32 protein-coding genes, 2 tRNA genes, 1 rRNA gene and 2 pseudogenes (1 of these 37 running past the window's edge) are annotated in these 57,671 nt (G+C 46.8%); 3 read left to right on the top strand and 34 right to left on the bottom strand.

The features are described 5' to 3' along the window. Positions 1-243 carry the 3' portion of a hypothetical protein gene (locus QP420_RS03565; RefSeq protein WP_481616560.1) on the top strand. It extends 1,917 nt beyond the left edge of the window, so the window shows 243 of its 2,160 coding nt (coding positions 1,918-2,160); its start codon lies off the left edge, out of view; it ends in the stop codon at positions 241-243. Here the strand turns inward: QP420_RS03565 and QP420_RS03560 are convergent. The 8 genes and pseudogenes from QP420_RS03560 to QP420_RS03525 all read right to left on the bottom strand — a co-directional run bounded on the left by QP420_RS03560 (position 229) and on the right by QP420_RS03525 (position 23,883). Beyond that, on the bottom strand, positions 229-2,466 hold the full coding sequence (locus QP420_RS03560; protein WP_481616559.1) for a GH25 family lysozyme: 2,238 nt from the start codon (positions 2,464-2,466) through the stop codon (positions 229-231). The genes QP420_RS03565 and QP420_RS03560 overlap by 15 nt on opposite strands. Before the next feature lie 173 nt (positions 2,467-2,639). Continuing rightward, positions 2,640-2,713: transfer RNA gene (locus tag QP420_RS03555), tRNA-Gly, on the bottom strand. Positions 2,714-2,885: 172 nt separating this feature from the next. Continuing rightward, the gene (locus tag QP420_RS03550; protein WP_481616558.1) at positions 2,886-3,368 is read right to left on the bottom strand and encodes a holo-ACP synthase; all 483 of its coding nucleotides are present in this window, start codon (positions 3,366-3,368) and stop codon (positions 2,886-2,888) included. Positions 3,369-3,641: 273 nt separating this feature from the next. Beyond that, positions 3,642-3,857: pseudogene (locus QP420_RS03545) on the bottom strand (hypothetical protein); the annotation flags it as partial. A 187-nt stretch (positions 3,858-4,044) separates the two neighbouring features. Next, positions 4,045-9,951 carry a type I pullulanase gene (gene pulA / locus QP420_RS03540; RefSeq protein ID WP_481616595.1) on the bottom strand — a complete coding sequence of 1,969 codons (5,907 nt, stop codon included), beginning with the start codon at positions 9,949-9,951 and terminating at the stop codon, positions 4,045-4,047. A gap of 654 nt (positions 9,952-10,605) precedes the next feature. Further along, on the bottom strand, positions 10,606-20,220 hold the full coding sequence (locus QP420_RS03535; RefSeq protein ID WP_481616557.1) for a fatty acid synthase subunit beta domain-containing protein: 9,615 nt from the start codon (positions 20,218-20,220) through the stop codon (positions 10,606-10,608). Positions 20,221-20,386: 166 nt separating this feature from the next. Next, positions 20,387-22,039, bottom strand: a complete 1,653-nt coding sequence (locus QP420_RS03530; RefSeq protein WP_481616556.1) for an acyl-CoA carboxylase subunit beta — start codon at positions 22,037-22,039, stop codon at positions 20,387-20,389. Next, positions 22,036-23,883 carry an ATP-binding protein gene (locus tag QP420_RS03525; RefSeq protein ID WP_415689333.1) on the bottom strand — a complete coding sequence of 616 codons (1,848 nt, stop codon included), beginning with the start codon at positions 23,881-23,883 and terminating at the stop codon, positions 22,036-22,038. Before QP420_RS03525 ends, QP420_RS03530 begins: the two co-directional genes overlap by 4 nt. Positions 23,884-24,033: 150 nt before the next feature. Between QP420_RS03525 and QP420_RS03520 the strand changes: the two genes are divergently transcribed. Next, positions 24,034-24,681, top strand: coding sequence for a biotin transporter BioY (locus QP420_RS03520; protein WP_481616555.1), 648 nt, complete (start codon positions 24,034-24,036; stop codon positions 24,679-24,681). A gap of 675 nt (positions 24,682-25,356) precedes the next feature. Here QP420_RS03520 and QP420_RS03515 read toward each other — a convergent pair. From QP420_RS03515 to QP420_RS03470, 10 genes are all read right to left on the bottom strand, one after another. Beyond that, positions 25,357-26,223, bottom strand: a complete 867-nt coding sequence (locus QP420_RS03515) for a biotin--[acetyl-CoA-carboxylase] ligase (RefSeq protein ID WP_481616554.1) — start codon at positions 26,221-26,223, stop codon at positions 25,357-25,359. Between the two features lie 78 nt (positions 26,224-26,301). Then, positions 26,302-27,102, bottom strand: a complete 801-nt coding sequence (nusG, locus tag QP420_RS03510) for a transcription termination/antitermination protein NusG (protein ID WP_060786582.1) — start codon at positions 27,100-27,102, stop codon at positions 26,302-26,304. A 28-nt stretch (positions 27,103-27,130) separates the two neighbouring features. Next, complete coding sequence (secE, locus tag QP420_RS03505; RefSeq protein WP_060786583.1) at positions 27,131-27,346, bottom strand: preprotein translocase subunit SecE; 216 nt, start codon at positions 27,344-27,346, stop codon at positions 27,131-27,133. Positions 27,347-27,384: 38 nt separating this feature from the next. Beyond that, a tRNA-Trp gene (locus tag QP420_RS03500) sits at positions 27,385-27,460 on the bottom strand. Positions 27,461-27,595: 135 nt separating this feature from the next. Beyond that, positions 27,596-28,891: a pyridoxal phosphate-dependent aminotransferase gene (locus QP420_RS03495; RefSeq protein ID WP_415689325.1), complete on the bottom strand. Its 1,296-nt coding sequence runs from the start codon at positions 28,889-28,891 to the stop codon at positions 27,596-27,598. A gap of 250 nt (positions 28,892-29,141) precedes the next feature. Continuing rightward, complete coding sequence (proB, locus tag QP420_RS03490) at positions 29,142-30,287, bottom strand: glutamate 5-kinase (protein WP_060786584.1); 1,146 nt, start codon at positions 30,285-30,287, stop codon at positions 29,142-29,144. A 10-nt stretch (positions 30,288-30,297) separates the two neighbouring features. Continuing rightward, positions 30,298-31,962 (bottom strand): GTPase ObgE, encoded by a 1,665-nt coding sequence (obgE, locus tag QP420_RS03485; RefSeq protein ID WP_481616553.1) that lies wholly within the window; start codon positions 31,960-31,962, stop codon positions 30,298-30,300. 245 nt (positions 31,963-32,207) lie between these two features. Beyond that, positions 32,208-32,459 carry a 50S ribosomal protein L27 gene (gene rpmA / locus QP420_RS03480; RefSeq protein WP_004106248.1) on the bottom strand — a complete coding sequence of 84 codons (252 nt, stop codon included), beginning with the start codon at positions 32,457-32,459 and terminating at the stop codon, positions 32,208-32,210. A gap of 33 nt (positions 32,460-32,492) precedes the next feature. Next, entirely contained in the window at positions 32,493-32,801 is a 309-nt protein-coding gene (gene rplU / locus QP420_RS03475) for a 50S ribosomal protein L21 (RefSeq protein WP_004111933.1), read from the bottom strand. A 178-nt stretch (positions 32,802-32,979) separates the two neighbouring features. Then, a complete protein-coding gene (locus QP420_RS03470; protein WP_481616552.1) occupies positions 32,980-36,363 on the bottom strand; it encodes an Rne/Rng family ribonuclease in 3,384 nt (1,127 codons plus the stop codon). Between the two features lie 292 nt (positions 36,364-36,655). On the opposite strand from QP420_RS03470, the gene QP420_RS03465 reads away from it, so the two are divergent. Then, complete coding sequence (locus QP420_RS03465; RefSeq protein WP_481616551.1) at positions 36,656-37,597, top strand: AEC family transporter; 942 nt, start codon at positions 36,656-36,658, stop codon at positions 37,595-37,597. A gap of 47 nt (positions 37,598-37,644) precedes the next feature. Here the strand turns inward: QP420_RS03465 and QP420_RS03460 are convergent, their stop codons facing one another. The 16 genes and pseudogenes from QP420_RS03460 to rrf form a co-directional block, all read right to left on the bottom strand. Next, a complete protein-coding gene (locus QP420_RS03460) occupies positions 37,645-37,932 on the bottom strand; it encodes a toxin-antitoxin system antitoxin subunit (RefSeq protein WP_481616550.1) in 288 nt (95 codons plus the stop codon). A gap of 33 nt (positions 37,933-37,965) precedes the next feature. Further along, positions 37,966-38,259, bottom strand: coding sequence for a hypothetical protein (locus QP420_RS03455; RefSeq protein ID WP_016636160.1), 294 nt, complete (start codon positions 38,257-38,259; stop codon positions 37,966-37,968). 241 nt (positions 38,260-38,500) lie between these two features. Continuing rightward, positions 38,501-39,955 (bottom strand): Maf family nucleotide pyrophosphatase, encoded by a 1,455-nt coding sequence (locus QP420_RS03450; RefSeq protein ID WP_481616549.1) that lies wholly within the window; start codon positions 39,953-39,955, stop codon positions 38,501-38,503. A 40-nt stretch (positions 39,956-39,995) separates the two neighbouring features. Further along, positions 39,996-41,051 carry a homoserine kinase gene (gene thrB, locus QP420_RS03445; RefSeq protein WP_481616548.1) on the bottom strand — a complete coding sequence of 352 codons (1,056 nt, stop codon included), beginning with the start codon at positions 41,049-41,051 and terminating at the stop codon, positions 39,996-39,998. A 56-nt stretch (positions 41,052-41,107) separates the two neighbouring features. Continuing rightward, a complete protein-coding gene (locus QP420_RS03440) occupies positions 41,108-42,490 on the bottom strand; it encodes a homoserine dehydrogenase (protein ID WP_481616547.1) in 1,383 nt (460 codons plus the stop codon). A gap of 83 nt (positions 42,491-42,573) precedes the next feature. After that, entirely contained in the window at positions 42,574-43,584 is a 1,011-nt protein-coding gene (locus QP420_RS03435) for a CPBP family intramembrane glutamic endopeptidase (RefSeq protein WP_481616546.1), read from the bottom strand. 12 nt (positions 43,585-43,596) lie between these two features. After that, entirely contained in the window at positions 43,597-44,742 is a 1,146-nt protein-coding gene (locus tag QP420_RS03430; RefSeq protein WP_481616545.1) for a D-alanine--D-alanine ligase family protein, read from the bottom strand. A gap of 192 nt (positions 44,743-44,934) precedes the next feature. Beyond that, positions 44,935-45,930 (bottom strand): NAD(P)H-dependent glycerol-3-phosphate dehydrogenase, encoded by a 996-nt coding sequence (locus QP420_RS03425; RefSeq protein ID WP_060786592.1) that lies wholly within the window; start codon positions 45,928-45,930, stop codon positions 44,935-44,937. Between the two features lie 241 nt (positions 45,931-46,171). Continuing rightward, complete coding sequence (locus tag QP420_RS03420; RefSeq protein ID WP_481616544.1) at positions 46,172-47,053, bottom strand: lysophospholipid acyltransferase family protein; 882 nt, start codon at positions 47,051-47,053, stop codon at positions 46,172-46,174. 707 nt (positions 47,054-47,760) lie between these two features. Continuing rightward, positions 47,761-48,633, bottom strand: a complete 873-nt coding sequence (locus tag QP420_RS03415) for an anchored repeat-type ABC transporter permease subunit (RefSeq protein WP_060786593.1) — start codon at positions 48,631-48,633, stop codon at positions 47,761-47,763. Continuing rightward, on the bottom strand, positions 48,633-49,463 hold the full coding sequence (locus tag QP420_RS03410; protein WP_481616594.1) for an anchored repeat-type ABC transporter ATP-binding subunit: 831 nt from the start codon (positions 49,461-49,463) through the stop codon (positions 48,633-48,635). Before QP420_RS03410 ends, QP420_RS03415 begins: the two co-directional genes overlap by 1 nt. Positions 49,464-49,494: 31 nt before the next feature. Next, positions 49,495-51,339, bottom strand: a complete 1,845-nt coding sequence (locus QP420_RS03405; protein WP_481616543.1) for an anchored repeat ABC transporter, substrate-binding protein — start codon at positions 51,337-51,339, stop codon at positions 49,495-49,497. A 25-nt stretch (positions 51,340-51,364) separates the two neighbouring features. Beyond that, on the bottom strand, positions 51,365-53,761 hold the full coding sequence (locus QP420_RS03400) for a choice-of-anchor M domain-containing protein (protein WP_481616542.1): 2,397 nt from the start codon (positions 53,759-53,761) through the stop codon (positions 51,365-51,367). Then, positions 53,757-54,818, bottom strand: a pseudogene (locus QP420_RS03395) (TIGR03773 family transporter-associated surface protein); the annotation flags it as partial. The pseudogene QP420_RS03395 and the gene QP420_RS03400, both read right to left, overlap by 5 nt. 68 nt (positions 54,819-54,886) lie before the next feature. Beyond that, positions 54,887-57,175, bottom strand: a complete 2,289-nt coding sequence (locus QP420_RS03390) for a choice-of-anchor M domain-containing protein (protein ID WP_481616541.1) — start codon at positions 57,173-57,175, stop codon at positions 54,887-54,889. 275 nt (positions 57,176-57,450) lie between these two features. Further along, positions 57,451-57,567: ribosomal RNA gene (gene rrf / locus QP420_RS03385) — 5S ribosomal RNA — on the bottom strand. Positions 57,568-57,671 lie beyond the last annotated feature (104 nt).

The following is a 57,671-nucleotide window of genomic DNA, read 5'->3' as shown; positions in this document are numbered from 1 at the left end:
GCTAGAAGAAATTGCTCAGCTAATCAAAATGCACAATTGCAATTAAATAAAGAAAATGCATGCAACAATGAGTTGAATGGTCAAAAGTCTATTCAAACTCTAATCGTTGCATGCACTACAGTAACAATCGTATTAGGATTCTTGCTTGTATTTGCAAATCACACAGAATCAGCAAACGAAATACAATACACGAATCCAGATGCTTTTGTTGAATGGAGCCAAAGGCTATCAGTGGGCTTCTAGAACACCCTTCTGGCACTTTTGACGCCATAAGCCATTGCCGTCATTATGTTCGTCTTCTACAGGAGCGCCAAGCTTTTCGAAGCCACCGCGCTTGTAGTAATCCTTGCGAAGATTGAACATTACAACTCGCTTAGTGTTTCGGCCTTGAGTCCAAACGTCGCCGTTCTGGCAGCGCTGACGCCACCAGCCGTCTCCCATATTCTCCTCGGAAGCAACAGGAGCACCAAGCCAGCCAGCACCGCCGTGATTATAATATGAACTTCTAAGCTCATACTGAATCACAAGCTTTTTGTCTGTTCCTTGAGTCCAAACATCACCATTCTGGCAGCGCTGACGCCACCAGCCGCCACCCATATTCTCTTCTTCGGCAACAGGAACACCAATGCCATTAGCATCGCCATTCTTGTAGTAGGCATCGCGCAAGTTGAACATCATAGCGAGTTTAGTGCCACTTCCGTAAGTCCAAACATCGCCATTCTTGCAGCGCTGACGCCACCAGCCGCCACCAATGTTCTCCTCATCGGCAACAGGAGCGCCAAGCCAGCCAGCACCGCCGTGCGAGTAGTAAGAGCCTCTAAGCTCAAACTGAATCACAAACTTAGTGTCTGTTCCATGCGTCCAAACATCACCATTCTGGCAACGCTGACGCCACCAGCCGCCACCAATGTTCTCCTCATCGGCAACAGGAGCACCAAGACGCGCAAAACCACCATGCATATAATAAGATTCGCGCAACTGATATTGAAGAACATGGCTTTGAGTGCCATTAGTCCAAAAATCGCGATTTGGAACTTTACTAACTTTCCACCCGTTGCCTACATATTCATAGTCTCCATAGGCATTAGGATCCATATTTCCAAACACGCTAACATCAACATTGCCTTCGATTCCTGGGACTACAGCCGAGGAAGTATACTGCCATCCGCGCAAAGTAGTTCTAATATTAAACAGCGGAGTTGCGCCATAGCTAGCAATCCAGCTCAAACGGTCGTGAATATACTGCGAATTAAGCGGACCGTTTGCATAACTTGCGTAAGAATAAACACCAAGATTGGTGTATCCTGCACTATACAATTGGTTCCACCAAGACGAAACAATATTTTGGTAAACGTACGGATTGTTTGGAGCAGTGTGGCCCGCCCAAACCCATTTTTCTAGATCGTAGTAAACAGGGTAAGAAAGGTCACTTGGGCTAACACCAGCGTTTCTTAAAAGCTTTGCAACATCCGCACCTTCGTTAGCGCCGTCCGCAGGCGTTTCTGCATATGAATAAATGTAAATTCCAAAAGGTATACCTAAACGCTTGCACTCATTAATATTGCGCAAAGCATACTTATCGTAGCCATTATCCCAGCCGTAGCTAATGCGAATAATCGCACCCTCTACGCCAGCATTCTTAGCAGCAGCCCAGTTGATTTCCTTTTGATGTTCGGAAACATCAATCACGCCTCTTGCGTTGTATGCAAACAAGTTGCCATTGCCAGTGTAGAACGCTTTAGTCCCGTTGTAATTGCCCCACCTAGTGCCAAATCCGTTTGTTGGCAAATAGGCTCCTTGCAATGCATCACTGGTTAAATCGGCAGATGTTTTAGAACCAGATTCCTGCAATTCCTTTGCTTGAGACCTTAAAGTAGAGCCTTCTGAGTTATTTTGAGTGTTACTTATAAGAACAACTCTATTATGCTTGGATATACGCTTTTTGGCGGAAACATTAACATTTTCGCCTTTAGAAGAATCTTCTTTATTTGCGCGCTTTATGTCTTTTCGTAAATCACCAACCGAAATAGGCGTAAAGCGTTCCCCGTTGCTTTTAACTAGCGGATCTGGCTGCTTATCTTTAGTTCCAACAATCTTAGAATCCGTAATAATCTTGCCAGTTTTAAGCGATTTTAATTTACCATTAGATGTAAGCGCATACTTTGAAGAAACAACTTCGTCTTTGTTTTTAAGGGAAGATGCGACTTTTTCCGGTAATTTAGAATCATTGATTGAATTGCCATTAGGATTATCGCTTAAACGGTAATCGCCAATGGTGTTGTGGTCGCTATCTGCACTATCTGCGTCATTCGTGCCATCAGCATTACTCGTGCTGTCCACAACTTTAGAAGTACTATTTTTAAAATCCAAACGATTTTCAACTTTAAACGCAGGAGCAGCGTTAACAACAAGAGCTGTTGCTATAGAAGCTAAACCTGCAATTACACGTACGATAATCTGTCCCAAAACTCCTCCAGACACATGTTTTTACGTGTTTAACCGTTATAACAATAGCAACATGCGCAAACACCTTTAGAAACGCTAACTGGCAGAAATGGGGATAAATCACAAGAAAAATCACGAGAAAGATTGCAAGAAAAAAGTGGAATAAAAAGTGAGTATAAAAAGTGAGAATAAAATGGAGCGGATGACGGGAATCGGACCCGCGTCATCAGTTTGGAAGACTGATACTCTACCATTGAGCTACATCCGCAATCTGCGAATTTTGCAAGCTATTAATTACCTTGCAAAACAGCAACTCGATTAATTATACAGACTGTTTAGACCTAAAGCAACTTTCGACACTCGCGCTAAATTGTGCAATACGAACAATACATGCAATACGCACAATACGCACTGCAGTTAGCTAGATTAAAGTTTTATGATTAAAAATCGCATAACTCTAAAACAACAAACGCAGAGGCGATTGCAGATGCGTCTTCAAACAAACCATCGTGGCTTAAAGACACATGCCATCTAATAGAAAAGCCATTCTGTGCATTAATCATAGGAACCGTGCTCAAAGATTGCATAAGCTTTTCATTAACAGCAGCATCAAGATGAACGCTTGGGCAACCACGAGAATCATCTAAAATCTCAATGCTTGCCCATGGAGTGTTATCTAATGTGTAAGGATATTTTGCATCTTCAAACAAAGATAAAGCCTCGCACCACGCTTTTATAACCGCCTCTTTACCAGCCCAGCGAGCAGCAACGTGAATCGCCTCAGCGTCGTTCTTTAAGTGCGCTCGCATGGCGCATTGTCTAAGCTCGCGCGCGGAAAATAGCGAGCGCCATCCATTGCTATCTTGCATTTGTTGCGCAAATTGTGCAATCTGTACAACATCGTGACCAATGCCTGCAATCATTAAGCTCACTTCCTAACTACGATAAAGAGCGGCTAATCCACACAAGCGATTTGCCCGCGTTTGTTTCTTTTCCCCCGCGTTTGTTCCCATTTTTGGTGTTTTTGGAAACAAACACAAGATCATTTCCCCGCGTTTGTTTCTCAAAACGGCGTGTCGAGCTACAAAATCGGGAAAAATCTCCCGACTTTGTAGCTAAAAACGGCGTGTCAAGCTACAAAATCGGGAAAGAACGCGGAAAATCGCTATTGCGGATTAGCCACACTCATGTCTACGTTAGCAATAATAGCCGCTGGCATCTAGGCGCGCATCTGGGTTTAGCAGCATAGCTTTTTCTGCCTCATGCCCATCGTAGCGAGATCCATCTGGCATGCGCGTACCGTCTTTAAGCAAACGGCGATTTTCCACAGGCTCAAACAGCTGTACATGGCCCATCATGCCCTCTTGCAAGAGTCGCTGGCCCGCAGCCAAGCGCGCATTTGCCTTTTCACGCTACGCTCTAAGCGAAAAGGCAGGTCCTGTCGTTCGCGCGGTCTAAGCGCGCGAACGTCTTCGCTTGCGTTGAAAGCACACCGTGCTTTCAACCTTGAGCAAGCTCAGCGCTCCGAATTGCCTTCGCGCACTACGCTTAAGCGAAAAGGCAGGTCGGAGCGCACTACAAAAACTCAAAGTCACAAATCTATCTAAATGCAACTTTATAACGAGCAATAACTGCAACAAAAGCAAGCACAATAAATACCGCAAATACAGTAAGAACGTTACTACCAGTTTGCAAATGGAAACCATCACGTCTCGAATTACTATTGTTAACAACAGTAATATCCGTCCACGCTAACTGCTTTCCATGCTCGTCTACAAGCAAAACAGTGTGTTTACCAGAGTACCCAGATGGGAACATAGCGTTAAACTGAGGCTTGCCATTCACCATTCGAACAGCAACAAACTTTGAGCCATCGGCACTCTTAAGCAAGCGCGGAGACGAGTAAATGTATGCGTAAGCATAAACTACTCCATCACGCTGCAAACGCTCAGTGAACTCGCTGTTCACAACATTAATTCTCACACTGTTAACAACACCTGCATTTGCAACGTTATTGTTACCAACACTGAGAGTTCCCTTTAATTCTGGATTAAGCTGCTGAACTGTTTGTGGAGCAGCAGGCACAGGAGCAGATTCTACCGGCTTAGCTGGTGCAGAATGCTCAGACTTAGCTGGCGCTGGATGCTCAGCTGGAGTTTCAGTCTTAGACTGATCTGGCTTAAGATGATCCGGCTTAGACGGAGTTTCATGCTCAGACGGCTGGTGTTGAGGTGTCGGTGACGGAGCAGGAGCAGGCGTCACTTGACCAGGCGTTTGCTCATGACCAGGCGTAGATGGATTTGGCTCATGAGTTCCAGGATGAGTTTCTCCAGGAGTTGGAGTTGGAACTGGCGCTGGCTGAGGAGCTGGTTGTGGATGAGGACCAGGAGCTGGAGCTGGATTTGGCACTACAGGACCAGGAGCAGGTGGCTGCGGTGTAGGAGTTACAGTGCCAGGAGTTTGTTCATGCCCAGGCGTAGATGGATTTGGATTCTGCGTACCAGGCTGTGTACCAGGCTTAGATTCATCCTCCAACTTATTAATATCTAAAGGATTCATCTTATATTGGAGAACATCATTAGCATTAATCTTTGCAAAAGGATTATCATCCTTCTTTTCAACATTCTTCACAAGCACAGCAGTCGAAAGAGCAGAAACCTTGTAATTTCCACTATCATTTACAGATGCTTCATGCCAATTTGACTCATCATTGCCGTTAGACTTTCCATCAGCAATGCGCACGCGATACTTTCCTTTGCCAATATTTACGTCAGCATCATTGTTATTAGCATTGAAAATAAACACATACGTTTTATTGTTGGAGTCAACACTAAACGCATTAATTCCTTCGCTACTCTTAATCCAATGCATATTATTAACATCAGAATATTCAGAATCACGTAAAGCTGGAATCTCGTTTCTTAACTTTATCAATGCCTTGAAGTATTCAACAGCATCAGAATTCTTATTAACCAAATTCCACTTAACGGAATTGTCACCGTCGCCAGCATTGTAGCTATTTGCATTACTATTCTTGCTTCGTAAGAACTCTTGACCAAGCTCAAAGAATGGCATGCCATGAGCAAACATTACAAGCGAATTAGCAAGCATTACTCGCTTCTTAAGATTCTCTTTTGTCTCATTAGGCAAGGATTTCTTCAACTTATCGTAGAGATTAAGATTGTCGTGAGCTTCAACATATTGCACAGTCTGACCAGCATTCGCGTAATGCCTATCTCGGCAGCTTGCGTTTCCAGGCTGGCAGCCGTAAAGATTTTGCATAACTAGATTGTCGCTATATTTGTTTCCAGACACGAATCCAGCAACACCTTCATCTCCCTGGCCTTTTACAGCATCACGGAAGGAATCGTTAAAGAATGCAACGCCATTATTGCTTGCAAGCTTATACGCATTAGGCTGAATAGTGCGGTTTTCGTAAGGCAATTGGCTCATATCCCAGCCTTCGCCAAGAATAATCGAATTTTTATCAATGTCATAAACAGCCTTACGCACTTGACTCATGGTTTCAAGGTCAATCAATCCCATCAAATCAAAACGGAAGCCGTCAATACCGTACTCATTTGCCCAATACTTTACAGAGTCAACAATATACTTGCGCATCATTTTGCGCTCTGAAGCAGTATCGTTTCCGCAACCAGATCTATTAGACAAGCTGCCGTCATCGTTGTAACGGAAGTAGTAGCCTGGCACAGTTTGGCCAAAAGCGTTCTTTTGCGCGTTATAAACGTGGTTATAAACCACATCCATAATCACACGCAAGCCAGCCTTATGCAAACCTTCAACCATTTGCTTTAGCTCCGTAATACGCGTAGCAGGATTTGCTGAATCAGACGCATAGGAGCCTTCTGGAACGTTGTAGTTGATTGGATCGTATCCCCAGTTTTGGTGAGGATTATCTTTGTCGTTCTTCTCTGCATAGTCAACTCTAAGATCTTCATTAACAGAACCAAAATCATACATTGGCATGATTTGCACGTGAGTGATGCCGAGGGACTTCAAATAATTAAAGCCAGTTGGATTGCTTCCATTCTTAGTGTCAGATTGAATTACACCAAGATACTTTCCGCGCTTTGCAACATCTACGCCAGAACTTTCATGAATCGAGAAATCGCGAATATTCATTTCTGCAATAGTCGCATCAGTTGGACGCTTACCAAACGATGCCATACGAGTTACAGGATTACCAGTATCTTTACCGAATACAACGGATCTCATTCCATTTCGCACAGCAGCTTTTGCATAAGGGTCTGGAGAATTATTTACAGTGCCATCTGCAAAATGAACCTTGTACGTGTAAGCAGTACCAGCTTTTGCATCACTCGTAGTAATACTCCACACGCCAAGCTTTCCAGCTTCTGTGCCAAGAGTCATATCTTGCTTTTTATCTTCTTGCTCTTTTTCATCAGTTGACTTATAAGTTACTAACTCCACTTTTGTAGCAGTTGGAGCCCAAAGCTTGAAAGTCGTAGAACCATCTTTTACAACAGCACCCAAGTCATCGCCATTGTAAGCATACTTTTGATCGAACTCATCAGTGCGAACAACCTTAGAGCCTTTAACAGTTGAAGCAGACACTGTTTTAGGCATTCCACCAACACCTTTAATGTTGATTTCATACATTTTCTTAAGATCTAAGTCGCTCTTTGCGGTGATTACAATCTTATTATCTACAACAGCAACTTGCGAAATATCTATTGGCTTGTGTTGATCTTTCTTTGAATCTGTAACATCAGTTACAGTAACATTTTCCTTCTTTACTTCCGAAGGGTCGCCACTCACATTTACAGTAAATTCCTTCAAAGACGTAATATCAGCGTTAATAGCATTAGCCTTCGTGTTGATTACGTTTGGGCTTAAGTAAACTCTACTATCGCCCTGCATAAGCCAGATTTCAGCATTACCAGTGTTACCATCTTGACTTAAAGTGATTGCTTTTGCAGGAATTGCGCGATCGCCTTCGCCAGGATCTTTAGAAACCCAATCGTTGCCTTGCATAGAATAGCGCACAATAAACTTCGGATCTTTCACGCCATTACTATCCGTAAACGTATATTCTGCAATCTTGCCAAAATCATCATGAGCCGTAAAATCTTGCTTTACGCCATTATTACTACCATACCAAGTCCAAAGATTCCAACCAGCGTAATCCTTGTTTGTTCTGCGGTAGTGAACAGTAACGTTTAACGTTTTAATGTTATTAAGCTTGTTAGCAACTTCAGATGGAGGTTCGGCAAAGGTATTTGAATCTCCTCCGTAAACCCAAGCTTCGCCAACACCATCTTCGATTTGCCAGACCTTACGATCTCCGCCGTCCTTCTTACCATCATTCCAACCATTTGATATGTCTTCAACGATAATAAATCCAACTTTTCCACTCTCGTAAGTGCCATCAGCCTCAACTGTGTAAGTCTTACCAAAAGCGTCTTGACCATTGAACTTATGCCAAGCACCATCTATAGCCTTACCTTGAGCATCTTTAAGACCCCAGATATAAACGCCCATATTGCGATTGTCATCAGATTTTTGCTTATAGTGAATAACAATCTTCGTCTTTAATGCAGAAGGCTTTGAAGATTCTACTTTGCAAGGAATTTCAGCAAATTCAGAACCTTTCAAATCTGCATCTACTACATAATTCTTTGCAGTAGCAGGAATAGTGAAATTACCATTATTTGAATTATTTGAATTATTTGAATTATTTAAGTGATACCACTTATCTCCACCATCGTTGAATACAGCAGTAATTTGCTTGCCATTATTAGGAATTGTTCTTGCAAACCAATCATTGCAAACTTTGCGCATTGGTCTACCAGGAACTGCAGTCCAAGATCCATTGCCGATTTGATAATGAATATTTACGGAACTTGGCTTAGGACTTCTATTCTTAGCATTAAAATAGACAGTTGTTGACTGGTCTTGAACATCGTCAACATTGTATTTTGGATCAGATTCATCACGTGCCGTATTAGATTTTACTTTTTCATAAATATTGTTCTTAAGCGCATCCACATGCAAAGCAATTGCAGAATAAGGAGCAATAGTCGCAGCAACCTTGCCATCTGTAACTTTAACAGTCTTAGAACAGTTTCCAGCCTCATACACATTGCAATATTCACCATTTGGCAAATCAGTAGTGTACAAAACTTTCTTTGCGTTTGGCGTATTGTTTATTGCTAAGAATCCCTTGCCTGCACGACTAAAAGCAATGTTATTATTGCCGTCATCTTGCCAATTAGTGACTTGAGCACCATTTACAGCCTTAAAGAAGCCAACCATTCCGCGAATCGAAGTCCAACGCTGAGTGCACTGCCACTTTGAATCCTTGCCGCAAGACACATCTGGAACAGACGTATCGGTAGCATTAGGCGCACCATCATCCTTATGACCATTCTCAAACCTATACCCCGAGTAAATGTTTGGATTTCCATACGGATAGCCAAGCATAAACGCATTTGCAAGCTCGTAGCGAGGACCATCCTTATAGGTAAGCGTGCGCACATAATTTTCTCGAGGAGTATCCCAATTAGTAACGAAAATCGAAGCTTTATCGCTTGGAACAAGTCTATCAGTAATATTCTTTAGATTCGATATTGAGCCATAAAAATCACTCTTTAATCGGTACGAGTATTGGAATTCGTTAACTTCACCTTCATTCAAATGCCGATCTGGCTGTATTTCTTTAGCTTCAGAAGGATCACCAATCGTCTCCTGCATCCACCAAATGTCATTAACACTCTTACCAGAAGCTTTTGCAGCTTCAGCTTTAATCGCAGCCATATCTGTTGGAGAAATATGTTTTACTGCGTCGATACGGAAGCCATCAACACCTAGCTTTAGCAAATGAGCAAAGTACTTACCTAAAGTCTCGCGCACATTCTGCTTTGACGTATCCAAATCAAGCAAACCAGAAAGGCGGTGAGTCCAAACTTCATTTGCATCGTGGTAATTGCCTATATTGCCAGTAGCTGTGTGGAAATCTGCTTTAGTATAACCAGCATCTGGGAAATCTTCTTTAGCAGCACTATATTTACTTCCACCAACACCCTCTGTATGAGTGTCACCAGCACCAGTCATGTGATTAATAACAGCATCAGCAATAATTCCAACACCTGCATCCTTGCAAGTAGCAATCATCTTCTTAAAGCCATCTTTATCGCCGAGTTTTGACTTTAATTTATAGCTCACAGGCTGATAAGAAGTCCACCACTGAGTACCCTTTACATGCTCATTTGGAGGAGACACTTGCACATAACTCACGCCCTCAGGACCATAAGTTGTTTTGCATTCTTGAGCAATACTATTCCAAGTTTGCTGGAACGCAGTAACAATAACACCCTTACGGTTAAGAGTTAGATTGCTAGATTGAGAATTACTAGACTCACTAATAGCGCTTGCATTGCCAACAACAGCAAAACCTGTTATTAACATTGCACTCGCTGCAATCATAGAAACTATTTTCGACGCAAGGTGGCGATGAGTGACCATCTGCATATCCTTTCCTCCGTTGGCACAAACATGCTTCTATATTGTTTTATTGCCATGCAAAACATGAAAACTATGGGTGACACAACTATGTTTCACTTCTTATTACAACCAACTTTGGTTTACATATAAGATTGCTTATTTTGAGCGCAAATCATCATAAGCACCTTGAATTTTCCGCAATTTTGCACGTAAAGAGTCATTATAACACTTTTGCAATTTTTACAAAAGTTAAAAATATAACTGCGATATTAGTTGCATTTGTTGCGCAAATTGTGCAATCTGTACAACATCGTGACCAATGCCTGCAATCATTAAGCTCACTTCCTAACTATTCTAAGCACTACGACTTGCATGAGCGCTTTACAAGATTACATAGATTACGCCAAATGAAGTGGAGATTCGAGATTTTTCGCCGCGAAAGAGGTGAGCCTCAGCGCCGAAGGTGGTGACTCGCCGAGAGAGCAAGAAAAATCGAGAATCTCGGTGATGAAAAACACGCAAAAGTTCTAGATATCCAGAAGGTTTGATGTATTTCTCTACGAGCAATAAAAGAGGAGCGTAGCGACGGGACTTGCGAGGAGAGAAATACTCAAACCTCGCGCAATACCAAGTAAGGAAACCGTACTACGCTCCAAACGCAAAATCGTCGATTCGTTAGCAATAATAGCCGCTGGCATCTAGGCGCGCATCTGGGTTTAGCAGCATAGCTTTTTCTGCCTCATGCCCATCGTAGCGAGATCCATCTGGCATGCGCGTACCGTCTTTAAGCAAACGGCGATTTTCCACAGGCTCAAACAGCTGTACATGGCCCATCATGCCCTCTTGCAAGAGTCGCTGGCCCGCAGCCAAGCGCGCATTTGCCTTTGCTCGCCACTCGTTAAGCGCATCCACGCCAGCGTTAGCAGCCACAGCCGCCTCAAACGCACCAGGATGCACAAGCGCCACAAATCCGCTAACATGCCCGAATCCAAGCGATGTAGCCAGAGCCGCTTTAACAGAGCCAATGTGAATCCTCCTTCGCAACCAAACCATGTGGTCGTCGCGCGAAAGCTTAGGATCCACGCAATCAAGCGAAGCGTTGATTGGAACCCACCCACTTCTAAACAGCTGAGTCAATCCATTAATCTGGAACACACATGCGCCACCCTTTGCGTGGCCAGTAAGCGACTTTTGGCTAATCACAAATAGCGGATTTCCGCTTGTACGCCCAATCGCATGCGCAAGCGTATTGTGCAACTCGGACTCGTTTGGATCGTTTGCGTTTGTAGACGTATCGTGCTTAGAAACAACAGCAATATCGTCTGGAGTAACACCAAGCGCCGCCAAATCGCGCACAAGCTTGGAATCGCGGCCGCCCAATCCTGCAGCGAGCGCGCCCAATCCTGGAGCTGGAATCGAAGTGTGAATACCATCCGCATACGAGTGAATGAATCCAACTACGCCAGCAACAGGCAAACCAAGCTTAAGCGCAATATCTCCACGCGTAACAAGAATCGTGCCGCCGCCTTGTGCTTCCAAGAATCCTCCGCGCCTGCGATCATTCGCGCGAGAGAAGAATCGCGGATTTATACCCTTTTCGTACATCTCCTCGCTGTTTGCAGTGGCATTCATATTGCCAAAGCCAACCACGGACTCAACGCCAATATCGTCAATCGCACCCGTTACAACAAAGTCGGCTTTGCCGAGCGCAATCTTATCAACGCCTTCTTCTAGCGAAACGGCAGCAGTGGCGCATGCCGAAACTGGCTGAATCATGTTTCCATAACCGCCAATATACGTTTGCATTACGTGAGCTGCAACAACATTTGGCAACGCTTCTTGAAGCACGTCTGTAGGAATTTCATGATTTAGGAATCTATCCAAATACAGCTTTCGCATAGACGTCATTCCGCCAAATCCTGTGCCTTGAGTCGATGCCACAAGAGACGGATGCACAGCTTGCAAAATTTCCGAAGGCGTAAATCCTGCGCAAATGTAGGCGTCAACGGTGGCAACTATGTTCCAAAGCGCAATCGGGTCTACGCTTCCAACCATCGATGCTGGAATACCCCACTTTAATGGGTCGAAGCCCTTAGGCAATTGCCCACCAACAGTGCGCGTCATGGCTGCTCGCCTTGGCACGCGAATCATGGATCCAGCTTTGCGCGTAACAACCCATTCGCCAGACTCTGGGTCGCTAGAAATCTCGGTATGCTCCTCGTCTAGCGCCACATATTCGCGCGCAATTTGCTCTGTAGCAACGTTGAAAGATACATCGTGGTCAAGGAAGATCTCGGCTTCTTCTTCGTCTGCTCCGTCTTTGTAGTCGCCGCCCATGCCAGTTTCAAATGGCCTGATTCCCGAGCGAGCCACTACTTCGTCGCGATACTTTTCTGCAATGTCTTCTTCTGGCACAAGTGTGCCTTCCGCATCGTACCAGCCTGGCTTTGGTGAATCTTGCCAAGTGAGCAAGCCCATGCTCCAAGCCAATTCCAAAACAGCACCTGCACAAAGCGAAACCGTTCCGTCATCTTGGATTGACTGCTCGGCGCTAAAGCGTGTACGGCCAGAGCCCCACGGGCCAATCTCACCAACAGAAACTATAACGATTTGGTCTTTAGGCTTTGCTGTTACGTTCTTCCAATCTTCCAAGTTAACGCTTGCTTGAGTTGGAATATTTGGAGACGGAAGCGCCTTATTTATAGACTTGACTTCAGACTTGATTTCAGACTTGCTTGCAGCATCTTTATCAGCCTGCTTACGACTATTCTCTTGCAAAGCCTGCGCTTTAAGCTCGTTCAAGTCAAGCGGCTCCGAGCCTAATCCACCTGTTAAATCAACGTCTAGAGGCGCCTGGGCAGCACGCTCGCGCGCGTCTTTAGTGCACAAATCAAGCAAAAGATTCGCCATCTGGCTTGTTGTAAAGGTTTTTAAGCCACGGCTTTCAACAGCCTCCACAAGAGGATCATTGCCTCCCATTAAGCCAGTTCCGCGCACCCAGCCAATCTTTGGATGAGCAAACGTTACGCGATTCGACCACACTTTTTCTGCATGCGCGCGGTTAACAATGGCGTCGAATGCGCTCTTGACTTCGCCATAAGCTCCGTCGCCGCCAAAAATACCGCGATTAGGCGAACCTGGTAAAACAACGTGCATACAATGCTTTACATCTGTATCTGCTCCGATTTGCGCAAATCCTGCGATTGCGCGCTCAACGCCCCAAAGCATAAGCCTTGATTGCGATTCAAAAAGCGCACCAGAATCCGCCAAAGTTCCATTAACTGGTGGAGCAGCAAATGGGAAGAACAACGTTGGGCTGTATGCCGGCTTCAAAATGGTGGTTGTAGCTCCACTAACCTTCTTAGAAACCGTACCAACCCACTTTACAAGAGCGTCAACATCTCGGTAACTAGACAAGTTTGCTGGAACAAGCCACAATTTAGCCGAAGCGGTTGCGTGAAGTCGGTAAGCTTCTTTAGCCCACTTTTTTACACTTGGCTTAAAGCTGTGAGAAGTGGCAATAACCGTAGCTCCGCCTTCTAGAAGACCAGTCACAACTCGTGCTGCAATCGAATTTGGCGCAACGCCTGTTACAACAGCAACGTCTCCTTCAAAGCAATTTGAGAAGATTTGCGAATCGTCTCCATAGTAGAAATGATCACGCAACTTAGGCAAATCGCTAGTAGACTTTAGCGCTTCCTCCGCAATCTGCTTAAAGATGGAAGACAATACCGTGTAGTTAATGTCTTTGCACTTTTTAGCAAACCACTCAGCTTCGCAAGCAGTTGCACGGCCTAAGCCAACAAAGCTACCGTAGCGGTTCAAAGTTTCTCTAACGTACTCAAGATCTTCGGGATTGTTTGTGTAGAAACCATCCCTGGAATTGTAGTAGAGGCTAGCCAAATCTTCGCGAGCGCTAGCCCAGCGATCATCGAAAAGAATCGCCTTGCGCTCGTCAAATCGTGGCTCCACCTGCTTTGGCCAATCCGACCCAAGCTCGGCTTCCACGGCTGCAACAACGGCAGCATTTTCATCTTCCTCCACCTGGGCATGAGGAGCCTCAACGCCAAGCTTTGCTAACACAAACTTAGCAGTAGCAGCCAAAACGCCATTAGCTCCAACCACCTTTTGCGCAAACTCATCTAAGGCAGCAGAATCAACAACCGCACCCGAAGCAGCGCCCGCGCCAGAGCCTGGAATCGAAACCTGAACTCCCTTAGCTTTAGCAACGCTTTGTATAGCGGCATCTATAATGGCTTCTGCCTGAGCTGCATTCTTTGCACAATCCGCGCCAATCTGCGCCAAATCTCCGCCTCGAACGCTTGCGCCAGAACGCGTTTGCAAAACAAGAGCCGCCAAAACGTGCGCACGCCAGCCTTCGCCAAGCTTATAAACTTCCATAATGCGCTTATCTACCTGAGCAGGCTTTACGCCAGCTGCACCAAACAAGCTGCGAAGACGTTCGCGCACAATATCGCTAAGCACAGCACCAAAAGCCTTATAGCGCGGAGCTGCAGAATTAACCAGCTTGTTTAGCGAGCTCATTGGAGCTTCTGCGGCGCCATCCACGCTAGGCACTCCAAGCTCGGAGCTTATGTCCATTAAAAGCTGGTTTCGCCTAGAAGATACACCGTTTGTTAGCGTATCTGTGGTATCGGCAGCGCCAATCTGGTCGGCGCGAATCTTGGCGCTGTATGCAATCAGCATTTCAATAGCGTCAGACGCCTTAAATGCAATATCTGCAACAGAGCCAGATGGCGCAGATGGCACATTTTGCGTTGCATTTTGCGTTGCATTTGACGCATTTGACGCATTTTGCACAGAATTATTTGCATTTATTTGAGTAGATACAGCAGGTGCCGCGGAAGGCGCTGTGGCGGAAGCTTCCGATTTTTGTGCGGCAGCGTGGGAAGAATCGCCAGCAACCGTTGGATTAGCAACCGCGCTTTCATCATCTTCAAAAACTTCTGGCACAAGCGAATCTGTGTCTGTTTTATAAACACGACTCTCATCTCGCCCAACGTTATAAACAGCAACACGATGGCCGCTAAACTCTGGCATTGCAAGCGTTTTTGCGCCAAGATTTGCCAAAGTTGGCGCGTTTGCTAAACCAACTTCAACATATTCTTCTACACCCAATCCGCCGCAAGAAGCACTAGAGAACATAAGCGCTTGCGTTTCAATCCAGCGAACAGGGGAAGCAAACTGCCAAGAAAGAAGCTCCGTAAGAAGCAATCTACCAAGCTTTTGCTCGTCTGCAGCATAAGAATTCCAAACTTCATCATTCTCTAACGCATCTTTAATACGCTCCGAAGGCACAACGTCTAGAATCTTTTGCGCAAACTCGCGAGTAAGCTCAAATGGGCACGCAACCAAGTTTGGAATATAGCGGCCAACAAGCACCGAGTAGTCAATATGCTTAGGCAGCAACGAATCCAACTTATTGCGGAACTCTGGCACACCTTTTCTAAGCAGCTTGGAGTGGAATGGCACATCAATTCCTGGCACAAGCATAAACGGCGGCTTTCCGCCATATTCCTCAGCACGCTTAGCGGAATCTTTGGCCAAGGCTTTAAGACCTTTTACCGTTCCTGCAATCGCATACTGCTGACCTGCCAAATTGTAGTTTACGATTTGCAAGAACTCGCCAGTCTGCTTGGAGATTCCTTCAACATACGCGTTTACACCATCGTCTCCTACACCAAACTGATTTGGACGCAAAGCTCCCATTCTATAGTTGGATCTGCCTTGCGCATCTCGCTCAATCAAATGATGCATAGTAGATCCGCGGTGGAACACAAGCTCCAACACTGTTTCCAGCGGAATAATCTGAGCAAACGAGCTTAGCGCATTGTATTCGCCAAGCGAGTGGCCTGCAAAGTAGGCTGGCCAAATATCGCATCCAGCTTCACGCAAGCGAGCCGTCTGAGCAAAAGCAACAGTGGCAAGCGCAACTTGCGTAAATTGCGTTAAGTTAAGCAGACCTTCTGGGTGACGATACGTTACGCCATTTGCTGTTAGTTCCTTAGGATTATCTCGAACAACAGCAAGAATTGAGAATCCAAGCTTTTCGCGAGTAAGCTTATCGGCGCGCTGCCAAGTTTCGCGCACGGCTGGGCTTTTGGCGCGCTCATCTAGCGACATACCTTGCTTTTGAATACCCTGACCTGGGTATACAAAGGCGGCGCGGGCAGCGGCTGTAAGAGCGCTAGCCTTAGACACAATTTGCCCATTTACGCGGCATGTTACTTCTAGCGCAAGCCCTGCGCGACGAACTTTTCCTACACGCTCAACCGTAATTTCAACCTGGTCGTTAAGCTGCACCATGCCGTACATGTTGTACGTCCAGCCAATCAACTCGTAGTGCGCGCCTTTTTCATCCAAGGCTTGCGCAATGTGCTGAGCTGCCGCCGAAAGCCACATTCCGTGTACAAGCGGAGCATTAAGCCCCGATATTGCAGCACCTCTGTAAGAAGTGTGAATTGGGTTAAAATCGCCAGAAGTGCGCGCAAATGCCGTCATGTCTTTAGGCGCGTTCAAAACCACTCTTCTAAGCATTCTTCTAGGAGTGGCATCCACCTCATATCCATGCAAATCTGCTGCGTCTCCATACTCTGCAGCAGGTTTTGGCAGAGCCGCGCTGTAGCTGCGACCGCGAATCGCAAATCGCTCTGTTTCGTGCGCTAGATGCGTTCCGTCTTGCGCTAAATGAACAACGTTGATTGTAACAACTCGCCCAGAGGCAGACTCTTGCGCGCTTTGCGCCCAGCCAACAAGGTTTACGCGCTCGCCTACGTGCTTTTGCAAATCGCCGTTCGAAACGTCTAGTTCTATTAAGTGGTCTAAATGAACCGCATTAAGCAAGCCTTCGATTACTGGATACCCGTTTACCATTACGGACCCCAAAGCAGAATAAATCGTTGGCCAAGCAGGGCCAACTAGAGCGTCTGGAACAATTCTAGACGGCTGTAATCCGCCCGAAAGTCGCCCAGCTGTAGCAGATTCATGATCAATTCCAAGATTTCTGGAAAGCGTGTACGAAGACTTTACTACACCAAATGGCGATTCTTGCGATTTGCTGCTTTCATCTACTTTAGGCATCTCGCTTAAAGCATCTCCCGTAATCGCAATGTTTCCAATGCCTGCGGTTGCGGCAAGCATTTTATAAACGTACTCTGGGAGACGCTCGCGGTCTACTACTGGTATGCTTCCTGCGCGCTTTGCATCTACAATAAGCGGAATCACAATGTTTCTCACAGCATGATTCTTATTATTGTTTGAATCATTGCAGCTTAAATCATTGCCGCTTAAATCATTGCCGCTTAAATCATCCCAGAATGTATCTAATTTAATATCTAAATCAAGCTTAATTACGCTATCTTCTTCACTAACAACGCTTATAACGTAGTTTTCACTGCATTCTTGCGTTCCGTAAGCTGGGTTAGAAGTTACGTGACCAATCCAAGATATATTCGGGCAGGCGCGCACGTATTCTTCAACATTTTTTGCGCACGCGATTTGACTAAACGCGCTTTGACTAAACGCGCTTTGCGCAAGAGAAACTCTAGAATCGCAAGCATCCGCACGACTTATAATCGAAGCTTCAAATCGCCCTAAAATATCTGCGATTGGCTCGTCCATTGTTGTTATTCCAGCAACAGAAATCGGCCCTGGGATTACACGAACAGCGTCTGCAGAGTAGCGCGAATCTTCCGACTGCCAAAGCTGATCCTGGCCCCACCAGCGCAGCAAATCGTTGTCGATTACTGGCACAAACGGCATTGGCTTAGGGTATTCGCGCACCAAAGTTGGGAACCATGCGGCATCCATTGGAATAACGTTTGTTTGCGCTGCCTCTGGGAACTTTTCAATAAGATTGTTCAAAGCTTCTTGAGGATTTTGGCAAACGCTTTGCAAAGAAGGCAGGCTTGAGTCAAATTCTCCAGAATCCTGCCACGTAAAACGCGCCTCAATTCGCTCAAGCAAATGCATGTAGCGAGTGGCGTATGTGGAATCCGCCCACGGGTAGCATAAGTCAAGGAATCGCTGAGCAAATTGCTGGTATGTCATGCTCTCAACATTGCCAAAATACGGCTTTGCTGTTGTATTAAGAGCCGCAATAACCTCGTCTTTACGTAATTCAAGCTCTTCTGGATGCTTCATCATGTGAACAAGAAGCCTTCCACAGCGCGCAGACGCATTCTCAATCTCGTAAATATCTGCATGCAAATGGCTTAATCCGCTTGTCATTCCTCCAACAACTTTTCCAGAAGGCACCCAGCGCTCTCCAATAGGAGCAAACGGATTTTCACTAGCACCAAGACCCTCTACACTGTTAGCATGCGATTGAACAATTCCAGGCGTTTCAACAAGCATCTTCTTAACTTGCGGGCTTGTATGTGCTTCTTTTGCTGTCATTGCAGCAGTGCCAATCATTACGGCGTCCACTGGCATATTTGGCAAATCGTACTCATTGGACCATTCGCCACTAATATAATCGGCAGCGCGCGAAGGAGTGCCAATTCCGCCACCTGCTACAAGCACCAAATTATTGCATTCACGCACCTGCGCATAAGTGTTAATAAGCAAATCGTCTAACGACTCCCAAGAATGGTGGCCGCCTGCAGAACCGCCTTCTACCTGCGCAATAATGGTTGCTGGTTTAACGGCTTTTGCAATGCGAATAACTTGGCGAATCTGCTCAACTGTTCCTGGCTTAAAAGCAACATACGGGAATCCATCTTCTTGAAGAGTTTTAACAAGTTCCTTTGCCTCGTCTAACTCTGGGATTCCAGCAGAAATAACAACGCCGTCGATTGGCGCTCCAGAAGCGCGCTTTTTTGGAACTATACGCTTGCCACCAAACTGCAAATTCCACAAATAGCGGTCCATAAACATGGCGTTGAATTCTACAGTTGCTCCCTCTTTTAGCTGCTTTTGGAGCATTTCCACATGCTTGTCAAACACTTCTTCTGTTACTTGGCCGCCGCCCGCAAGCTCCGCCCAATATCCCGCGTTTGCAGCAGCCGCAACGATTTGCGGATCTACAGTTGTTGGAGTCATGCCAGCAAGAAGAACAGGAGCCTTGCCCGTTAGCTTGCTGAATTTTGTTATTACTCTGCGCCCAGACTCGGTTTCAACAACTTTCGGCGCAAATTTATTCCAGCAAACAGTGCGCAAAGAATTTGCGGAAGAAGCATCCATTGTAGAAGCAGCAGCACGAGCCGCCATTGTTCCCGCTTCCACTATTCCAGCGCCACTACCCTGCACTAGAGCGCCCGTAAGCTTGCCCAACACTTCTCCAGGGCCCATATCTAACACAAAAAGATTCTGCGCAGCATCTTCAAGACTTGCCAAAGTTTCTTTGATTTGACTTGCCCAATCAACTTGTTCTACAAGCACCTGATTTGCTAGATGGCGTGTAAGCTCCGCATCTATTCCAGCCTGCTTAGCCCACTTTTGCGCGTTTTCAACAGCTTCTTCCATCATTTTTGAATGGAAAGGAACCGAAACATCTAAGTATTCTGCGATTGGAGAAAATACAGACCCTCCGCACTCTTTAGAATCTCGCAACTTTTTGGAATGTTTGGCTTCTTTTTGAGCTTCGATTAAAACGGCCTCCATGTCTTGCGGATAACCAGATAACACCATGTGATTTCGCGAATTTTTAACTGCTATCGAAACTTCGGCACGCTTGCGCTCCACGCGAGAAATCAACACTTCTGCCTGTTTTTTTGTTACACCTTTTAAGGAAAGCATTGGCGTAGCATTGCCGCTTGCACTTATTTGCAACATTCTTGCTTCACGGTCTGCAGCAGCACCGATTATATATGCGATTGCTAAAAGTTCCGCGATTTTGCTTTGCGCCGCCTGCCAAGAGCCAGCTTCTAAGCGCGCTTGTACCATTTTTGCCGCAATTACGCCTTGGGAATGCCCAATAGCTGCGATTGGCTTGCAAACTTCAAAATTGTATCCAAGATTTGTAAGATCTTTAACCGCTGCAAGCTGCGCCAATGCAATTCCTGGTACGCTAATTTGCGCGTCTTGCGTGCGCTCTCCAGCAGATTCTAAAGCATCGAATACGTTTATGTCTTTCCCTGCGTTTGCTAAAAGCTGCGCATATATGTTGTTTAAAAGTTTTTTGGCGCAATCGTTATACTCACGAAGCTGCGCGTTTAAGTCTTCATCTTTTTGCGTTTCTTTTAACGCTTGAACCCACGGCGTGGATTGCCCTGCAAAAACAAGCATATGTGGGGTTTGTGCCAACTCGTCAAATAAGTATGTTGTCATTTTATTTCCTTTGTTTGTGGGTTTACGTTTTATTTTTAAGATTTTTGTGTTTTTGGATTATTTGTGTTTTTGATTATTTGCGGCTTGTCGCTAATCGCGTCCAGCGGCTGCTTGCGATTTGCGCACGTGCCAAATCACCCTCAAATCGCCCTCAAATAATTCTCAATCACATTGGCTGGTTTCCATGATGCTTCCCCGTTCTAGAAACACGTTTTTTGCTCCTTAAAATCTTCAAAGAATTAGCAATAACATCTCTTGTTTGCTCCGGATCTATCATTGCGTCAATCTGGCCAGTTTCCAGCGAAAGATTCGCGTTTACAGTGGTATTTTCGTAATTCTCAACAAGCTGTTTTCTTAAAGCCTCAACATCTTGACCACGCTCTTTTGCTTTTTGCAAATCCTTGCGATGAATAATGTTCACGGCTCCTTGAGCGCCCAAAACCGCTATCTGGCTGGTAGGCCAAGCGTAGTTAAAGTCTGCGCCCATAGACTTGGAGCCCATTACAATGTATGCTCCACCAAAAGCCTTGCGTAAAATCACGGTAACAAGCGGAACTTGCGCGTTTGCGTATGCGTAAATCACTTTTGCGCCTCTGCGAATAATTCCAGCGTGCTCCTGGTCCGATCCTGGCTTGTATCCAGGAGTGTCTACAAGAGTTACAACAGGAAGATTAAACGCGTCGCACAATCGCACAAATCGCGCTACTTTTTCGGAAGAATTAACGTCTAAAATTCCGGCATTGACTTTAGGCTGATTTGCCACTATTCCAACGGGATGCCCGTCTATGCAAGCAAAACCAACCACCGCGGATGCCGCGTAAAGCTCTTGAACTTGCACAAATTCGCCATAATCTACGATTGCGCGAATAACGTCTAAAACGTCGTACGGCTGGCGATCATTGCTCGGAACAATAGTGGCAAGCTGCTTAGCGGTTTCTCTGTCTGCGCGAGTGGCAGCGTAGGCAAATGCTGGCGGATTTTGATTGCAATTCTGCGGCAAATAGGCAAGAATCGTGCGCGCGTAGTCAATGGCGTCCGCCTCGTCTTCGCCCAAATAGTGAGCAACGCCCGAAGTGGAGTTATGCACATATCCACCGCCTAAATCGTCCATGCTAATCGACTCGCCTGTGGCAGCCTTAACAACATCTGGACCAGTTACAAACATGTTGGAATGCTCGCGAGTCATGATTATAAAATCCGTAAGAGCAGGGCAATAAACTGCGCCACCAGCACAAGGTCCTAAAATCAAGGAAATTTGCGGAATTAAACCGCTTGCTTCACAAGTTTTTTTGAAGATTCTGCCATATTGCGTAAGCGCGTTAACGCCTTCTTGAATGCGAGCGCCGCCCGAGTCGATTAGCGCAACAACTGGAACTGCAAGCTGCAACGCCATGTCTAGAAGATGGCAAATTTTCTGGCCTTCAGCGCGCCCAAGCGTGCCTCCACGAACGGAAAAATCCTGCGCATACACGGCCACTTTTTTGCCGTACACTTCGCCAAAGCCTGTGATTACAGCACATCCTGCAACATCGTTATTTATATCTCCGCCGTTAAATCGGCCGATTTCTTCAAACGTTCCCGTGTCAAAAAGCAAATCCAAGCGCTCTCTTGCCGTGGATTTTCCCTTTGCATGCTGGCGTTCTAAAGCATTCTGCTCGGCGTCTCTAGCAAGGCGAGCCGCGTGTTCTACGGCTGCTTTTCCGCGCTGAGGCTGCATATTTTGTGTAGGCTGCGTAGGCTGAATATCTTTATTAACTTGCATATCATCTCTATTAACATCTTTTGCAACTTGTGTAGCATCTTTAGTAAGCGCACTCATTTTGCACTACCGCCTTTAGTCACATCAATTGTTACAAGCTTTTCGCCTGCTTCTACACCATCTCCAGGCCCTACAAAAATGCCCGTAACCACGCCTGCTGCAGGTGCGTAAACGTAGTTTTCCATTTTCATAGATTCAAGAACAGCAAGCAGATCGCCTTTGGCTACGCTCTGACCTTCCGCAACGTTTACGCGCGTAATCACGGCTTGCATTGGAGCAGAAATCACGCCAGGAGCGTCCTTTGGCGTTTCCGACTTGTGAGTATCTCCTCTTAAGCCTCGACCTCTAAGAGGCTGCGATGCGCGAACTGTGCTTCTAACTCGTGCAGAGCCAGTAAGATTGTCTACAATATCTTGCGGAATCGTAAGTTTTACGCGCTTATTGTCTACTTCTATTACAAAAGACTCCATTTTAGTTGGCTTATTTTGCGCGTCTTCACCAGACTTATTGGAATCCAAAGAAGCAGGCTGCCCGCCATTTGCCGCCGCCGCAGTGCGGTTCAAATACTTGCGTTCAAGCCATTTTGTAGAAATATCAAAATCGTGATCTTGCGCTGTAAAATCAGGATCGTTAAAAATCTGCTCAAAAAGCTTAGCAGGAGTAGGCACTCCCTCAATGCAAAGCTCCTTAAGCGCGCGTCTTACACGAGCAATTGCCGCATCGCGATTTTGCGCCGTAACAATAAGCTTGCCCATCATGGAGTCGAATTTTGGAGACACGCTATCTCCAACTTCTACGCCAGAATCCACGCGGATTCCAGGACCAGATGGCCACTCTATTTTTGTTAGCGTGCCTGCACTAGGCGTAAGATTTGTGGCCGGGTCTTCCGAAGTGATTCTAAGCTCAAAGCTATGCCCGCGCGAAGGGTGATTTTGCGTGAGCTCGCCGCCGTCAGCAATCGTAAGCTGCTCGCGCACAAGATCTAGTCCGCTAACTTCCTCACTAACTGTGTGCTCCACTTGCAATCGTGGATTCACTTCCAAGAAGTAAACTTTGTGTTGAGAAGTCACCATATATTCGCACGTGCCCAAACCAACGTAGTCAACAGCTTCAAATAGGTTACGAGAATATCGGTGAAGCTGCGCGTTCTCGTCATCGGTAAGGAATGGCGCTGGTGCTTCCTCAACCAACTTTTGGTTTCGGCGCTGCACCGAGCAATCGCGCGTGGAATATATGGTGAAGTTTCCATGCGAATCGCGGCCAACCTGTGTTTCCACGTGCCTGGCCTTGTCTATAAAACGCTCAATAAAGTACTCGTCAAGGTCGCCGCCTTGCAAAGCGTCGTGGTTCATGTAGAATCCGCGAAGCTCATCATCGTTGTGAACAACGGTTATTCCGCGGCCTCCACCGCCATCTGTACGCTTCATCATAACTGGGTAGCCGTGTGTTTGCGCAAAAGTCAGCAATTCTCGAATGTCTTTTACAGGCTCCGAAATTCCTGGAACGGGCGGCACTTTAGCGCGAGTTGCCACGCGCCGCGCGGTTATTTTATCCCCCAAATCAATAAGTGCTTCTGGCTTAGGTCCAATCCACACAGCACCCGCATCAATCACCTTCTGCGCAAAACTTGCCACTTCCGATAAAAATCCGTAGCCTGGGTGTACAGCATCCGCTCCGCTTTTATGCAAAATATCTATAATCGCATCTTCGTTTAAATAAGTGTCTCTGTACGTGTCTCCAGAAAGCGCGTACGCTTCGCTTGCCATCTCAACATACTGTGCCTGACGGTCGGATGCCGCATAAATAGCTACAGTTGAGATTCCCATTTCTTGAGCAGTGCGAATCACTCTAAGCGCGATTTCGCCGCGATTTGCCACAAGTATTTTTTTGATATTCGTAACCATACGTTACAAGTTATAGGAAATTTGACTTATAGTATCCGTAAATTTGAACAAAACATTATGCGATTTTTTGTAAACTTCTCCAACGCGCAGCGCCCGATTTTTGTCTAATGTTTGATTCAGCAACGAAAAACAATACGAAAGAAGGATATCGTGGCTAATTTTGAATCTAACTCTAGCGCAAACTCTAGCGCAGTTGCATCTAAGGCTTTTGACGCTACGCGCTTAGCTGTTCCATTTGCTAAGGCGTTTTTGTTTGCCGTGCTTATTAGCGCTGCCACTATGGCTGGCGCATTGCCAATTCCTGGAACTCCTGTTCCTGTAACTTTGCAAACTTTGGTTTTGGCTTTAGCAGGTCTTACTTTGACATGGCGCCAGGCCGTTAGCTCTGTTCTTATGTACCTTGCGATTGGCGCGGCTGGAATGCCAGTGTTTGCAGGCGGAAAGAGCGGCGTTGTGGCTTTTGCAGGCCCTAGCGTTGGATTCCTTGTTGGATTCGTATTCGGCGTGGCTGCGATTGCGCTTGTAAAGTCTGCTCTCGAAGGCGTTGTTAATGCCGCTATGCCAGAGGATTCTGTTACTAAGAAATTTGCACGATTTGGCGCATATTTTGCAGCATCCGTTGTTGGTTCGCTTGTGATTTACGCATTTGGATTTGTAGGCCAATCGCTTATGATGCACCTGCCTGTGTGGGCAATCGCCGTGGCTTCTACTGGCTTTATTGTGGGCGATATTATTAAGGCTGCAATCGCTAGCGCTGCTTGCGCAGGATTGTATGGCGCGTTTAAGCGCAACGCGTGATCGTGAAGCGTGATTATGCGTGATTAATCGCAAGCGTAACGCGCTAACTATTCTAAGACCGCAGTCTCGTCGCCGCGGTCTTTTTTGTATAAAAAGCAAGATTACTTTCCCGCGTTTGTTTCTTTTCCCCCGCGTTTGTTTACATTTCGGCCAATTCGGGAAACAAACACGGGCACATTCCCCCACGTTTGTTTCTTTTCCCCCACGTTTGTTTACATTTCAGCCAATTTTGGAAACAAACACGGGCACATTCCCCCACGTTTGTTTCTTTTCCCCCACGTTTGTTTACATTTCGGCCAATTCGGGAAACAAACACGGGAAAGTCGTTCGCGCGCTACGCTTTAAGCTCGAAGGCAGGTCGGAGCGCAAGCAAGGTAGAGATTCGAGATTTTTCGCCGCGAAAGAGGTGAGCCTCAGCGCCGAAGGTGGTGACTCGCCGAGAGAGCAAGAAAAATCGAGAATCTCGGTGATGAAAGATACGAAAAAGTTCTAGATATCCAGAAGGTTTGATGTATTTCTCTACGAGCAATAAATAGCGCCATACTGAGGCCTTGGAATATTAACGTTCATAAGACCCCCGTAAAGGAGCGCGTCACTTGCGAGGAGAGAAATACTCAAACCTCGCGCAATACCAAGGAAGGAGCGCGCTCCGACCTGCCTTGTAGTGCGATTGTTTCAAACACTAAGCGCGCATACGTCGCCCGTATGCACAATCACAGATTCTCCAGAGTCTTTAAAAATCGAAAGCGAAGCATCATCATTAATGCTCTGCGCAACGCCTTTAACGTATTCGCTGCTATTTAACTCGCTATTAACGTCTGGCGCATATACGCTAACTTTGCGCCCAAGAGTCCAGCAAACTGCGCTAACTTCCTTACGCAAGCATAATGCACTTTGCGCAGGATTTTGCACAAAACTCGCTAGTCTATTGTTTAGATTTTGCGCCAAACGCTTAGCAATAATATCCCTTAATTCCATAGCGTCTGGAAGATTCGCGTAATGCATTTGTAAAGATGTTGCCTGCTCAATTGGAAGCGACTCTTTAGACACATTAAGATTAAGGCCGATTCCAAAAATCACACCAACATTTTGTTGTAAAGACTCATTGCCTGCAAACGCAACCACTTCAGTTAGGATTCCGCCCTCTTTGCAATCGCCAATAAAAATGTCATTCGGCCATTTAAGCATTATTTCTTTGCAGGATTCGCTGGCTTCTGCGACCTTTCGCGCGCCAACTTCTTTAAGTGATTCAATCAACGCATCTCTAGCACAAAGCCCAGCAATCATAGGCAGCCAGCCGTTGTATTTGGAATCCATAACAACGCTTTTGGGTAAAACAGATGCATAAGACGCTATAAAACTCTGCCCTGGCTTGCTAACCCACTTGCGACCAAGACGGCCGCGGCCAGCACTTTGATTGTTTGCAATAACCGCGCAAATAAGCGGGCTTGCGCTTAGTGAGCTTTTAAAGTTATGGTCAAGAAGCTCTTTGCGTGCAACGTTTTGCGTAGAATCAACAGAATCCAAAAAGATAAAGTTCATTGAAAATCAATCGCTTAAACGGCAGGACTAAACCTATTAAACCTATTAAACCTGTTAAACAACTGTTAAGCAGTTTAATCAGACAATAGGCTCTACCTGGTTAAAGCCAAGCTCCACAGGAGTTTCGCGACCAAAGATAGAAACAAGAACCGTAAGCTTTTGCGTTGTAGGATCCACGTCGGAGACGACCGCAGCCATAGTTGCAAATGGACCATCGGTAACTGTAACCTGATCGCCAACCTTGTAAGCAACTTCCACCTTGCGCTTGCGAGCGGCCGCTGGCTTATCTCCAGCCTTCTTCAACGCCTCAGACGCAATCATAGGAGCCATCATGTCAATAACTTCCTTGCGGCTAAGCGGCGCTGGCTCCTTAGATGGGCCAACAAAACCAGTAACGCCTTCAGTCTCGCGCACAATGCGGCGAGCATTCTCGTCTGGCCACATGCGAATCAAAACATAGCCTGGAACGCGCACGCGGGTAATAACCTTCTTGCCCTTGTCTGTGTGCTTTTCAACCTCTTCCATTGGCACTTCAATCTGGAAAATCTTATCTTCCAGGCCAAAGCTTTGAACGCGAGATTCAACGTTAGTTTTAACGCGCTTCTCGTAGCCAGAGTAGGTGTGAAGAACGTACCACTTGCCTTCTAGGGTTCGCAAAGTCTTGGAAAACTCGGCAACTGCTGCGGCGCCAGCATCTGCAGGATCTGCATCGCTAGCAACATCAGCATCGCTAGCAGCATCGGCGCTATTTTCCGCTGGCAAATCGCCAGCAGCCGTAGATTCAGACTGCTCAGGCGCATCTGCAGCAACGGAAGCTGCATCTAAATCAGCAAAATTATCTACAGACTCAACATCTTCGAGATTCAACTCGTCAGTCATATTTGCACACCCTCAAAATTCGTCGAAATCAGCCAAACAGCCACATAACGGACTTGCCTAAACCGAAGTCCATAACAGTGACAAAAACCATCAAGAAAATAACAAAAATAAACACGGAAGCAGACCAAGCAAACAGCTCTTTGCCGTGTGGAGCTACGACTTTGCGCGTCTCGTCAATGGTTTGCCTAATGAACATGCCAATACGCATGAACAAATTTGGCTTCTTCTCTTTTGCCTTGGCCATGCTTGAATCCTTCGTTTGAAAATTGTTAACAATAAAACTGGCAGGGACGGCGGGACTCGAACCCACAACCTACGGTTTTGGAGACCGTTGCGCTACCAATTGCGCCACATCCCTAGGTGAACTTGCTAATCATACCTTAAAAAGGTTGATTTGGCAAAACCGCCAAACATTCATGTTAGCGGAAGGGCAAGATTTAGGGATTTTATTGCGATTAGCGAGTGTCGCTAAATGCGCGGAAGCTTGCGATTTTTAAAACGCGCTGCCGCTTTCAATCCACTTCTTCATGCGACTCATGCCCTCGGCAAGCTGGCTATCTGCCAAAGCGCACGAGAATCGCAAGTAACCAGGCGCACCAAAAGCCTCGCCAGGAACAGCAGCAACATGCGCTTCGTCAAGAAGCATTTGCGCAAGCACAGACGATGTTTCTGGAATCTTAGAATCCTTGCCCAGCGGGCGATTAAGAAGCGCCTCAACGTTTGCAAACGCGTAAAAAGCGCCGTGCGGAAGAGGGCAAGTTACGCCTTCCATGCTATTTAACGCTTGCACAATCGCCTTGCGACGAGCATCGAAGGAATCACGCATTTTAGTAACAACGTCTAGGGATCCGCCAACCGCTGCAAGAGCTGCGCGCTGCGAAATGTTAGAAACGTTAGAAGTCATGTGACTTTGAAGCTTAATCGCGGCTTTTGCGGCCTCAAGCGGCGCAACCATCCAGCCAACTCGCCAACCTGGCATTGCGTACGTTTTTGCAACGCCGTTCAAAACAAGCAGCTGGTTTCGCACTTCTGGCACCTCTACGCCAATGTACGAAGTTTTTACGCCGTCGTAATGCAAATGCTCGTAGATTTCGTCGGAAAGCACCCAAATGTGGTGTTTTACAGCCCATTCGCCAATCGCGCGAATAGTTTGCGCGCTCCAAATAGCGCCCGTTGGATTAGAAGGCGAAGTTACAATAATCGCACGCGTGCGCGGGGTGCGAGCAGCCTCAATCGCCTCAATATCTGGCTCAAAACCGCGATCCGCGCCAGCCATAACCGCCACTGGCACGCCGCCTGCAAGTTTTACTGCCTCTGGGTAGCTTGTCCAATATGGCGCTGGAATAATAACTTCGTCGCCGTCGTTTAGCAAAATCTGGCATGCTTCGTAAACAGCTTGCTTGCCGCCGTTTGTTACAACAACTTGATCCGCGCAAACATCGTAGCCAGAATCGCGCTTAACTTTGCGCGCAATCGCATCGCGCAGCTCTGGAAGGCCAGCCGTAGCTGTGTACTTGTAGTTTTTTGGGTCTTTGCATGCGTCTGCGGCAGCCTCAACAACGTAGAGCGGAGTTGGAAAATCAGGCTCGCCCGCACCGAAGCTAATAACGTCGATTCCTGCGGCTTTCATCGCTTTTGCCTTGCCATCTACTGCAAGCGTTGCGCTTGGAGCAACTTTGTTAATGCGATTGCTCATGGAGTGCCATTGAGAGTTAGGTGTGCTTTCTGCGATTTGCGACGCGCCTTCTGCGCTATTTACTGCCATATTTGCTGCGATATTTTCTGCCATACTCTACAGTTTAGCCATTACACGTTATTTCCCGATTTTGTTTACGCTTCAACCAGCGAGGCTTCCTATTGGATGTGTAGGAGGGCTGGGTGTTTCTGCGTTCGCACGGATTAGCCGCGCGAGCGATTTACCGAAAATGTTGCTTAAAACGGCGTGTCGAGCTACAAAATCGGGAAGATTTTCCCGAAAATGTAGCTCAAAACAGCAAAATCAACAACAAAATCGGGAAAACCTCACGCAGCAGCAATCGCTATAAGAGCACAAGGTTATCGCGATGCACCACAGGATGCGCGTATTGCCGCCCCAAAGTGGCCTCCAAACCGTCCGTTGTAAGCCCCATTATTTGCGGAATCTCGTCTGAATCAAATGCAACTAGTCCTTTTGCCAAGTGATTACCCTGCTCGTCGTCAATCCACACTGGGTCGCTTGCAGAAAAATCGCCAGAAACACCTACGATTCCAGCCGCCAGAAGGCTCGCTCGCCCCGCACAAATGGCCGCAGCAGCGCCAGCGTCAACAATAATCGCCCCGCGCGGATTAGACGCAAACCCAATCCAAAGTCTTCTAGAAGAAGCACGCGAATTTACTGGCGCAAACACGGTTCCAACGGCTTGCGCCGCCAGAGCGCCCGCAGCGTTGCTTGCACACGTTAAAAGCGTTGGAATGCCAGAAACCGCGGCAATATGCGCCGCCTCCATCTTGGTTACCATTCCGCCTGTGCCAACACCCGAGCTACTTGCACCAACTTTAACTTCGTCTAGCACTCTTGTAACATCTGGAACGAAGCCAATCCGCTTAGCGCCTGGCTCACTAGGCGGAGCTGTGTAAAGCGCGTCCACGTCGGTTAAAAGCACCAGCGCATCTGCTCGCACAATGTTTGCAACAAGCGCCGCAAGCCTATCGTTATCTCCAAAACGTATTTCGTTGCTAGACAAAGCATCGTTTTCGTTTACAATTGGCACAACGCCTAATTCCAACAGCCTAAGCATTGTGCGCTGAGCATTGCGGTAGCGCGAAGGACTTATAGTAACGTCTGCCGTTAGAAGCATTTGCCCAACTTTTAGACCATATTTTGCAAAAGCCTGCTCGTATTGCGCCATAAGCAGCCCTTGGCCAACCGAAGCCGTAGCCTGCTGAGTTGGAACGTCTTTTGGCCTGGAATCAAAGCCCAAAAGCCCAAATCCTGCTGCGATTGCACCAGAAGACACAAGCACAACATGCGCGCCGTTGATTTGCGCGCGACTAATGGCATCTACTAGCGAGCGCAGCTTTTGCACATCTAAATGGCCTGTTGGCGCGGTTAGCGAACTAGACCCAACCTTTACAACTATTGTGTGCGCATTGCTAATTGAACGCCGAACCCCGTTTTCGGTAGGATCAATTGCTTTACTAATCATTATTAATCAATTACTCTCCACGCCCAAATAGGCTCTGTTCGTCGTGCTTGTCGTCGTCTATAGAAGGATCCGCCCAATGCCCTTGCTTGCGTTCCGCCATCATAGCGTCTCGCACGGCACTCTTTGCGTCCATCATTGTGTGATAGTCACGGCGGCGCTCCGCATTCGTGCGCCTTGCGCCACGCGGGTCATTTGCCTCAAGTCGCAAGTCTTTTCCGCGCGCACCAAGGCTTGCGCCATCCAAACCTTCCGCACCTGCTGCAATGCTTGGATCCCAGTCAAAGCAAACCATGCGATTTCCGCGGCCAATCCTAATCTCGTCTCCAGGGCGAGCGCCCTTCTTGCGTAACTCGTCTTCTACACCAAGCTTCGCCAAACGATCCGCCAAATAGCCCACTGCCTCGTCATTGTCGAAGTTTGTTTGCACAACCCAACGCTCTGGCTTAGTGCCAGTAATCGTAAACCAAAAGTCGCCATTTTTGTCTTCTTCGCGCTCGATTGTAAAGTCGCTAGCGCTTCCACGGCCATCATCTCTGCGGCGTCTTAATGCTGGCTGCTCAAGCGGCTGAATAACAACGCGTTCTTCTTCGCGCGCGGCCTCTTGCTCGGCAAGCTTTTCGCGTATACTAGCCACCATCTTTCCAAGCGCAAAACCAAGCTCTTTTAAGCCTTCGTGAGATGCGGTAGAAATCTCAAAAACTGGCAAGCCCATTTTTTCAAAGTCGCCGCGCACAAATTCTGCCAGCTCTTTTGCTTCTGGAACATCAATCTTGTTGAGCACAATAATTCTCGGACGCTCTGGAATCGGAATTGCCCCAAGTGGCAAATCAAGCTTATTTGCATATTGCGAAAGCTCGTATTCCAAAGCCTTATAATCGCTGATTGGGTCGCGATTTGGCTCCAGCGTTGCACAGTCGATTACATGGGCAATTATTTCCGTGCGCTCAATGTGGCGCAAAAACTCAAGCCCCAAGCCCTTTCCTTCGGAAGCTCCTGGAATCAATCCTGGCACATCTGCGATTGTGTAGCGGTATTCGCCAAAGCTGACTACACCAAGATTTGGAACAAGCGTTGTAAACGGATAATCTGCGATTTTTGGCTTTGCAGCACTGATTGAAGCTACCAGACTTGACTTTCCTGCAGATGGGAATCCAACTAGTGCCACGTCTGCGATTGACTTTAGCTCTAGGATTACGTCTCGCTCTTCGCCAGGCTCGCCAAGCAGCGCAAATCCTGGAGCGCGTCGCACCTTGTTTGCAAGAGCGGCGTTTCCAAGACCACCAGCGCCTCCTGCGGCGACTACGAACTTGTCTCCTACGTGCTGCAAATCTGCCAAAACGTTGCCTGGCTTTTTCTGCGCGCCTGCAGCGCCCTTTGCCTCAAAAACCACGGTTCCAACTGGCACTGGCAGTATAAGATCTTCTCCCTTGGAGCCGTCTTTTGTATCTCCCAAGCCCATTGTGCCGTTCTGCGCCACGCGATGCGGCATAAATCGGTAGTCGAGCAAGCTATTTGCATTACGATCGGCTACAAATATAACGCTTCCGCCATTGCCGCCATTGCCGCCATTTGGCCCTGCAAGTGGCTTATATTTTTCTCTGCGCACGCCTGCGGATCCGTTGCCGCCGTCGCCGCCTTTAACGTGTACCGTTACTCGATCTACAAAATCGCTCATAACTTTACCTTACTTGATGCTCAATACTCGGGCACATTCCCCCGCGTTTGTTTCTTTTTCCCCGCGTTTGTTTACTTTTTGGCAGATTTTGGGAACAAACTCGGGCAAATGTCCCCACGTTTGTTTCTTTTTGCCCACGTTTGTTCCCATTTCGGCCAATTTTGGAAACAAACTCGGGAAAGTCGTTTGCGAACAAACAAAAAAGCCGCACCGAACGGGGTGCGGCTAGAAGATTAATCGGTCACTCAGGCGGTAACTACGTCAACAACCTTGCGATCGCGACGAATACCAAACTTCACATTGCCGTCTACCAAAGCATACAGCGTGTGATCCTTGCCCAAAGCAACGTTCTGTCCTGCGTGGAACTTGGTGCCGCGCTGGCGAACAATAATGTTTCCAGCCACAACAGCTTCGCCGCCGAACTTCTTAACGCCAAGATATTGCGCCTGTGAATCGCGACCGTTGCGCGAGCTGGACGCACCCTTCTTATGTGCCATCTTGCTGTCCTTTCAGGTTTATAACACCGTCAATCAGGCGATGGCCGTGATCTTGACGAGAGTCAACTTCTGACGATGACCCTTGCGGCGAGCCACGCCAGTCTTGTTCTTATACTTCATAATGCTAATCTTTGGACCCTTAGCTTCGTCGTTAAGAACTTCTGCCTTAACTGTGATCTTTGCAAGATCCTTAGCGCTTAAGGTCACCTTAGCACCGTCAACAACGAGCGCGACCGGGAATTCCACGGTATCGCCCTTCTTTGCATCGAGACGGTTAACGAGGATGGCGTCTCCAACCTCAACCTTCTCTTGATGGCCACCGGCCTTCACAATCGCGTACATAATTCGTTCCTTGCTCAATTGAAAGCTTTACTTTTGCCTCGCGCGCAGCATTGAACCTGCGGCAAGACACCGACTATCAAAAATACACCGACCCCTGTACTAACGTCAAGGGCTAATTTATAAAGCCGAGTTAAACAGTAGAAACCATTGTACTCGAGCCTTATACTTTGGGGCGTTTTTAGTTTTCGGATTCTTCGCTTTCTTCTTGTGATTCGTCTGTTGTCTCTTGCGATTCGCCCGTTTCTTGCGATTCGCTTTCTGCTGGAGAATCGGAGGTTTCTAACTCTTCGCTTGCTTCTTGCGATTCGCTCGTCACTTCCTGCAACTCCTCGGTTGCTGGCGATTCTTCCTCGGTCTCATCTATCGAAAAGTCGCCAGCCTCGTCCTTATCGTCCTTGCCGCTATCCAAGCTCTTACGCAAAGATTCCTCAAAGAACGCAGAAGACGCCGCCGCAGCCGCAATCTTAGCCAACTTAGCGCGAACATCTGCACTAGACTCCTGCTTAGTCGTAGGAATTGGATCCGCAAGGCTTCCATGGCCGTGCTTATTGGTCTTAATAAACGGATCTCCGCCCTTAAGCGCGTACGGATCGGCGTATTCCGAAGACACAGTTGGCTCGTCGTGAAGAATAAACCCGCGGCCCTTGCAAGTTGGGCATTCCTCCGAAAACGCCTCAACCAAGCCCTGCCCAACACGCTTACGCGTCATTTGCACAAGACCAAGAGAGGTAACTTCCGCAACCTGATGCTTTGTGCGGTCTCGCGCAAGACACTCAACAAGCCTGCGCAAAACAAGATCGCGGTTTGCTGGCATAACCATGTCTACGTAATCGATCATAACCATGCCGCCAATATCGCGAAGTCGCAGCTGGCGCGCAATCTCTTCGGAAGCTTCAAGATTACAGCGAGTTACAGTCTCTTCCAGCGACTTTCCACGGCCAATAAAACGACCCGTGTTCACGTCAATTGTGGTCATTGCCTCCGTGCGATCAATAACAATCGACCCGCCCGCAGGAAGATAAACCTGGCGTTCCATGCCCTTTCTAAGCTGGCTGTCGATTTGCCATTTATCGAACACGTCTTTGCCCTCATGCTCGGCAGGATCCCAGTATTCAATCTTGCTTCGCAAATCTGGAGCCATCATCTCCAAGTATTCGCAAATACGGTCGTACGCACCCTGGCCTTCCACAATCATCTTTTGGAAGTCGTCGTTAAAAATGTCTCGAACAACGCGAATCGCAACGTCTGGCTCGCCTTGCAGCAGCTTTGGACGCTTTCCGTGCAAGAATTCCTGGCGCTTTGCTTCTATGCGATCCCACTGCTTTACAAGCGACTCAAGGTCCTTTTCGATTGCTTCTTCGCTAGCGCCATCAGCGGCCGTGCGAATAATTACGCCCATGTCTTTAGGCGCGATTTTACTAACGATTGCGCGAAGGCGGCTGCGCTCACGGTCGGATAGCTTGCGACTTACGCCCGTCATTGCTCCAGACGGCACCAACACAAGGAACCTACCAGCAAGAGTTACTTGCGAAGTTAATCGCGCACCCTTATGGCCTATAGGATCCTTTGTAACCTGCACTAAAACAGGGTCTCCCGCCTTAAAAGCAAGCTCCATTCTGCGCGGCTGGCCTTCTAGCCTGGTTGCATCCCAGTTAACTTCGCCAGCGTAAAGCACACCGTTTCTAGCCTGACCAATGTCTACGAACGCAGCCTCCATGCTTGGCAAAACATTTTGCACGCGGCCAAGGTAGATATTTCCAACGGTTGCAACTTCTTGAATGTCGGAAACGTAATGCTCAACAAGAATGTTGTCTTCAATTACAGATATTTGCGTGTGACGATCGCGCTCGCGAACAACCATAAGTCTGTCAACGTTTTCTCGCCTTGCCAAAAAGTCTTGCTCCATCAACAAGTTTTGACGGTTGCGCTCCCTGCGATTATCGCGGCGGCGCTGCTTTTTGGCTTCAAGCCTTGTGGATCCTTCAATATCCGTGATTTCGTCAATATACTGCTGTTTTCTAGACCTGCGACTTTGCGAATCTGTTTCTACTGTATCAAAACGCGATTGATCACTCTGGCTAGAATCGTCGGCAGACTTGGACCTACGGCGGCGACGCCTACGCGTGTAAATCCCTTCGTCTTGCGATTGCAATTCTTCTGGGTCTGGAATCAAATTGCGGTCTTCTTGAGAAACCTCAATCTCGTCCACATCATATTTGCTTATGCCTGAATCGAAGGAGTCGGAAGAATCTTCGGAATCGTTGGAGTTATTGGCATTATCTGCGCGACTGGATCTATCTGCCCTATCAGCTCTATCTGCCCTATCGACTCTAGAAGAACGCCTACGACGGCGACGCCTTGTTACAACGCCGTCCTCATCGTCTTGCAAATCCGATTCTTTTGCATAGTCTTCATCCAAATCCGCATTATCATTGCGATTGCTGCCAGAATCGTTGCTAAAGCCATCTTCAAAATCAACATTAAAATCGCTACTAAAATCGCCCTCATCAAGCCTTCTGGAAGCTTTGCCAGCCTTGCGATTTTCGATTGGCGCGTAGGTTATATCGTCGTACTCAAGGTCTTCTTCGATTTGCTCAACCTCGGCAGCAGCCCTGCGCTCGGCGGCGTTAAGTCTACGATTTTTGCGCGTTTTACGAGAGTTTTGGCTGGCGTAATCGCTGCGGTCACTGCGGTCACTGCGGTCACTATCACTTGCCTGCAACTCATCTTTAGCAACGCTTCCATCTCGCTCAATTCGCGCGTTTTTATCATCACGATTTGCCCTGGAGCGCACTCGAATCAGCTGAGTATCGTCATCTTGCAAATCGTAATTCTCGTCAAACTGCTCGCGGGTAGTTTTGCCTTTTGCAGAAGACTTGCTGGATCGAGTTTTGCGCGATTTTCTAGAAGAACGATTGCTATCTTCGCTAAAATCGTCCTTATTTTCTAGATTATCGCTAAAGTCGGAGCCGCTGCCAGACAGCTTACGACCATTGCGCGAATCGCGACTGCTGCGCTTGCTTTCACTTTGACTACGCGAATCGCGACTGCTGTTTGAACCTTCGTAGCTTGAATCTAAATCGCTGCTAGACGCAGAATGCGCACGCTGCGGCAAAACTGGCTCTTGGAATAGAAGCGATGTTATTGGACGTATATGCGATTGAGACTGTGACTGAGACTGTGCAGAAGAATTATCCGCCGAAGTAGCCGAATCTGCACGCGAATCCACACGCGAGACCGCCGAATCTGCACGAGAATCCTCATTAACTCCGCCTTCAACGTGCAACTTCATCGATTCGCCAGCAGCACCAGCAACCCTAACAACACGCCTTCCAGAACGCCTGCGCCTGATTACTGTAGCAGAATTTTGGCCGTTCGAAGAAGCATCTCCCGAAACAACATTAACAACGCCGCCCACTCGAGCAGACGCAGCATTAGCGGCAGCAGCATTATTGTCAGCGGCGCCATCAACAGCACTAGAATTTACGCTAACATTTTCATTTTCTTTTTTATTATCATCTGCTTCAGATACGTTGAAGCTTTCTCGCGTTACTCTGGGCACAATGCTCCTAGCGAAACGCTGCAATCGTCTCGCGCTCTTAGCCTGGAATAAGCACGCTTATGCGAGCCACCCCTCGGGCTGTTAATAAAGTCTAGCTGCGCGACAGCGGACACCTGCCTCGATTAAAACCATGCGCTAAATCGCGCGAGGGGATCGACGCCGTCGAACGCTTTGGTGGCTTGCAGCGCCACCGTTCTCTAGTATGCCATATTGCAACGTCAAATAACATGCGCTCACGCAAGGCGATTCACACATTACCCCATTTGCAAAAATCAGCGCTAAAATCGTTTGCATGGGTTTAATCAGCGCTATGCAAGGCTTTTGCGTAATTGGCATCGTTATTGCCGCTGGCTATGTAACCGCGCGTCTTCGCATCGGCGGATCGCAAGCACAAATGGTGCTTAACCGCGTAAGCTTCTTTGTTTCTAGTCCGTGTTTAATGTTTGCAATCCTTGCAAAAGAGCCAATTTTTGAGATTTTTCACTCGTCAATTTTTGTTGCATTTTTCTCCGCAATGATTGTTGGCGCCGCATTTGTTCTGCTTAATCGCATGTTTTTCCACCTTCCTGCAGCGGATTGCACAATTGGCGCGCTTAACTCGCTTTACTTAAACTCAAACAACATTGGCTTGCCTGTGGCCACTTATATTCTTGGAAATCCCGCGCTTGTTGCTCCGATTTTAGTTATGCAGCAGGCCATTTTTACACCTGTTGGCTTAACGGTTCTAGACATTACAACTACTGGCAAATGCTCGCTCAAGCGCATTGCTCAGCAGCCACTTAAGCAGCCACTTTTGATAGGATCTCTTGGAGGAATTATTATTTCGGCAATTTCCGCAAAAGTTGGCTATTTTCCTGTGCCAAACTTTATTTACGACCCAATCAAGATGATTGGCGATTCCGCGGTTCCTATGATTTTAATGGCGTTTGGAATGTCGCTATATGGCAGCAAGCCGCTACAAAAGGATTCTAATCGCGCTGCGATTTGCACTGTTGCGATTCTAAAAAACTTGATTATGCCAATTGTTGCGTTTTTGCTGGCTTATTTTGTTATGGGTTTTCGAGGCGCCACTCTTTACGCGTGCGTTGTGCTGGCGGCACTTCCCACTGGCCAAAACGTGTACAATTACGCCGCGCGGTACAACGTTGGACTGAGTTTTGCTCGCGACGGAATCCTGTTTTCTACCGTCACCAGCCCGATTTTCATTGCGCTAATCGCAGCAGTTTTAGGGTGATTAATCCTCCCGCAATCGTAGAACTTTGCAATCGCAAGACTTTTCAATCATCGTGATTGCTGAGCAAGAAGCAGTTTGCACGCTTCTCGCACAACATCCCCAACCTTCACACCTTGCTTATCAGCAGAAACTTTTAGAGCCGCCGCATCTTCAGCAGATATGCGGAAAGTTATAGGCAGCATAGCTTCTTTATAAATAGGCGGCCTGCCAAGCGGCTTTTTAATATGCAAATTACCAGCTTTTCCATGATATATGCCTTTTTCAGCATCATTTTCCCACTTATCAAGCATTTTATCGGTAACTTCAACGCCACCTTCACCGCGAAAATTAGCCATAATCACTCCTAATATCTCTTAACTATATCCTACTTATCTTCTACCAAAAATTTGTCTAATTTCTTCTTGGCTAAATCCCATTTCAGCAAGAAACTTTTTAGTTGCAGGCGCTACATGAAAAATAATCCATTCCCCATCTTCACCTTTATACGCAATAAGTTCCGTAATAACACCTCGAGAATCCCAAGCAAGTGAAAGCATCTGACTGGGCTCATATTCACCCTGTCTGGGAAGCTCTCTACATGATGAGTTCCACATATTTATTACTTCAGTTTCATCGAGCCAGGGTCTTTTACGAATGACTCTAGGATGTACTAAAACCTTCATAAATATTATCTCCCACTCCTAATATTTCGTATACGAAATGTTATCACATTGTGCTAGAGATTATCAAAATATGGCTAATCGAACTAATAAAAGCATGCATCAGCGCATAAATATAATTCTACAAAGCAAAATCATTTTCCGCATTTTGTAGCTCAAAATGGCAAAATCAACAACAAAAAGCGGAAAGGTTTACCGACTTTGTAGCTCTAAACAGCGCGTCTAACAACAAAAAAGCGCGCAACTACCTTCGCGATGCTAGAGAATCAAGGCGAGCGCGGAAAGACGGCCAATCAGTGCGCATTGCCGTAAGCAGCTTTAGCTTCGGCACATCGTCAATCGGCACCCACTTAATTTCCATACTCTCGTCGTCGTGCGCGCACGGATTCACACAATGCCCTGGCTTTTCAAACGCAAAAACCGTTGTATAACGCCAATTCCCGTGATTTTCGCAATACGCTCCAACAACATCAATGTCTTGAGACGTTATGTTCGCTTCTTCAAACGACTCGCGCAGCGCGCCCTCAATCGCAGTTTCGCCATCAGATATTGCGCCGCCAGGAATCCCCCACGTGCCGCCTTCCGCGCTCCAAAGCGCGCGATGTTGCATAACAACGTGGGTCACGCGCCCAGTGGCCTCGTCTCTCCTAGCAAGCAGCACGCCAGCCGCGCCATTATGCCCCCAATGCTTGCGCCCGCAATCGCACATCACCCATCCGTCTCCTGGCTGATGCACGTTTTCTTTAGGCACTTCTTCGGAAGATGGATCGTCTTTAATCGCCTCGCCCTCTAGCTTGCGACTATTCCACAAATCTGGCCAAGCGTACCCAAGCTCGCCAACCATCCCTCTTAGCAGCGGCAAGCTGATTCCAAGAACTCCATGCGGATCTCCCTGAATCCCCTCAATAAACGCCCCACCAAAGCCTTCTAACGTAAAGGATCCTGCCACTTCCAGAGGCTCGCCAGTTTCTACGTACGCACTGATTTCCGCATCGCTCATATGCGCAAAAGTCACGTTTGCGCGACTCACCTTGCACACGGTTTTGCCACTTTTTGCGTCGATTAAGCAATGGCCAGTAAACAATTCTCCAGTTTTTCCGCTCATTTGCTTGATTCGCTCAAATGCCACTTCAGGAGTATGCGGCTTTCCGTAACATTCGCCGTCTAGTAAAAACATGGAGTCGCAGCCAACAATAAGCACGCTGTTGCAATCTTTACAAGATTCATTCATATGCGCAAAATCGTGAATATCAAAAGTCTTGGTAGGCACTTTTACGCCAGAAAAATCGCGAGTTTGCGCGGTATCTACGTTATGCGTTACGTCTGATTGCGAATCACTTGCTAAAGCGTTACTACCAGTTGCAGAAGATTCAGTTTCAGAAGATTCAGATTCTGCATTCTCAGCCTCAACCTCAGCTTCCAGCGGATACCCCACAACCAAATCGCCACTAGCCGAAGCTGCTGCATTCGCCACAAGCTTCCACGACTCATACACCGCAAAAGCCTTTGCTTGCGCCAAAATCGAAACGCGCTCCTCGGCGCTCATCTGCTCAACGCTAATACCTCGCGCATTTGCAGCATTACGCAAAGCCGCTGGCTCATCCACCTCACTCACGTGAATCACAGGAATCACTCCTGCAGCAGCCAACACCGCTCTTCTTGCAGGAGACTGAGAAGCCAAAATCAATGAAACTTTCATATTCCCTCTTTTTGCAACTTCACTTACAACTTCACACAAATTATTCGCGAGTTATTGCAACGCCAATAGAATCAACATGCACGTGCAAAATTTTCCAATCGCAGCCAACTAAAAGCGGTTTTGCAATTTTTTCTATTTCTGCAGCCACAGTTTTCTTGCTTATATTAGTAGCGTTATTTTCCTCTTCGGAAGCTTGCGATTTTTCCTCGTAAAACACCGCTGCGCAAGATCCAGCTCCCGAAATCGCAGCCGCAAACCCCTTGTCTCGCAAAGCTTTTACCAAATCCCAAGTTGGTTGCATAAGGCTTGCTCGGTACGGCTGGTGAATAGCATCTTGAGTTGCTGTAAACAGCAAATCGTTTCTAGAAAGAGTGGATTTTACGCAAGAATCGGCAGAATCACAAAAATCGGCAGAATCGCAAGCACCACCAAAATCGGCAAAATCACCAAACGCAATCGGCAATAAGCAAGCGCGCGAAACGTTAAACACGGCATCTGCATACGGCACTTTTTCTGGCAGCGCTTGGCGAGCCATTTGCGTTGAAAGAGTAAAGTTTGGCACAAAAATCGTTGCACGAATTTGCTTAGAAACGACGTATCGAACAGTGTGGAACTCATCGCCATTCTTCCAACTGGTTGTTAATCCGCCAAAAACCGCTGGAGCAACATTATCTGGGTGGCCTTCAATCGAAGATGCAAGCTCAAAAATAGCTTGCTTATTAAGATCCCCACTATGCGCAAAAGCCCAAGCCGCCGCCACACCTGCAACGATTGCACTGGCGGAAGACCCCATTCCGCGCGCCTGCGGAATGCGATTATGCGCTTTTAGAGTAAAGCGCAAATGCGGCAAGCCAAACGCTTCGCACGCCTTGCGGAACGCGCGAACAACAAGATGAGTCTCGTCTTTTGGCAAGGTATTTTCACCTTCGCCGCTAATAATCACGCGAACATCTTGCAAATCATCAAGCGAATCATCAAGCGTAAAAACTAGCGAATCCGCATAATCAAGCGCAATTCCTGCAACGTCAAATCCAGACCCAAGATTTGCGCTGGTTGCTGGCACGCAAACTGACACACTGTTGCACACTGGCTTCATTTCGCACCTTTTCCGTTCGGCAGCCTATCAAATTACTAAATTATTCAATTACTAGATTACTCAATAATTCGCAATGCAAGAGGCTTTGCGCACACAGCATCCACCTTTTGCAAATCCGCAATAATCGCGCGCAAATCCGCCTCGCTGCAATCTTTTACAAGCACACGCAAATCGCCAGGGCCGCCGATTCCGCAAGCTGGGCAATCACCTTCGCCATCGTATTGAGTTTGGCAAAGCATAGGCAATCGTTCCGCGTTTACTCCATGCGCCTCAAACACATCCATCACTTCGCCGCAAAGCGCAAGCGAGGTATCTTCCATGCTGCATCGTACAACAAAATCCGCACGAATCGATTGCGTGGAAGCCAAAGATTTGGCGTTATACATTGGCACGCTAGCATCATTGCAGCCGCGCGCTATGTTTCTAGCGGCTCCAACAATATCTCCAACCACCGCGCTTGCTGTTGGTGCACCGCCCGCGCCACGGCCGTAGAACATAAGATCGTCCGCCGCTTGCGCCTTAACAAAAACGGCGTTAAAGCTGCCATGAACGGAAGCCAGAGGATGCTCTTTGCTAACCAACGCTGGGTAAACACTTGCGCTCACTGCGCCACGCGTGTCGCTTGCAACCGCCGCAAGCAGCTTAATCACGCGATTTTCAGTACCAGCCGCAGCAATGTCTGTTGCCGTAATCGCGCTAATTCCTTCAACGCTAACGTCATCAATGCTTACTGGCATCTGGAACGCAAGAGTTGCCAAAATCGCAGCCTTATTTGCTGCATCAAATCCTTCAACGTCTCCCGTAGGGTCCGCCTCCGCGTACCCCTTTTCTTGAGCTGCGCGCAAAGCCGAGTCAAAATCAAGCCCGCGAACCGTCATCTCGTCAAGAATGTAGTTTGTAGTTCCGTTTACAATTCCAAAAATTTGCGTGATTTTGTCGCCTACAAGCGACTCTCTAAGTGGACGCAAAATTGGGATTGCGCCTGCCACAGACGCCTCAAAGCTTAAATCCACTCCGTTTTTTTGCGCACACTCGTAGAGTTCTGGTCCAAACTTTGCAAGCAACGCCTTGTTTGCGGTTACAACCGATTTTCCGCATTCTAGCGCGGTTTTTACAAATGTGTGCGCTGGCTCTAAGCCGCCAATTAGCTCAACGATTATGTCTATATCTTCGCGTTTACAAATCGCCCCCGCGTCTGCGCTTAAAAGATCTTTGGCAATCCAAGGCGCGTCCACATCTTCGGGATGCAAGCACGCAACTGCCGCAAGCTCTAGCGGAGCGCCGATTCGCGCCGATAAGTCCGCGTTTTCTTCCACTATTAAGCGCGCTGTCTGCAATCCTACTGTTCCGGCGCCTAAAAGACCCACACGGATTGGATCTGCGGCAAAGCAATCGTCATTTGCGCATTGAGCACTTTCTAAATTGTTTTGGTCTAACATAAACGCCTCCTAACTTAAATCAATATTCAATTAAATAAATTCAACCTACACAAACAGATTCAATTTGCACAAACAGATTCAGCCTACACAAACAGCATAAGCAAATTCAGCAAAACGGACGCAATCAAGAATCCCATAACTCCAACAGTTCCGTAAAGCGCTTTTGTTCCAGCGCTCCCGCGAATCTCCAGCGGCGAATCGTAGAACTCAAGGTACCTCTTGCGTCGCGCAAGTAGCACAATTCCAAACACAAACATAACAATCATAAACATTGCATAAAGGCCTATAAACATAAAGCCAGGAGCCAAATCCGCAATCTCTTGCGTGTTCAAGTTTTCAACCTTAATAAGATCTCCGTTTGAATCCATCATGTTGTTTGAAATCCACATTGCTATAACGCTTCCCTGGAAGTTTACAATCATGTGCAAAAATACGCTGTACCTAAGCTGCGACGTGCGAACGTACATGTATCCAAACACAAGGCCAAGTCCAAAAGCGTAGAAGAATTGGAACATGTTCATGTGGAAAAGCGCAAACGCCAACGCAGAGAACACAATCGCGCGCTTTTCGCCATACACGCGCAACCTGTCTATAATCTGCTTTCTAAACAGCCATTCTTCCACAACTGGCGCCAAAAATACCACAAAAAGCAGCGTTTCCCACACGTTTCCGCCTGCTACAATGTCTGCAATCCTGTTCTCGGCTTTTCCGCCAGAAATAAGTGCAGATGCAACAAGGCCAATGTAGCTTCCTGCATACATTATTGGCACACTAACGGCAAAGAATCCGCCAAATTGACGCAAAGACATAGTAAACTTGCGAGTTTCTATTGCTGGAGTGCGTCTTAGAACAAGCATTGCAAGCGGCAACGCTATTAAGTATTGCGCAACGTCCGAAGAAACAAAGGAGCTTAGCGAAGGACTTAAAACACCTTTTGGAACAAACAAGCCAATCAACTCGCCAATTAAAAGCGTTGCAAGAATCCACGTAAATAGGAACACGCACAGCGACACTCCTACAGCTCCTTGACGTCTGCGCGCAATCGTGTACGCGTCTGGCTGCTGTTTGTTTGCAAGATTACGCTGTTTACGCATTTTTACCTCCGTCTAATCTAAAATAACGCCTTCAATAAGTTTTGTGATTAAATCGCTATAGCTTATTCCAGTTGCTTCCCAAGCCTTTGGATACATGGAAATTGGCGTAAATCCAGGCATTGTGTTGATTTCGTTAAGGATTACGCGGCCATCTTTAGTAACGAAAGAATCCACGCGACTTAGCCCTCTGCCATCTGCTGCTTTAAATGCTGCGAGCGCCGTTTTGCGCACGCGTTGCAAAGTTTCTTCTGGCAAATCTGCTGGCACTTCAACGTGAGAAGCCGCAGAATCCATGTATTTGCTGTCAAAATCGTAGAACTGGTCTTCGCCAGCTTGGCGCTTGTCGAGCACAACTTCTCCAGGCCAGCTGGCTTTTGGCTCTTCGCCGTCGCGAGCTGCAAGAACCGCGCACTCAATCTCGCGCGCATCAATTCCCTGCTCTACCAACACTCGCCAATCGTGCTTTGAAGCCTCAAAAACGGCTTGCGCCAAGGCCTTAGCGTCGCGCGATTCAACTTTTGTAACTCCAAAACTAGACCCTGCACGGCTTGGCTTTACAAAAAGCGGATACTCTAGTTTTTCAGCCTCAACTTGCTCAAGAATTTCGTTTGCGTACGAGCCGAAGCGATTTTCCGCGTCACTTTCAAACTTGCGCGCGTCCAGTGCAATTCCAGGAGCAACAGCAATTCCAGCCGCCTTAAAAAGCTGCTTTGCGTAGTACTTATCCATGCATGCGGCAGATGCCAAAACTCCGCAACCAACGTATGGAACTTGCATCATTTCTAGCAAGCCTTGCAAAGTGCCGTCTTCGCCGTTTGGCCCGTGAAGAACTGGAAAGACTGCGTCAATATGCCCTAGGCTTGTAAGCGTGCCATCCGCCTCTCGCACCAAAAATCCGTCTGCGCCCTTTGCTGGATCTAGCACAACATCGCGCGTTTGCGCGGTTTTTGTGATTACTGGCAGCTCGCCTTGCTCCATGCGGAAGTTACGCGGATCTTCGCCGCCAACAATCCACTCGCCTTGCTTTGTGATTGCAATGCGTACAATCTCAAATCGACTTTCGTCTACAGCACTTAGCACGCCAGCGGCAGATATGCAAGAAATCGAATGCTCATCTGCTTTACCACCATACAAAAACACTACGCGCTTTTTCGTCATTTTTTTCCTCTATATATTTTGAATTATTTTATCTATCTTAGATTATTTTAGTTATTTTAGTTATTTTAGTTATTTTGAATTATCTTGGATTATTATTTTTGCTTACGATTTACGCGACCACGACTAACGCACTTACGATTTGCATGCTTACGATTTACGCGCGGCTTTCGCAATTGCTACTTTCGCGCTTCACTACTCCTCGCAAACATCGTTATCAAAAAGCATTGAAAGCATCTCTTGGCACGAGATTCCTTCTTCTAGAACGCATGCCATTGCACTTGCAAGCGGAGTTGCAACTCCCAAACGCTTGCCCATTGCTACAACCGCGCTAGTAGTTGGCACGCCTTCCGCAACACCATTGCTCACAGCTGTTGCTTCTTCAACGCTCATGCCTTTACCAAGATTTGATCCAAAAGTGTAATTTCGGCTTAGAGGAGACCCACAAGTTGCCACTAAATCTCCAAAGCCTGCAAGCCCTGCAAAAGTGCGAGAATCTGCGCCTTCCGCAACGCCCAACGCTGTCAATTCTGCGAGTCCACGAGTTTCAATCATAGCCGCTGTATTTTCGCCGTAACCCGCGCCTCGAGCCATGCCAACTGCGAGCGCAACCACGTTTTTAAGCGATCCACACATTTCTACGCCGATTACGTCGGTGGAAACAAAGGCCTTAAAGTAACTGTTTGAGCAAGCCTTAGCCACCACTTCGGCGTTTGCGCGATTCTCGCATGCCACAACCGCTGCGGCTGGCTGCCTTAGTGCCACTTCTTTGCTTAAGTTTGGCCCCGATAGCGCTGCAAAACGGTTACGCGGTAAGTTCAAAGCCTCGCACACAACTTCGTCCATGCGCTTTCCAGTTGTTCGCTCAATACCCTTCATAAGCGAAACAACAATCGCATTTTGCGCAATCTTGCCCACAAATTCTTCGAGTGCAACGCGCGCAAACTGTGCTGCAATTGCCACAACTACAATGTCTGCGTTTGCTACAGCTTCTGCTCTATCCCCAGTTGCTGTCATATTTTCTGGCAAACGCTCTACGATTGGCAGCCTCACTTCGTTGCGGTGATTATCTCGAATGCCTTCAACAATTTGCGGCTCTATAGCCCACATCGTCACTTGATTTCCCGCGTCTGCAAGCACCTGCCCAAACGCGGTTCCCCAAGCTCCAGCACCCAACACCGTAACGTTCATGTTTACGCCTAGCCTTTCGATTGTGAGTTTAAACTACTTTGGTAACAAGCCATTCTGTAGCGATTTTCAACTCATAGTCAACTTACAGTCAACTTATAATCAACTTATAATCACACTATTACACAATTCTACACAGTGCGCTTTACGGGCATTTTGTGAAGACTTTATTAATGATTTGCTAATGATTTTGCAAACGCTTTAATAACGATTTACAACTTAGCAAAACGCGCATTTAGTGCGATTATTCTTCCACTCGCTTCATAAGCTTGTAATCGAAGTATCCAGCTGGCGACTTTTCGCCGCGAATCTCTTCCATAATTTCCGTCATGCGCACGCGTACGCGACGAGCCAATTCGGCAGCAGATTCAATAGGCGGCAAATCGCCCCAATGCTCCATATCTTTTAGAAGATCCGAATAGTCAAGACGCGCATCGTAGCACATTACAACGTTCTTCCTTGGCCACGGCCACCAATGATTTATGCTTGCAGCACCCCATGTAACAGCGCAAAATAGCGGAATTTGATGCCCCAACCTGCGCGATGCTTCGAGCGCAATAATGCCGATTCCTGGCTTCATGCTCATAGGCCATTTTTGCGGGTCGCGCGTAACCGTTCCTTCTGGCCATACGCTAAGCGGCCTGCCGTTTGTTAGGATTTTAATCGATTCTTCTTCGATTTCGCGCGCTTTTCCGCTTCTGCGAGGCACTGGCTGCATGCCAACAAGCTGGAACCATTTTCCTAAGATTGGCCAATGCGCAAGCTCTGCTTTTGCCATATATCGCGGACGGCGACCTTGGTGGAATAGAGACGTCATTGGCACAAAAACGTCGAACATTGTAACGTGCGTGCAAGCGGTTATAAACACGCCTTCTTCTGGCACGTTTTCCAATCCCCATGCGCGCACTTTGCAACGGGATCTAAGCACGCGAGACGTTCCTTCAAGCAGACGTTCGGTTGCCTTTGGATTTTGCGCGTTGATTTCTGCCGTGTTTGGCGTACGCGCGCCCGTTGGATAGTAATAAGTAGGATCAACTAATTTGTGTGCGCGCGCTAAGCGTTCTACTTGCTCATCGCTGATCGGCTTAACTGCGCTTCTAGGCGAAGGTTTTCCTTTAGATACCATACATCTATTGTGCCGCAAACTATAAACCGCAAAATCTTCCACAAGCACACTACATGATTACCAATGACTCACCCTACAAACAAACTTCAACACAAAGCGCGCACAAAACCCGAAAAACCCTCCGCACTTTGTACCAAATTTGACCTAAAAATGGTACAAACCCCGGAAAGACAGGTCATGTCGCTCGCGCGGATTAGCCGCACTCACGTCTTCGCCGCGCAGAAGCAATGCTTCTGTTTTGAGCGGCTCAGCGAATCGAAGTGCATTCGCGCGCTACGCTTTAAGCGCTCATGCAAGTCGATTCGCAGCTCTTTGATGGTGATTCGCTGAAGTAGCAAGAAAAATCGAGAATCTCGGTGATGAAAGCTACGCAAAAGTTTTAGCATGCAAGAGGGCTGGGTGATTCTTGGTCGAACAGTATAAGAGCGGCAGCCGATACCAAAATAATCCAATGACTCACCCTACAAACAAACTTCAACCAAAAACAAAATCAAAGCCAAATCGGAACAACCGCAACAACAAACTACACGTAATAGGCGGAGCGTTGTGAGACAAGAAACACCCAGCCCTCCTACAACACCAAGCAAGGAAAACCGTTCGCGCGTCACAGCGCGCTCACGTCTTCGCTTGCGTTGAAAGCACACAGTGCTTTCAACTTTGAGCAAGCTCAGCGAATCGAAGTGCATTCGCGCGCTACGCTATAAGCGCTAATGCAAGTCGATTCGCAGTTTCGGCACAATTCTCGCTACCAACCCGTGTTTAGGCGAGCACACCCACGCTAGAACAAACATAAAAGTGGCAACCAAAACGATTGTGCCGCCGGTGGCAGTGTCTAAACTCCAAGACAAGTACATTCCAAGAATCGAAGAAGAGCATCCAATAGCAGGCGCCAAAATCATCATCTTTCCAAGTCGGTCAGTAAGCAATCGCGCAGTCGCAGCAGGCGTAATCAAAAGCGCTAAAACAAGCACGTTTCCAATTATTTGCACGGAAACAACTACAGCAATCGCAACTAAAACGTACAGCATTCCATCCAACCACGCTACTGGCAATCCCATTGCGCGGCTTGTTTCTCGATCCATCGAAACGCATACTAGCTCTTTGTGGAACATCATTAAAAGCGTTACGATTATTAGCCCCGTTATTGCTACAACCGCAATGTCGGAATCGGGAATTCCTGTAATGGAGCCAAATAGGAACGATTCCAGGGATCCTGCATAGCCCGAAGCCTTTGAGATTACTACAATTCCAAGCGCAAATGCAGACACAAAGAATACGCCTATAAACGAGTCTTCGCGAAGCCTGCGATTTTGGCTAAAGATTGATACGATTAGCGCGGTTGCAACTCCTGCCAGCGCGCCGCCAAACAGCAAGTTTCCTTGTAACACAAACGCGATTGCGAGTCCTGGAAAAACGGAGTGCGCCACTGCGTCTCCAATAAACGCCATTCCGCGCAGCACTACATAGCATCCTACAACTCCGCATATTACGCTAGAAAGGCACGCCACTATAAGCGCTTTAAGCAAGAACCAAAGGTCTGGGTTTGTAAGGTCTTGTATAAAGTCGATTGGAGATAGCATTACTCTGCCCCACTTTCATGCGCCATAACGCGCTCTACAGCTTTGATTAGTGGATTTTGCGCATCCACATGGAATGTTTGCACCCATTGATTTGCGTTTAACGATTCTGGAACGCCGTCGCCCACTATGCTTCCGTCAAAAAGCATGATTCTAGAACACGAGTTTATTGATCCGATTATGTCGTGCGAGCTCATCAAAATTGCCTCTCCCGACTTTGCTAAATCCAAAAAGAGACTCGTAAGCAGCTCTTGAGTAGGCATGTCTAAGCCTGTAAATGGCTCATCTAAAAGAAGCAAACGCGGCTGCCCTGCAAGAGCACGCGCAACAAGTACGCGCTGCCTTTGCCCGCCCGAAAGCTCGCCGATTGTACGATCCCTAAAATCCGCCATTCCTGTGCGCTCAAGAGAAGCAAGCGCTATCTCGTAGTCCTCTTTTTTTGCGCGACGCACGTAGCCAATGTGGCGAATGCGGCCCATCATCACTACGTCTAGTACAGAAAGCGGAAAATCCCACGCAATATCGTGACGTTGCGGCACATAGCCAACGTTACTCACTCGCGAATTAATCAAAGATTCATCGCTTTTACTAGCGTGCACTTCAAGCTTTCCAGAATGCGGTATTAGCCCCATAATCGCGCGGAAAAGCGTTGTTTTACCAGCTCCATTTGCGCCAAGAAGCCCCACAAATTCGCCGCTTTTAATCGTAAACGAAACGTCTTTTACAATCGTGCGACTGCCATAACTTACATTTAGATTTTGCGCGTTTATAACAGTATTTACGTCCATATTTGCATCCATATTTGCATCCATATTTCTCTCGTCAGTCCTCATCACTTAAATCCAACTTCAGTCCTCGTCAATCTCACTTCAAGCACTTTGCCAAAGAATCCGCATTCGCTCGCATCATATCCGCATAAGTTCTAACTTTTGCATCGAAAGCGTCTCCATAGATAGGGCACACTTTTACGCGCGCTTGCGCTGCCAACTCTTTAAGCACAGACGAACGCGAGATCAAATTTGGCTCCAAAAACACAGCTGGAATCTCTAAATCGCGCAAAATCTGCTGCAATCTACGCCTATCTTGCACGCTCGGCTCACTCGAAGGATTAATCGTTACAAATCCTGCAATATTCACGCCGTAAGCTTTACCCAAGTATGCAAAAGCGTCGTGCGTTGTAACCAAATTGCGCTTTTCTTTTGGTATTGACGCCACTTTTTTGCGCATATAAGCATCTACATCTAACAACTTGTTAATGTATCGGTCCGCATTTTCGCGATATTTACGAGCATTTTTAGGGTCCACTTCGCAAAGGCGATCTGCGATTGTGCGCACGTATGCTATGCCATTTTTTACGGATTGCCACAAATGCGGGTCAATATCTCCGTGAACGTGCTTTCCTAAAACTGCTTGCGGCAGCTGATAAATCTTCTGCCTTGCAGCTCCCAAAAACCTGTATCCGTGTTCGGCTGGTATCTCTTTTAGCGCGTTAGTTGGCACTTCTACAACCACATCGCGCGGCTTGTAATACACGCGTTTTGGCGCAGCGGAGCGCTTCTCTTGCAAAGTGTCCACTCGGTACACAAATCCGCGTTTTGCTAAATCGTAAGCTAAATCTGCATGACCCTTGTTTAAAACTACGCTAGCCCCCCGCTTTTTGGCTATTTTTTGCGCGTTTACGCCTACAGCAAATCGCATTTTAGCGTTTCCAAGACTAGAAACTACCTCGTTTTGCGCGTTTAGCATGTCTGCGTGCAAGTCAAGCGTGTATTCTCCTGGCTTACTAAACGCCCAGCTTAAATGCGTGTGTGCGTCTGCTGGCAAGTCTATGTGGTCTTCTGCGCTTATGCCGTTTGCGCTGTTAAAGTATGTTTCTACGCTTCCAAAAGTGCCAGTCAAATAAGCAAAAAGCGCGCCAGGCCCTTTTACTTTTGTAGCTGTTAAGCGTATTCTGTCGGACCTTTTCATGTTGTATGCGTTCGGCTTTATTACGGTTGCGCGGCCTTCTTTTGTTACAGTTGAAGGCGCGTTTGATTGCAAAGATTGACCTGACTTTTCTAGTTGACTAGCTTGCTGTGAATTTGTTTTTTCTTTATTGAGATTGTTTAGCGAAGATAGCTCACCAGCCGCCGCCGAGGGCGATTCTTCCGCACGCTTTTGCGTATTTGCGCTTGTAGCACCTTGCGAGATATGCGCTTCCTCGCTCGGCTGCGCAGCCATACGCTCTGTAGCAAGCCCTAGCCAAATCGTGTCTAAAGACACGTCTTCTACCATCGGAATAATATCTGCCGCGTGCTTCACGCTTTCTTCCGCAAGTTGCACATTTGGCACGCCTTTTCGCAAATTTGCGTCCAAAGCTGTAATAACGCCGTGCTCTTCCAGCATCATGTAGTTGCTAAAAGCTACATCCGCATACACAACATCTCTAATTGAGCGCAAACGCGGCTCATACGAATGCGGATCCGCGTTGTCTGGCACAATCGCGCTAACGTTTGCTGCGTCTCCTGCAACATTTGCCACCATGTCTCGCAAAACGCCCGTTGTTGTTACAACGTTAATTTTGCTGGATTTTACGCTATTTGCGCCATTTGCGCTGTGTATGCTATTCGATGCGCCACACGCGCCAATCGGCAGCGCTGTTAAAACAGCTAGAGCCGCCGCAACAACACGCATCGCACTTTTTTTACTTAGTAAATCAACGATTTTCATCAATTTTACCAACGTTTTCTACGCACTATTTCCAACCCATAAGCGCGCTAAACAAACCTCCTGCAGGTATTAGTCCACGTTTGCGTAGAACAAACAATCCAGCTGCGCAAGTTCCAGAAATTGATGCAATTCCAAGGCTTAAAGCGGTGTATGCAACTACTGGCTTGCGTTGGAACAAGCCTATAATTCCACTAGGTTCTTCGCTTTTAACGCCACTTTTAAGGCTTTGCTTTAACCCTTTAATTCGCTTTGTGCTGTACTTTGATTGCAAGCCCTTTGACTTACCCAAAGTTCCACCAGAAATGCTTACAGACCTGCCAGTTTTGCCCGATTTAGCAGACTTTGCAAGCCCAGATCTGCCGCCAAAGAACGACGATCCTCCGCCAGAATAAGATCCAGCTAACGCAGTTGAGCCGCCATTCTGGCCGCCATCCTGGCCATCATTCTGCACGTTTTTTCCGTCGCCATCTTCCTGGCTGCCATCCTGGCCATTATTCTGCGCGGCTTTTTCGTCGCCATCTTCCTGACCTTCCTGGCCACCATCTCCATCTTCACCGCTTCCAGCACTACAACTCATAGGTTTTTCCAATGGATCCACACCAATCGCAAAATGGAAGTCCTTCGCAAGAGTTTTGCCATTAGCGCTTACAGCAAGACGAATCGTGTAGTACCCAGACTTTGAAAAGTCCCAGTTTAAATGCATATGCGTGTTTGCTGGAAGTGTATACGTACTGTTTCCGCCGCTAGACATAAGCGTTTTAGCTTTTACACCAAGTCCGCCTTGAAGCCAAATTCGCACGCTACCTGGCCCTTTTACAGATTTAAGGCTGATTTTACTTGGCTTGTGTGGGCTTAAATTCTGATTACTCCAGCCAACCCATGGTACGCTATCTTTTTGCGTTTGTGGTAGCCTCCACACGTTACCGTCTTTAGCAGATTTTCCAGCATAAAACACAACTGTGCTCGGGTCGCGCTTTACGTGGCTTCCAGTCACGTCTTCTTGAACAGCAAATCCAATTCCGTTGCCAGTAGAATATGTTGCTAAGTCAACGTGACCATGCTTTATTACTAGCTTATTGCCTTGTAAATCCTTAAATTTGGAGCATTTTTTGACAGTTTTTTGCTTTTTATTTTTGGATTTAGATTCAGACTTGCCATTTTCAGCGCCGTCTTCAGTGCCACTCTCGCCATCAGCGCCATCTCCATCTTCACTCTCATCGGAGCCATGATTTGCCAATCCATCTTTTGGCTTTGCACCAGGCCATGGCGTTACGTAAACTCTGTTGTTATTTCCGTTTATAACAATCGAAGTGGAAGAATCGTCTTCATCTTCATCGCCATCGCCATCTTCATCTTCAGATTCTTCATCCTCATTGCCATCATCTTTTTTGTCTGAATCAGAATGCATAAATTTGTTAAATCCGCTGTAATCGTTAAAACTATTGTCGCTTGCAGTAGCTGATTCTCCACTATCGTTAGAATCTGCATTTTTCATATCCACTTCAAACGTGTAGTCTTGAACATCTTTAACAATATTTCCACTTTCAGTTTTTGCAGCAGCTTCCACGCTAAGAACATACTTGCCTGCCTTGGTAAACACCCAGCTAACGTGCATATGCTTTTCTGCATTTACATACATTTTGTTCGGAAACTTTGTATTCGGCGTTCCTATAACAGGCGTTATTTCACTATGAGCATCTTCTTGGTACGCATACACAGCTCCACCCTTAGGCATATCTGCCTTTTTTATTGCAAAACGAACAGCAACTATTCCAGCTTTTTTGTCTAATGTTTCTGTTGCAAAACCAGGCCACAATTTACCTGGATCTTGTGTTTGAGGCAATTCCCAAACTGGTACATCTTTTCCATTTTCTGGCAAGAATTTTAAGCTCTCACTAGACTGCTTAGTGTTACTTCCAAGTACAAATATCAATCGACTTGTACTAAACCTAACATGATTACCACCCTCGCCCGGAAAGTCATCTCCGCGCGTAGATAAAACAAACTTCCCGTTTTTGCTAATATACGTTGCAAAAGCGTCTGTATGACCTTTGTATACTCTACATTTTGCGATTTTGTAAGAATCATCGACCTTTTCATCATCGTCTTTCATAGCAGCATCTTTGCAAGCTTCCTCATTTTCAGCTTTACTAGAATCTTCATTCTTATCGCCCGAATACTGATTGGAAACTGTAGAAGAATCATCCTGCCCTTCAAGCGCATCTTGATTATCTTTCTCAGAAGAGGCGCCTTTCCCACCTTGATCAGCAGTCTCCTCTTGCGGGGCTTCACTCGCATACGCACTACCGCAATTGCAGCAGCACATCGACGCCAAGAATCCAAAAGATATTATTGCGCTTAAAATCGCGCTTATTAGTCTAAAGCAAATTAATGTTTTATTACGCATTGTTTTATTACGCATTGTTTTGTCCTAAATTATTAAAAATCGAAGTATTTTGTTGTGAGTTGGAATTATGCTGATCAATCGCCCTTTGGCGTGCACGCTTGCTCTTTACTACAGCGAATGCAATAAACGCAATAATTATGATTGTTAAAATCGCAAATACAATCATCACAATCTGCGCGATTGCTACAGTGTCGTCGGAGCTGGACTTATGCTTTTTTCTAGAGCTATTTGCGGATTTATTGCCATTATTGTTTTCGCCATTAGCTGCGCTTTCATCGCCATTTTCTTCCGCTTCTTCGCCGCCATTAGCCTCATCTTGCGCATCACCAGACTCGCCTTGGCTCGCACTACTAGCGCTTGGCAAAGCAGCTTGCGCGTCCGTTTTTTCTCCCACAGCAAAGTTAAGAACGCGAGTATCGCTTACAGAGCGGCCGTTCTTAAGCTTTCCCGAAAAAGTGAGCTTTACATGGTAAATTCCAGGCTTAGAGAACACCCAATTCACGTGAGTGTGCGCATTCGCTTCAATCCAGCTGTTTTGCGGATATCCTTTAGTGCTATCCCACAATTGCTGTGGAGCATTATTGCCATTTTCCAAGTAAACATGCAATTTTCCAGGGCCACTTACGCCATCAAGCGAAAGATTTGCGCCGCGGTCTAGCTCATTTAGCACTCCGCCTTCTTGCGTATTCCACCCAAGCCATGGAACGTCAGGATTTTGAGTTTGCGGAATTACGTAAAGCTTGGTTCCTGGCTTTTCGCCAATAAAGCTATACGTAGAATCATCTGGCATAGAAACAATCGAGCTGTTGCCAAGCTTAAATACCACGTTTTCTGGATCTCTCCAAACTGGCTCATCGCCAGTATCATCGCGGATTTTCATCTTCCAGTTGCCACCAGAAAGCGTTGGGCCAAAATCAGCGTGACCTGCTTGAATCATCACTGGCTGGTTGCTTGTTGCCGCATTCGCTGACCCAACAAGTGGAGATGGCGCCAAAACTGTTGCAAGCAACGTAATCGCCGAGCATATTGCAGCAATAAGTGCGGTTGCTATTTGATTCCTATTTTTACTCATTTTTAATCCTTAAGTCCTAAATTTGATTTTGTTATATTAGTGTTTTCTAAAGTTTTGCAATCGTCTTTCTACAACAGCTTTATACGTGGCTTCATCAAGAACGCTCCAGCTCCCGTTATTGCACACAAGCTCACGCTTGCGGTTCCAACGGCTGCTGCCACCCACTTTGTTTTATGGCTGTTTTCTTCGCTATTTTCTTGTTCATCGTCTAGATTGCTGTTGTTATAATCGCTAGAATCATTAGAATCTTCGTGATTATTTTTGGCCTTCTTGCTACCACTCTTAAGTGGCTCAGACTTTTTTACCGCTTTAGATTTCTTTGACTTTCCAAAGCTGCCAAGCCTTGCGAATCCACCGCCTAATTTGCCTGATTTTCCAGCGCTAACAAGCCTTCCGCCAGAAAGAGACCCAGCAGCAAGTGGCATTGACGCCTTCCCATTGTTTTCGTCATTATTGCCGCCGTTATTGCCGCCGTTATTATTAGACTCTTTATTTATCTTCTTGCGGGTCTTCTTGCTATTATCTTCGTTTTTAGAATCTTGACTATTGTCATCTTCTGCATCGGTTTTGCCGCCATTATTATCGCCATTATTTTTGTCATTCTCATCCGTTACAGATTCATGACTCTTATTCTTCTTGCGATTCTTAGCATGCTTACGATTCTTCTTACGATTTTGCTTACGATTCTTCTTGCGATTCTTATGTGCCCCAGAGTCGCCAGAGTCACCAGAATCGCCAGAATCGCTGGCGTTTCCACCCTTCTTATCCTTCTTTATGTTCACATTCCAATCGCAAAAATCGTCGTATCCAGCATTCCTGTATAAAGTTCCGTCGTCCAAAACCAGCGAAGCGCGTATAACAGCATCTTGCATGCTTTCGTCAACCACTAAATCAAGGCTGCTTCCTTCTGCCATCGGTATGTTCTTAAACTCTTTTTCGCCGTCTTTTTTAATCATCCACCTGTATTTTTTGACTATGGATGTAACAGACTTTTCTGGTTCTCCTGCCTCACCATTTACAACAGGCACGCGAGGCGAATACAGCTTTGCATTAAGATGTACGGTTTCGCCAATCTTAACCTTGTTTTTGCCACTAATCGCAACAACTGGCCTACCATCTGCTCCGTGATCTTCTACAACAATTTTTGCAGTTGCGCGGTCTTTTCCAAAGTCAAAAAAGCCTTCAAAAGCCGTAACACTAACAGAAACTTGCATATTATTCATTGCAGGCTCTGGCGGAAGTATAAGCCTTTCTCCAATAAAGCAAGTTCCTTCCGTACCCTCTTGCTCATCTGCACGAGTTATGCACCATTTATATGTAGGCCTTTTTATTTCCCCACTTGCGATTTTTTCCTTTAACCCATCCATGTACGTGTAAAGGTTTACGTCTCCGCCTTCTTCGTAAGAATGATAGTGAGGATGAGACCCCGTTTTTCTAACTCCTAGAATGCATAGCTGACCATCTTGACACTCAGGATTATCGCTAGGGTCTTCGTCTTTAGTGTTTGCATCCAAAACTGGAATTTCCGCTTTTCCGCGTTCTTTAACAACAGAATCGCTAGAAACCATATGACTGCTGTTTGCATCAACTTCAAAAGTATATTTTGCAGTGTCTGTTTTAACTGTTGTTTTGGTGTCTCGATTTTTAATAACCGCATAAACCTCTAAAGTGTAAGTTCCAGGCTTTGTAAATACCCAATTCGTATGCTGATGCGTAACTTGCGGCTGATGGATTACGCCTGGAAGCTCAAAACGGCTGCCTTCCTCGCCTTCAACATCGTCTTTATCTTTATATTCAAAAGACTTAGCTATAGACTCCCCCTGCTTATTTTTATCCGTTTCCCATACTAAGACTTTTCCGCCTTTAGGAGCTGTTACTTTTTGCACAACAATGTCTGCAGTTGCACCATCTGGATGTTCTGCACCAACAGCGTATCTTGCTATAGACGTATCCCACCCTGGGAATAGCTCTTTATTTTGATTAAGACCAGATTCATCTAAAAGCCAATAACCTTTTGATGCATCAAATGGTAACTTGTTTTTGTAGTTATCAAAAGGCTTAGTGCTATACGAAGAGTTCCCAACCCTCATTATTACGTTTTCTGGCTTGTAAAGCATAGAATTTGCTTCAAAGCCCATTATGAGCTTGCCATTATGCGTAAATGGATAAAAAATATCCATATGACCGTTTTTTAATTCGTCATTTTTATCTTCATAATACTTATAAGACGTTTTATGATCATCCGCGTACGCAGGCGCTATTGTGCCAAAGCCCGATACCAGCACTGCAAACGTAATTGCGGCTACACATGCAAAGCAAAACGTGCGCTTAACAATACCCCTAATGACCTGAGTCATAATTATTATTTCACTCTCTACACTTCATCTTCTCTATTTCGCCTATTCGCGCTCTTCTTTCACGAATGACTATTGAAGATATCCATACAACGTGTATCAATAATAATAATGATTCTCATTAATAGCAAGTCGACACTCCGACTAAGCTAACTCGCAAGCGTTTTTGCCCGTGTTTGTTTACCAAAACCCCAAAAAAGGGAACAAACACGGGCACAATAACCTAATCATGAATAACAAAAAAGCGGGGAACAATTAAGTTCCCCGCTAGAAGAATAATGCGGCAGCGTGCTAGTCTCCCACACCCTATCGAGTGCAGTACCCTCACCGTGTCAGGCCTTAGCTTCCGGGTTCGGAATGGGACCGGGCGTCTCACCTGAGCCATGACCACCGCAAAACTAGATTATACACTCGCAAACCCACGAGTGGCAAATTGGCGGTTTGGGAACCGGACATGAACGCGAGCAGCAAGAAGAACAATTATCAAAATCAACAACAT

This window comes from Bifidobacterium sp. UMB1197, assembly GCF_030217745.1.
GTDB lineage: Bacteria > Actinomycetota > Actinomycetes > Actinomycetales > Bifidobacteriaceae > Bifidobacterium > Bifidobacterium vaginale_B.
This window is presented reverse-complemented; position numbering and strand designations above follow the sequence as displayed.

What these genes read in the sequence shown, in the direction of transcription:
- QP420_RS03425 (WP_060786592.1), bottom strand. Translation starts at nt 45,930, where the DNA reads ATGAACGTTACGGTGTTGGGTGCTGGAGCTTGGGGAACCGCGTTTGGG.
- rpmA (WP_004106248.1), bottom strand. Translation starts at nt 32,459, where the DNA reads ATGGCACATAAGAAGGGTGCGTCCAGCTCGCGCAACGGTCGCGATTCA.
- QP420_RS03450 (WP_481616549.1), bottom strand. Translation starts at nt 39,955, where the DNA reads ATGAAAGTTTCATTGATTTTGGCTTCTCAGTCTCCTGCAAGAAGAGCG.
- QP420_RS03390 (WP_481616541.1), bottom strand. Translation starts at nt 57,175, where the DNA reads ATGACTCAGGTCATTAGGGGTATTGTTAAGCGCACGTTTTGCTTTGCA.
- QP420_RS03550 (WP_481616558.1), bottom strand. Translation starts at nt 3,368, where the DNA reads ATGATTGCAGGCATTGGTCACGATGTTGTACAGATTGCACAATTTGCG.
- nusG (WP_060786582.1), bottom strand. Translation starts at nt 27,102, where the DNA reads ATGACTGACGAGTTGAATCTCGAAGATGTTGAGTCTGTAGATAATTTT.
- QP420_RS03525 (WP_415689333.1), bottom strand. Translation starts at nt 23,883, where the DNA reads ATGGTTACGAATATCAAAAAAATACTTGTGGCAAATCGCGGCGAAATC.
- QP420_RS03465 (WP_481616551.1), top strand. Translation starts at nt 36,656, where the DNA reads ATGGGTTTAATCAGCGCTATGCAAGGCTTTTGCGTAATTGGCATCGTT.
- pulA (WP_481616595.1), bottom strand. Translation starts at nt 9,951, where the DNA reads ATGGTCACTCATCGCCACCTTGCGTCGAAAATAGTTTCTATGATTGCA.
- QP420_RS03435 (WP_481616546.1), bottom strand. Translation starts at nt 43,584, where the DNA reads ATGCGTAAACAGCGTAATCTTGCAAACAAACAGCAGCCAGACGCGTAC.
- QP420_RS03455 (WP_016636160.1), bottom strand. Translation starts at nt 38,259, where the DNA reads ATGAAGGTTTTAGTACATCCTAGAGTCATTCGTAAAAGACCCTGGCTC.
- QP420_RS03440 (WP_481616547.1), bottom strand. Translation starts at nt 42,490, where the DNA reads ATGTTAGACCAAAACAATTTAGAAAGTGCTCAATGCGCAAATGACGAT.
- thrB (WP_481616548.1), bottom strand. Translation starts at nt 41,051, where the DNA reads ATGAAGCCAGTGTGCAACAGTGTGTCAGTTTGCGTGCCAGCAACCAGC.
- QP420_RS03400 (WP_481616542.1), bottom strand. Translation starts at nt 53,761, where the DNA reads ATGCGTAATAAAACAATGCGTAATAAAACATTAATTTGCTTTAGACTA.
- QP420_RS03535 (WP_481616557.1), bottom strand. Translation starts at nt 20,220, where the DNA reads ATGACAACATACTTATTTGACGAGTTGGCACAAACCCCACATATGCTT.
- QP420_RS03420 (WP_481616544.1), bottom strand. Translation starts at nt 47,053, where the DNA reads ATGGTATCTAAAGGAAAACCTTCGCCTAGAAGCGCAGTTAAGCCGATC.
- obgE (WP_481616553.1), bottom strand. Translation starts at nt 31,962, where the DNA reads ATGAGCGATTTTGTAGATCGAGTAACGGTACACGTTAAAGGCGGCGAC.
- rplU (WP_004111933.1), bottom strand. Translation starts at nt 32,801, where the DNA reads ATGTACGCGATTGTGAAGGCCGGTGGCCATCAAGAGAAGGTTGAGGTT.
- QP420_RS03415 (WP_060786593.1), bottom strand. Translation starts at nt 48,633, where the DNA reads ATGCTATCTCCAATCGACTTTATACAAGACCTTACAAACCCAGACCTT.
- QP420_RS03430 (WP_481616545.1), bottom strand. Translation starts at nt 44,742, where the DNA reads ATGACGAAAAAGCGCGTAGTGTTTTTGTATGGTGGTAAAGCAGATGAG.
- QP420_RS03410 (WP_481616594.1), bottom strand. Translation starts at nt 49,463, where the DNA reads ATGAGGACTGACGAGAGAAATATGGATGCAAATATGGATGCAAATATG.
- QP420_RS03405 (WP_481616543.1), bottom strand. Translation starts at nt 51,339, where the DNA reads ATGAAAATCGTTGATTTACTAAGTAAAAAAAGTGCGATGCGTGTTGTT.
- QP420_RS03515 (WP_481616554.1), bottom strand. Translation starts at nt 26,223, where the DNA reads ATGAACTTTATCTTTTTGGATTCTGTTGATTCTACGCAAAACGTTGCA.
- QP420_RS03530 (WP_481616556.1), bottom strand. Translation starts at nt 22,039, where the DNA reads ATGAGTGCGCTTACTAAAGATGCTACACAAGTTGCAAAAGATGTTAAT.
- QP420_RS03495 (WP_415689325.1), bottom strand. Translation starts at nt 28,891, where the DNA reads ATGGCAGAAAATATCGCAGCAAATATGGCAGTAAATAGCGCAGAAGGC.
- secE (WP_060786583.1), bottom strand. Translation starts at nt 27,346, where the DNA reads ATGGCCAAGGCAAAAGAGAAGAAGCCAAATTTGTTCATGCGTATTGGC.
- QP420_RS03460 (WP_481616550.1), bottom strand. Translation starts at nt 37,932, where the DNA reads ATGGCTAATTTTCGCGGTGAAGGTGGCGTTGAAGTTACCGATAAAATG.
- proB (WP_060786584.1), bottom strand. Translation starts at nt 30,287, where the DNA reads ATGATTAGTAAAGCAATTGATCCTACCGAAAACGGGGTTCGGCGTTCA.